The organism is Amycolatopsis ultiminotia (assembly GCF_039536925.1).
Taxonomy (GTDB): domain Bacteria; phylum Actinomycetota; class Actinomycetes; order Mycobacteriales; family Pseudonocardiaceae; genus Amycolatopsis; species Amycolatopsis ultiminotia.
In genome coordinates this window covers 24,083-80,091 of the sequence record NZ_BAAAZN010000028.1, presented here as the reverse complement: position 1 = coordinate 80,091, position 56,009 = coordinate 24,083, and the positions used below count along the sequence as shown (strand labels likewise).

Below are 56,009 nucleotides of genomic sequence, written 5' to 3'. Positions count from 1 at the left end.
CGTCCGGCCGGTGGAAGCAAGCCGACCTGGTCGTAGTAGCGCAGTGCGGAAACGGCGATCCCGAAGCGCCGCGCCACCTCGCTGATCGAGTAGTCCATCCCGCCATGGTCGCAGGTTGCGCTCAAGTCGGCTTGAGCGTGCACCGTGGTTGCCATGATCAGCGAAACGGACGCCGTGGCGCGTCACGAAGTGGTCGTGGTCGGCGCAGGGCCGGTGGGGCTCTCGACCGCGTTGTTCCTCGCGGACCGGGGAGTGCAGGTGCTGGTGGTCGACAAGCGCGACTCGCTCACCGCGCCGCCGCGGGCCGGTACGACAGTGCGCACGCTGGAGCTGTTCCGGGCGATCGGGCTCGGCGCGGACTTGGACCGGCTGTGCTGGGACGGTCCGGCGCCGTTCCGGTCGATGGTCAAGGACCGCGCGAATGGTGCGGTACAGCAGGAAGCGGCCCTTCCGGAGCGGTACGCGCGGCTGCTGGCGGAATGCAGTCCGATCGGGATCCGTGCGACGATGTCGCAGTACGAGGTGCAACAGCTGGCGCTGACGCACTTGCGCCGCCGCGGTGGACACGTCCGGTTCGGTGCCGAGGTGGTCGATTTCGCCGTCGGCGACGATGCCGTGCGGATCCGGATGGACGGTGCCGGACCCGTTGTCTGCCGGTACTTGATCGGGGCGGACGGCGCGCGCAGCCGGATCCGGGAACTGCTCGGCATCGGCCTGCCCGACCGCCAGGTCGCAGCACGGCTCAACACCGCCTTCTTCCGGGCCGATCTCCGCGAGCTGCTGCCGGAATCGGCAACGCACGCCTGCTTCATCCGCAACGAGCAGGTCTACTGCACCTTGTTCGCGAAGGGCGGCAACCGCTGGTCCTCGCATCTGATGGACTACCCGGGCAAACCCGACGAACTGGCGATGCTGTCGCCGGAGAAGACTGTTCGCCTGCTGCACGAGGCAATCGGTGAACCGCTGCCGATCGAGCTGATCGAGTGCACTGCGTGGGAGGCGGCGATCGGCACGGCCGGATCGTTCCGCGCCGGTCCGGTATTCCTGGCAGGCGACGCTGCCCACGTGCAGAGCTCGGCCGGTGGGCTCGGCATGAACACCGGGATCCAGGACGGGCACAACCTCGCCTGGAAGCTTGCCGCCGTGCTCCGCGGGACCGCGGATCAGTCGCTTTTGGACAGTTATGAACCGGAACGCCGGACTGCCGCCGAGGCGTCCTTGGCGCTGTCCTACCGCATGCACCGCGGGTACTGCTCGCACGAGGACGTGAACCGGCTTTATGCGCGATTGGCCGAGGATTACTTGCGCGGCATGATGTGCTACCGCTATCCCGCCGACGGTGCGGAGGACCTCGGGGGCAACCAGGCGGTCCCCGGTGCACGGCTACCGCATCGGTGGCTCGCCGATGGACTGTCCACACTGGATCTCGCCGGTACCGGCTGGGCGCTGCTGACCGGGCCGGACGGCGCCGGGTGGCAGGCTGCCGGTGACCGGCTCGACGTACGGCAGCTCGCGGACTCGAGCGTGTTCACCGAGCTGTCCGGTGCCGAGGCGGACGGTGCGCTCCTGGTCCGCCCGGACGGATTCGTCGCCTGGCGCTGCGACCGGCTGCCTGCCGATCCGGCCGATGCCGTGCGGTCCGCGTTGCGTGCGGTGCTGAGGCCGCCCGCGGATCGTTGACCGGGGCCGGCTCCTGTGCACGGTCAGGGTTTGCGGGCGACCACGCCGGCGATCAGTCGTTGCGCGATGTTCAACGGGGCCAGCAGCGGCCCGTCGGACCACCATTTGCTGAGCTCGACCAGTCCGGGCTCCACGAGTTCGAGCCCGTCGACCAGCTCCAGGATCTCTTCCCGGGTGCGTGCGGTGGCGCCACCGAGTGAACCGCGGGCCACGGCGTCCTCGAACACGTGCATCGCCTCACTGTCCGCGCCTTCGCCCGGGTTGAGCAGGTGCGAGATGGCGACGTAGGAGCCCGACGGCAGTGCGTCGAGGTAGCTGCGCATGATCTCGGCCGGCCGGTGCCGGTCGCCCTTGTGGTGGTGCAGGGTCGCCACGAACAGCAGTGCGATCGGTTCGTCCCAGTTCAGCTGGGTGCGCACGATCTCGTTGTCGAGGATGCTGGGCGGATCGAAGATGTCGCCCTCGATGAACCGGGTCCGCTCATTGTCCTCCAGCAGCGCCCGCCCGTGCGCGGACACCACCGGGTCATGGTCGACGTAGACGACCTTCGCCTCGGGTTGCAGCCGCTGCACCACCTGGTGCACGTTCTCCGCGGTGGGCAGGCCGGAGCCGCAGTCGAGGTACTGGGTGATGCGTGCGTGCGTGGCCAGGAACCGGCACAGCCGGATGAGGAACGCGCGGTTCTCGATGGCCAGATCGCTGACCTCGGGCATCACTTTGGTGAGCTCGTCGAGCGTCTGCCGGTCGATGTCGTAGTGCGTGGAACCGCCCAGCGCGTAGTCGTACATTCGCGCGATGCTCGCCCGGGTGGGATCCACGCCGGGGGGAGTGTTCGGATCGACGTTCGACGACATGCGCGGTGCCTCCTGCAGATGTTTGCGGTTGCCGACCCGACGAGCGTAGTCAGTCCCGGTGGACCGCGGAACCGGTCGTCTGCTGTGGACGGTCAGGGTTTGCGGGCGACGACTCCGGCCATGATCCGCTGTGCGGTGTTCGGCGGGGTCAGCTGCGGGCCGTCGGACCACCAGTCGCGCAGTTCCACCAGACCGGGTTCGACGATTTCGAGCCCCTCGACCATCTCCAGGATCTCCTCACGGGTCCGTGCGGTGGCGCCGCCGAGCGAACCGCTGGCGATGGCCTCCTCCAGCGCGTGCACCGCTTCCGCGTCGCCGTCGGCTCCCGGGTCGAGGAAGTGCGAGATGGCGACGTAGGAGCCCGAGGGCAGCGCGTCGAGGTAGCTGCGCATGATTTCGGCCGGCCGGTGCCGGTCGCCCTTGTGGTGGTGCAGTGTGGCGATGAACAGCAGCGCAATCGGCTGTTCCCAGTCGAGGTGGGTGCGGACCACGCTGTGCTCGAGGATGCTGTCCGGATCGAAGATGTCGCCCTCGATGTACCGGGTGTTCTCGTTGTCCTCCAGCAGCGCCCGCCCGTGCGCGCTGACCACCGGATCGTTGTCGACGTAGACGACCTTCGCCTCGGGTTGCAGCCGCTGCACCACCTGGTGCACGTTCTCCGCGGTGGGCAGGCCGGAACCGCAGTCGAGGTACTGGGTCATCCCGGCATGCGTGGCCAGGAACCGGGACAGCCGGATCAGGAACGCGCGGTTCTCCCGGATCGCGTCCGCCAGCTCGGGCATCACCTTGGTGAGCTCGCCGAAGGTCTGCCGGTCGATCTCGTAGTTGGTGGAACCGCCGAGTGCGTAGTCGTAGATCCGCGCCACGCTCGCCCGGTCCGGATCGACTCCGACGGGGGTGTTCGGATCGACGTTCGACGACATGCTCGGCGCCTCCTCGACGTGCTGTTGTGCCGGCCGGTACACCGAGCGTAGTCACCCGGCCTGCAGTGCGAAACCGAGGGACCCGGACGGGCGATCGGGTCCGTTGTGGACGTCGGCGGGTTCAGTCCCCGGACTCGCGGGCCTTCAGCCGCGCCGTCTCGCGGCGGACCTCGGCCTGGGTGCTGCGTTCCCGTTGCAGCCACTCCGGATCGTCGGCCTTGAGCGCGTCGATCTGCTCGGTGGTCAGCGGTTCGGTGATCCCGCCGCGGGCCAGCCCGCCGATGGAGATGCCCAGCTTGGCCGCGACGACCGGGCGCGGGTGCGGCCCGTCGCGGCGCAGGTCCCGCAGCCATTCCGGCGGATCGGCCTGCAGGGCGTTCAGCTCGTCGCGGGAGACCACGCCCGCGCGGAACTCGGCGGGGGTGGCTTCGAGGTAGACCCCCAGCTTCTTGGCCGCGGTGGCCGGCTTCATCGTCTGGGGGGTCTTCTGCGACGTCATGCCGCCAGGGTAATCCGGCCCGGCCCGGGTAATCTGGCCCGGTGACCGCAGCGGAGCAACCCCCGGCGTTCCGGCTGGCCTGCGTGCCGGGGGCGACGCCGGCGAAATGGGTGCGGATCTGGCGCGAACGTGAGCCGGGGGTGCCGCTGGACCTCGTCGCAGTGCCTGCCGCGGAGGCCGCGGACGCGGTGCGCCAGGGCCGGGCCGACGCGGCGCTGCTGCGGATCCCCGGCGACCGCGAGGGCCTGCACGCGATCCCGCTCTACACCGAGACCACGGTGGTCGTCGTCCCGAAGGACCATCTGATCGCCGCGGCCGACGAGGTGTCCTGCGCGGACCTGGACGAGGACGTCGTGCTGCACCCGCTCGACAACACACTCGGCTGGGCCACCCCGCCCGGCCGGTCTGCGCTGACCCGCCCAGCCACCACCGGCGACGCGATCGAACTGGTCGCCGCGGGGGCCGGCCTGCTCGTGGTGCCGCAGTCGCTGGCCCGGCTGCACCACCGCCGGGACCTGACCTACCGGCCGCTCGTCGACGCCCCGCAGTCGCGGGTCGCGCTGTCCTGGCCCGAGGGCGAGACCACCGACCTGATGGAGCGGTTCATCGGCGTCGTCCGCGGGCGGACCGTCAACAGCACCCGCGGACGGCAGGAGGCGGTGGCGAAAGGCGGCGAACCCGGGCGGAAGCAGGCCAAACCCGCCCAGCCCGCGCGGGCACCGGCCCGGCGGCGCGGCGCGCCGAAACCGGGCAGGCCCCGCCGTCGTCGTTGAACGGAAAGAGGTACGAACGTGGACCTGGACCTGACCGGCAAGCGTGCGGTGGTCACCGGCGGGAGCCGGGGCATCGGACTGGCGGTCGCGGAGGTGCTCGCCGCGGAGGGCGCGGATCTGGCACTCGTCGCGAGGGGTGAAAGCGCACTGTCCGCGGCCGCGGACCGCCTCGCCGGACAGCGCACCAAGGTGCTCCCGGTGGTCGCGGACACCACCGACGACGCGTCCGTGGCGGCCATGGCGGAACGGGTGACCGCGGAACTCGGCGGGGTGGACATCCTGGTCAACTGCGCGGCGGAGGCGGCGACCGGCGCGCGGACCCCGCTCGCGGAGCTGCGCGACGAGGACCTCCGCCGGCAGGTCGAGACGAAGGTGCTCGGCTACCTGCGCTGCGCCCGTGCGTTCGCCCCCGGCATGCGGGCACGGGGCTGGGGCCGGATCGTCAACGTCAGCGGCCTCAACGCGCGCACGGCCAGTTCCACCTTCGGGTCCATCCGCAACGTCGCGGTGGCCGCGATGACGAAGAACCTCGCGGACGAACTCGGGCCGTCCGGGATCACCGTCACCGTGGTCCACCCCGGCTTCACGGTCACCGAACCCGTCACGGCGATGCTGGCGAGCCGCGCCGCGGAGCGCGGGATCACCGCGGCCGAAGCGGAGGCCGAACTGGCCGCGGGGGTGAGCATCGGCAGGCTGGTCACCGCCGCCGAGGTGGCGGACGTAGTGGCCTTCCTCGCGTCCCCGCGCAGCGCCGCGATCAACGGCGACGCGATCGCAGCGGGCGGCGGCCAGTCGGGAGCCATCCACTACTGAGCGGCCGGGGCACGCTGCACCCAGTACCTCATCCGGCCGTCCGGCACCGGGCGTTGCAGTGTGGTTGCGCTGAATCCGATGCGCCGCCGTCCGAGCGGGACTTCCGCCGGGCGGACTGAGCCGCGCGGATCAGGCCTTGCGGCCGACCGCTCCCGCGATGCACTCCTGGACCTGGTTCAGCGGCTGGTAGCGGGGGCCGTCCGGCCACCAGTCGTCGCACAGCACCAGGCCGGGTGCGACGAGTTCGGTGCCGCCGAACATGTCCTTGATCTGCTCGGCGGTGCGGAACAGTCCGCTGCCCATCGGGCTGTGCGTGAACTTCTCCTCCATCTGCCGCGCGATCTCGCTGTGCTCCGGCGTCTGCGGGTCGAGGAAGTGGGCCACCACCACGAACGAACCGGCGGGCAGTGCATCCACATAGGTCTGCATCAGCTGGGCGTAGTCGTCGCCGAGGTAGTGGTGCAGCGTGCCGTTCTGCAACAGTGCGATCGGCTGGGTCCAGTCGAAGAACTCCCGCGCGGTCTCGTTCTCCAGCACCTGCTCGGGCTTGAAGATGTCCGCCTCGACGAACTTCGTGTGCTCGTTCTCCTCCAGCAGCGCGCGTCCGTGTGCGACCACCACCGGGTCGTTGTCCACGTACAGCACCCCGGCGTCCGGGATGATCCGCTGTACCACCTGGTGGGTGTTCTCCGCGGTGGGCAGTCCGGAACCGCAGTCGAGGTACTGGGTGACGCGGCCCTGGGTGGCGAGGAAACGGCAGGCGCGGATGAGGAAGTTGCGGTTCGACCACGCGAGGTCGTTGACCTCCGGCGCCACCGTGGCCACCTGTTGCAGCACCCTGCGGTCGATCTCGTAGTTGTTCGTGCCGTTCAGCGCTGCGTCGTACACCCGGGCGATGCTCGCCCTGGTGATGTCCACCCCGACCGGGTGGGAGCTGGGCGATTCGGCGGCCTCGGACATGCTGGCGTCACCTCGGGTGTGTCGTGCGTCTCCTGCGGGACTCCACCGTAGCGTGATCGCGCGGTCGCGCCACCGTCAGGCGGGCCACTCCCGATCGGGTGCCAATCTTGATTCATTCCAGAAAATGCGGCAGACTCCGTGACGTGCCGACGACTACGGACTTCGAGCGGATGCTGCGCGGGGCAGCACTGCGGGTGACGCGCCCCCGGGTGGCCGTGCTGTCCGCGGTCCATGCCCATTCGCACGCCGATACGGAGTCCATCATCGGTGTCGTGCGCGCGGACCTCGGTGAGGTTTCGCACCAGGCCGTCTACGACGTGCTGCGCGCGCTGACCGGTGCGGGGCTGCTGCGGCGTATCCAGCCGCCCGGTTCCCTCGCCCGGTACGAGGCACGGGTCGGGGACAATCACCACCACGTCGTGTGCCGTTCGTGCGGTGCCATCGCCGACGTCGACTGTGCGGTCGGCCCGGCGCCCTGCCTCACTCCCTCCGACGCCAACGGGTTCGTCATCGACGAGGCCGAGGTCGTCTACTGGGGGCGCTGCCCGGCCTGTTCCACCGCCTCGGCTTCTGAGCTCCATCTCTGATTCCCGGAAGGATTGCAGTGTCTGACACCCCTGACTCCGTACTTGGCGAGGTTAACGAAGAGAGCGCGGGCGGGTGCCCGGTCAGGACCGGGCGGTTCGGCCACCCGACCGAGGGGGGCAGCAACCGCGAGTGGTGGCCCAACCAGCTGAACCTGAAGATCCTGCGCAAACACGGCCCCGCGGCGGACCCGATGGGCGAGGACTTCGACTACGGCAAGGAATTCCTCTCCCTCGACCTCGATGAGCTCGCTCGCGACGTGGACGAGCTGCTGACCACCTCGCAGGACTGGTGGCCCGCGGACTTCGGGCACTACGGCGGCCTGATGATCCGGATGGCCTGGCACAGTGCCGGCACCTACCGGATCGAGGACGGCCGCGGCGGGGCCGGCGCGGGCATGCAGCGGTTCGCGCCGCTCAACAGCTGGCCGGACAACGTCAACCTGGACAAGGCACGCCGGCTGCTGTGGCCGGTCAAGAAGAAGTACGGCCGCAAGATCTCGTGGGCCGACCTGATGATCTTCACCGGCAACCGGGCGCTGGAGACGATGGGCTTCACCACCTTCGGCTTCGCCGGTGGCCGCAAGGACGTCTGGGAGCCGGACGAGGACGTCTACTGGGGTCCGGAGCGCACCTGGCTCGGCGACGAGCGCTACAGCGGTGACCGCGAGCTCGAGGAGCCGCTGGCCGCGGTGCAGATGGGCCTGATCTACGTCAACCCGGAAGGCCCCAACGGCAACCCGGACCCGCTGGCCTCGGCCCGCGACATCCGCGAGACCTTCGCCCGGATGGCGATGAACGACGAGGAGACCGTCGCGCTGATCGCCGGCGGGCACACCTTCGGCAAGACCCACGGTGCGGCACCGGAATCGCACAAGGGTGCCGAGCCGGAGGGTGCACCGATCGAGCAGCAGGGGCTGGGCTGGAAGAGCGAGTTCGGCTCCGGCAAGGGCCGCGACGCCATCGGCTCCGGGCTGGAGGTCACCTGGACGCCCACCCCGGTGCAGTGGAGCAACTGGTTCTTCCACAACCTGTTCGAGTACGACTGGGAGCTCACCGAGAGCCCGGCGGGCGCCAAGCAGTGGACGCCTGCGGGTGGCAAGGCGCGCAACACCGTGCCGGACCCGGAGACCGGCAAGCTCGACCGCACCCCGAGCATGCTGACCAGTGACCTCGCGCTCCGCTTCGACCCGATCTACGAGCCGATCTCGCGCCGGTACTACGAGAACCCGGACGAGTTCGCGGACGCCTTCGCCCGTGCCTGGTTCAAGCTCACCCACCGCGACATGGGCCCGATCCAGCGTTACCTCGGCCCGCAGGTGCCGCAGGAGCGGCTGATCTGGCAGGACCCGGTGCCCGAGGTGGACCACGAGCTGGTCGGCGACGCGGACGTGGCGGAGCTCAAGGCGAAGATCCTCGACTCCGGCCTGACCGTGGCGCAGCTGGTCTCCACCGCGTGGGCGTCCGCTTCGACCTTCCGCGCCAGTGACAAGCGCGGTGGCGCGAACGGTGCCCGCATCCGGCTCGAGCCGCAGCGCGGCTGGGAGGTCAACGAGCCGGACCAGCTGGCGCAGGTGCTGCGCACGCTGGAGGGGATCCAGGAGTCCTTCAACAGCGCGCAGACCGGCGGGAAGAAGATCTCGCTCGCCGACCTGATCGTGCTGGGTGGCGCGGCCGCGGTCGAGAAGGCCGCGAAGGACGCCGGGGTCGAGGTGCAGGTGCCGTTCTCGGCAGGCCGCACGGACGCCTCGCAGGAGCAGACCGACGCGGATTCGTTCGCGCCGCTCGAGCCGGCCAACGACGGTTTCCGCAACTACCGCGGTAAGGCGGGCCGGCTGCCGTCGGAGTACCTGCTGGTGGATCGGGCGAACCTGCTGAACCTGAGCGCGCCGGAACTGACCGTGCTGATCGGCGGTCTGCGGGTGCTGGGTGCGAACTACCAGGGGTCGGCCGACGGGGTGTTCACCGCGAACCCCGGCCTGCTGACCAACGACTTCTTCGCGAACCTGCTCGACCAGGGCACGGAGTGGACGCCGCTCTCCGAGGACGGTGAGCGGTTCGAAGGCCGTGACCGCGCCACCGGTGAGGTCAAGTGGACCGGTTCCAGGGTCGACCTGATCTTCGGCTCGAACTCCGAACTGCGTGCCGTCGCCGAGGTCTACGCGAGCGACGACGCGAAGGAGAAGTTCGTGCGGGACTTCGTGGCCGCCTGGCACAAGGTGGCGGATGCGGACCGGTTCGACCTGGTCTGATCCTCCACAACGGACGGCCCCGGTGACGGATTTTCGTCGCCGGGGCCGTTTTTCGTTGCTCAGTCCTCGGCGGGTAGCGGGGTGGCGCGGGCGCCGTTGAGCAGGGTGTCCAGCGCCCACCGGCTCCGGCTGTGCCCGGAGCCGGAGGTCAGGGCGTCCCCCGCGGCGGCGATGTGCGGATGGCTTTCCGGGGAGACCGACCGGAGGATCTCCACCAGTGCGTCGTGTTCGCGGTCCGAGGCCGGCCTGCCCCGCTGGGTGCCGTGTTCGACCGCGCTGGCGGTGACGACCAGCAGCAGGAGATCGACCGTCCACGCGGCCGGTCCGGCAGGCAGCCCGCCCTCGGCGAGCAGGCCGAGCACGGTGTCCACGATCCCGAGGTAGTGCGGTCCGTTCAGCCGGGTCACCAGCGCGACGCGGGCCAGCCCCGGGTAGGCGTACAGCAGGTCCTGATACGCCGAGGTGAGCGTCCACAGACGGTCGCGCCAGCCGCCGGTGCCGCGGCCGGTGTCGATTTCGCCGAGCAGTTCGTCGAGCACCGCGGCGTGCAGCTCCTCGGTGTCGCTGAGGTAGACGTAGAGCGAGGCCGGTCCGGTGTCGAGTTCCTTGGCCAGCCGCCGCATGGTGACCCGCTCCGCGCCCTCCCTGCGCACCACGTCCAGTGCGGCCGCGACGATGCCGTCCCTGCTCAACGCCGGTTTGGCCGGCCGTTCCCGCCGGTTGTAGGAGCCGCTGGAAGCCATCCCGGCATCGTAGGCGAACCGGGTCCGCGGTCCGGGCCGGTGATGGCGGTTGCGGCGGGGGTTTCCTAGGGTGGAGCCGGTGTGGGGGAAGGTACGGGACCGGGTCCGGGTGCGGCTCGGCACCGCGATGGCCAGGTCCGGCATCACCCTGCCGTGGTGGGTGCCGCTCGGCACGACCACGTTCGCGTTGGTCGCGCTGGTGGTCGCGATCGGCCAGCGTGGCGGAACGCCGGCCGGGGTGCTGGTGGCCGCGTTCCTGCTCGCGCAGAACTCGGCGCTGCTGTGGCTGCTGACCGGCCGGATCGTGCGGACCTGGCAGAAGTCGCTCGCGGTGCTCGCCGGGGTGGGCTTGCTGCTCGCGTACCCGGTCGTGCCGGATTTCGCGCCGATACCGCTGGCCGTGCTGACCGCCGAAGTGGCGGCGATCGCTTCGGCCGGGCTGGCCTTCGCGGTCACCGCGGCCGGGGTGGCGTTGCTCGCGGCGGCCTGGATGACGGTCGGTCTGGTCGGGTTCCCGGTGTACACGCTCGCCGTGCTGCTCGGGTTGTGCGCCGGGTTCATGCTCCGCTGGTACGTGCGGGCGCTGGACGCCGAGCGAGGTAAGCAGGACGCGGTGCGGGAACAGGCGATGCTGTCCGAGCGGCAACGGATCGCCCGCGAGGTGCACGACGTCGTCGCGCATTCGCTGAGCATCACCCTGCTGCACGTCACGGGTGCGCGGCACGGGCTGCGCACCGACCGTGACGTGGACGAAGCCGTGGAAGCGCTCACCGAAGCCGAACGGGTCGGCCGTGCGGCGATGGCCGACGTCCGGCGCACGGTCGGGCTGCTTTCCCGCGAATCCGCGGGCACGAGACCATTGCCCGGTGCGGGTGACATCGGGGATCTGGTGGCCGACACCAAGGCCGCCGGACTGGACACGCACTACGAACTGGAGGGTGAGGTGAGCGCGGTCGACGCCGTGGCCGGGCTCGGGCTCTACCGCATCGTCCAGGAGTCGCTGGCCAACGTCGTCAAGCACGCCCCGGCGGCGACCGCGTCGGTGCGGCTGCGGATCGGTGCCGGCCACGCGCGCTTGACCATCCGCAATGGACTGTCCGGGGAAACCGGCCCCGGCGGCGGATCCGGGCTGGCCGGGATGGCCGCGCGGGCCGAGCAGCTGGGTGCGGTGCTGCACGCCGGTCCGGCCGGGCCGGACTGGGTCGTGGACGTCACGGTGCCGGTTTCGCACGGGGCCGCCTCGTGACCCGGGTGCTGCTCGTCGACGACCAGGAACTCGTGCGGTCCGGGCTGCGCCGGATCCTGCGTGCCCGCGACGGGTTCGTGGTGGCCGGGGAATGCGCGGACGGGGCCGAGGTGCCTGCCGCGCTGACCGCTGCGGGTGAGGTCGACGTCGTGGTGATGGACCTGCGGATGAAGCGGATCGACGGGATCGAAGCGACCCGGCGGCTGCGTGCGGCCGGGGCACGGCCGCCGGTGCTCGCACTGACCACGTTCGACGACGACGAACTGCTCGCCGGCGTGCTGCGTGCGGGCGCGGTCGGCTACGTGCTCAAGGATTCCCCGGCCGAGGACCTGATCCGGGCGGTGCGCGCGGTCGCCGCGGGGGACGCCTGGCTCGACCCCACCGTGACCGGCCGCGTGCTCAGCACTTTCCGCGAGACGTCCGGCGAACGTCTGCCGCCGGGATTGCTCACCCCGCGTGAGATGGCGGTGCTCGCCTCGGCGGGCCGCGGGCACACGGATGCCGAGATCGCCACGGCGCTGGGGATTTCCGAGGCCACCGTGGAGAGCGAACTCGGGCGGGTACGGGCCAAACTGCGGTTGCGGGACCGGGCGGCGGCCATCGTGTACGCCTTCGATCACGGTCTCGTCGCGCCCGGCCGGGAACCGGTCGTGGCGCAGCGGCCGGATTCCGGGCTGCGGTTCAGCGTGCTCGGCCCGCTGCGGGCCTGGCGCGGCGGCCGGGCACTGGACCTCGGCCCGGTACGGCAGCAGGCGTTGCTGGCCGCGTTGCTGCTGCGGCCGGGCGTACCGGTGCGCGCGGGTGAACTGCTCGACGACGTGTGGGGCCTCGAACCGCCGGGGACCGGTGGCCGGGTGGTTCCGGTCTACGTGCACCGGCTGCGCAAAGGCCTTCGTGCCGACGGGGAACGCACCGAGGATTCGGTGATCGCCAGCGCCCGCGGGGCTTACCGGTTCGAGGGTGACCGGGTCCGGGTGGACGTCACGGAATTCGAGACGCGGGTGGCGGAAGCGGAGCAGGCCTCGCAGACAGGCGACTTTCCCGCTGCGGTGGACGCCGCCGATGCGGCGCTGGCGTTGTTCCAGGGTGAGCCGCTCGCCGGTCTGCCCGGCCCGTTCGCGGAGGGGGAGCGCCTTCGGCTGACCGAACAGCGGCTGACCTTGGTGCAGGACAAGGCAATGGCGCAGTTGCAACTGGGCAGGGTGGATGAGGTGGTCGCCGAGCTGTTCGCGCTCCTCGCGGTCCACCCGTACCGGGAACCGTTGGCAGTACTGCTGATGCGCGCACTGCGTGCCGGCGGGCGGCGGGCCGACGCGCTGGCTGTGCACCGGCGCATCCGCGCCCGCCTCCGGACCGACCTCGACGTGGAACCCGGCCCGGCACTGGACCGCGAGCTACGCACGACGCTCAGTTCGGGCCGGGCAGACTGACCTCCACGGACACGGTCAGCTTCGGCCCGGAAGCCCCGCCGTCGTGCGAATCGGCGCCGGTCGTGCCGGAGTCACCGGCGGACTGCCCGGAGCCGGCGGGGACACCTTCCGGCCCGGTGGCGCGGTAGCTGCCTTGGCCGGACACGGTGCTGCCGTCGTGCCCGGTGCCGTAGGTGCCCTGCCCGGATGCGGTGCTGCTGGCGGTGTCCTGGCCGTTGGTGGAGTAGTTGTCGCTGCCCGACGTGGTGCTGCCGTCCGTGTCGGATGTCGTGTTGTCGTACGGGTCGGCTCCGACCGTGGCCGAGCCGCTGGGGCCGGAGCCGGACGTGGTCGGTTCCTCGCCGGTGTTCTTGGTGCCTTCGCTGAGTTGCGTCATCAGCTGTGTGACCGCTTCCACGCCCTGCAGGACCGACGTCATCAGCTGGAGCAGGTTCTGCGAATCCGACAGCAGTACGCCGAGTTTCTGCGCGATCCGCTGCCCGTAGTCGGTCGCGATCTGGACCGCCTGCGGGATGGCCGCGGCGACGCTGGCGCCGAAAGTGGCCTGTGCGGACGCCAATGCCTGGGTCATCAGCGTGATGATCTGCCCGACGGCCTCCGAGATCAGGCCGCCGACCTCCTGCTGTGCCTTGGCCACGACCTTTCCCGCGCCTGCCACCGCGCTCGAGACGGCAGTGCTCGCCTGTCCGACCGCCTCGACGCAGTCCGCGTGCTGTGCACTGGTGTCGCGGTAGCCGGACGCGGCCGAACCGGACCATTCGGAGGTCTCCGGTGCCGCGGACTGCCGGTAGTCGTCGGCAACCGAGGACACCTGGCTCCCGCCGTCCTCGAAGCCCTGCGAATGCGTGGCCACCGCGTCCGGGTTGCCCTGCAGTTGCTTCAGCGGGTCCTCGAGGAACCGCACCAGCTCGGTGATCATGCCGAACCCGGCGGAGGTCAACGCGGACAACGGATCCGACGTCGCGCCGAGCAGGTCCAGTGCGGTGCTCGCGCCGCCGATTCCGGCGGAGACCCAGTCCTGGTTCTGCACCGCCTGCGTGGTCGTCTTCAGGTCGCTCAGCAGCGCCCCGGCGTTCGGAGTGCTCATCGCAGGTCCTCCCGCGGCAGGGAAAGCTCGTTCTGCCGGTCACGTCGTTCGTAGTTTTCCGCGGCCTGCGAAAGGTTTGCACTGACTGTGTGCACAGTGGACGACGCGTGCTGCATCGCGGCACCCACCTTTCCGGCGGCGCTGTGCAAACCGGCGGTGAGGAACTGCGCGAACGTGCCGAGTGCCTGGTCGCCGAGTTCGCCAGGACCGGTGCGGGACACCACGGAGAGCCGGTCGGCCAGTGCGCCGACGGTGGCCGAATGCCTGCGCAGCTGGGCCGGATCGACGTCGAACTCGCCGCTCATCCGATGACCCCCGGCGGGTTGGCGAAGTAGTCGTCGTCGCGGCGCGTGGGCGCGGCGCCCGGATCGACCGGGAGGTTGTCCCGCACGAGCTCCAGCGCCGGACCTTCGCCGACGTAGTCGGTCATGATGTCCACGACCTGTGCGGCCGCTTCGCGGTGCGCGTCCTGCACGGTGCCGAGGATGAGCTGCGCCAGCGCTTCGGCCTCGAGCGCGCGGGCGGCCGGGCTGAGCCGCAGCCCGGTCAGTGCGCCGCTAGGGCCCACCTCGACTTCCACTTCGCCACGCGGGGATGTCGCGCGCCCGCCGGTGTTGCGCAGGCTCTCGCTTGCCGCTCGTGCGTTCGCCGCGGCGCGGGCCAGCGTGCGGTCGTACCCGGCCAGCCACTGCTCCGGGTCGACGGGATCGGTGCGCATGGCACTCCTTTCAGATCGGGCGAGCAGTCGTTCGGTGGCGCTCAGCGCGGCCGCCGGGCGATCGTCGCCAGTTCGCCGAGGGTGAACCGCAGATCGGTGCGGCGGAGCGAGTTCACGCTCAGCCAGCCGTCGCCCGGCCGGTTCACCCGGACCCTGCCGCGTGGACCGTCCACCCAGGACAGTTCAGGTCCGGTCCGGGTGTGCCCGTCGCGGGTCGCGCCGAGCTGGCCGTGCCCGGAAACCGGCACCAGCAGGCCGACGAGGTGGTCCAGCACCGCCGGATCACCGCCGTGGTCCTGGACCAGATCACGCAGCCGCCGGACGCGAGAGGTGTCGTCCTCGTCCTCGTCCTCGGTGAGCGCCATCGCCGCGTCGACCGCGCCCGCGGGCACCGTGATCGGCAACGCGCGGGCACCGTCGGTCTGCGGGATTTCCGCCAGCAGCGCCTCGGCCAGTCCGGTGTCCGGTATCTGCTGCACGGCCACTGTGCCGGCCGGATCGTGGTCGAGGACCTGCCGGCAGATCAGCGCAGACTGCCGGTACACGAGCGCGGCGACGGCCACCGTGCCGTGCTCACCGGTGTGCACCAGGTCGACCACACCACGGCGTTCGCGCAGCGCGGTCACGACCTCGGCCGCCGGTCCGGCCGGACCGGCGTCGTCGGCGAGGTCGCGGGCCTGGAGTGCCTGCCCGGCCACGCCGAAGAGGATCTCGCGTTCGCCCTCGATCCGGCCGAACGCGGGGACCCGCAGCGGAAACGGCCAGCTCGCGCCCGCGTGCGCGGCCAGCAGATCGGCCTCGACGAGCCCGAAGTGCACGGCTGGGGCAAGGGTGCTGGTCATTCGCCGGACCGTTGCAGGCGCTGGAACTTCTCCTCCAGCTCGGCCTCGTGCTCCTGGTACCGCTGCGCACCGGTCCGCAACGCCTCGTGGAATCCGGTGATTTCGGTTTTCGCGGCACCGATTTCGCCGGTGAGGCCGGCCTCCCCGGCTGCCGCACGCAACTGCTGGGCCAGGTGCAGTGCAGGCGGTGCGGTGCCGAGCCGGGGCAGCCGCCCGGCCAGCCGGCCGGCCGAATCGGCGAGACCCCCGGTGTGCTCGCCGAGCCTGGCCAGCGCGGCTGCCTGCCGGGACAGTGCGTGCGGAGTGACCTCGTGCCCGGTCATCGGATGCTCCCGTCGTTCACAGTCCGATCACCGGGCTGCTGGTCAGTTCGTCGGGGGAGAGGACCGGCTGGTCGAGCACCGGCATCTTGTTCTGGTGCACCTCTTCCTCCTCCTCGTGCGCGCGGGCGCCGGAACCGGGGAGCATGCCGTTGCCGCCTGCCGCTCGGGCCGCGGCCATCTCGGCCATCGCCGCATTGCGGGCCAGCATCGCGCCTTGCATGCCCAGCGTGGACCGCAGTCCGGCGGACAGCCCGGATTCGACCGGTGCGGCCGTGGTCAGCGCCGACCACGAGGCACCGCCTGCCGCACCACCGCCTGCCACGCCGCCGACCGGACCGGCGTAGCTCGACGCGGTGGTCGATTCGTCGGCCCCGCTGGTGGCAGAACCGCCTGGGGCGGAATTGATCGCGTGCGAACTGTCCCGGAGGTTGGCTTCGTAGCGCTCCATCACGTGCACCGCTTCGGCTTTTTGCTCGGCCGCCGCGACGTTCGAGACGAACAGGCTGGCCCCGCCACCCGCGACGGCGCCGATTGCGGCACCCATCAACGCGCCGGGTGCGGCACCGATGCCGCCTGCTCCGGCGCCGAGCACCCCGCCGATCACCGCACCCGCACCGGCCCCGGCGGCGGCCGCGCCGACTGCGGATCCGGTCGGGTCGCCCGGTGGTTTCGGCATGCTGTTGCGGGCGGTGGCGAGTGCGTCGCCGGCCTGCTGGGTGGCGTGCCCGACGGTGGTCGCGCGTTCGCCGATGCCGGTGCTGCGCGCACCCATCGAGCCGAGCCGCCCGGAGGCCTGTTCGGCGGCCGGTCCGCTCCAGCTTTCCCGCATGGAGCCCTGTTCGGCACGCAGGGTGTCGGACTGCGTGTGCATTTCCGAGCCGTGCCGGTGCCATTCCGCGGCGACCGTGCTCACGTCGCCGACATCGGCGCTGTCCCACAGCATCTGGTACAGCTGTTCGTGGGTGTAGGCGTTCCAGTTGGTGCCCCCGGGTGGCACCGGGGCGCCGAAGTAGCCCTCCCACACGTTGCGCAGTGCGCCCACCACCGGCCGCGCCAGATCGCCGACCGGACCGGCCTGCCCCAGACCGCTCAACGCGGCGTCGGCCAGCCCCTCGACTCCGGCCGACGCCGCGTCGACCACCGTTCCCCCGTCGGTCATACCCCCACCTTCAGCCCGTGTCGCCGGCAGGTCACCGGTCCGCTGCGGACCGTAGGGGGCAGCGATGAAATCCCGATGAAAACCTTGATCAACGGTCTGGCGGCGGCGGTCAGCTCGATCCGGCTACGCCGCTTTTCACCTTCCGCGTGGTCCTTCGCCCGCGGTGATCCGGTAGCCGATTCCCCGGACGTTCTCGATCATCGGCGGGTTACGGAGTTTGCTGCGCAGTTGCCGGATCAGCACCGGCAGCACGTTGGACGACGGGTTGGCCATCTCGTCCCAGCCGTGCCGGAGCAGCAGGCGGTGCCCGACCGGTGCCGGATGGTGTTCCAGCAGCAGTTTCAGCACGGTGAATTCGGTGCGGGTCAGGGTGAGCAGCACGCCCGCGCGGCGGACCTCGCGGCGGCCGGCGTCGAGTTCCAGATCCCCGCAGTGCAGCACGGCCGGGGCGGACGGCGCCGGTGCCCGCCGGCACAGGCTCAGCACCCTGCCGATCAGTTCGGCCATCTCGAACGGCTTGGCCAGGTAGTCGTCGCCGACGCCGAGTCCGGCCACCACATCGGCCGGAGTGCTGAGCGCGGTCAGGAACAGCACCGGGACCGGCACCAGCCAGGCCGAGCGGCGGCGGCCCACGTGGTCGAGCGCGTCGCCGTCGGGCAGCATCCGGTCGAAGACCGCGCAGTCGTAGGCGTTGACCGACAGCGCCAGATCGGCCGCCGCCAGATCGGTCGCGGTGTCGACGGCGAGCAGGGCACCTCGCAGCGACGTGCTCACGGCGAGCAGCAGATCGGCGTCGTCCTCGGTGAGAAGTACCCGCACAGCCACCGAGCGTAGCGTGCACGGGTCACGAGGTGGCGGCGAGCAGGTCAGCCGCGGTCAACGTGCGCAGTTCGCTCGTCTCCGGGATCCGGCCGAGGCCGCGCAGCCGTTGCGACTGCGCCTTGCGTGCACCCTCGAACGACCGCCGCGCGTCGCGGGCGTTGCCGAATCCCGGCAGCGCCGCGATCCGGGCGAAATGGCTCAGCAGCACCGGTTCGGTGTCCGGGGTGAGCGTGTAGTCGCCGTACTCGGCCATCCGCCGGACGATCTGCAGCAGATCCTCCGGCGTGTAGTCCTCGAACTCGATGGTCTTCGCGAACCGGGACGCGAGCCCGGGGTTCGCGGCGAGGAACCCGGCCATCTCGCCGGTGTACCCGGCGACGATCACCGCCACCTCGTCCCGATGGTCCTCCATCAGCTTGACCAGGGTGTCGATCGCCTCCTGGCCGAAGTCGCCGCCGCCGGTCTGCCGGGACAGCGTGTAGGCCTCGTCGATGAACAGCACCCCGCCGAGACATTCTTCGAAGACCACGGACGTCTTTTCCGCGGTGTGGCCGATGTACTGCCCGACCAGATCGCGCCGGGACACCTCGCGGAACTGCCCGCCGGTGAGCACACCGAGTTCCCGCAACAGGCTTCCGTAGGTCCGTGCGACGGTCGTCTTACCGGTACCCGGGGCACCGGTGAAGATCAGGTGGTGGCTCACCGCGCCGACGGCAAGTCCGGCGTTCCGGCGCCATTCGTCGACCTGTATCTCGTCCACGACCGCCCGTACCTCGGCCTTGACTCCGTGCAGGCCGACCATTCCGTCCAGTTCGGCAAGCAATCCGTCCAGGCCCGCGACGGCCTCGGTCGTCGCGGGTTCGGCGATCGTCGGTGTCGCGCCGTCGGCGAGATCGATCGAGGGCTCCGCGGTGTTCTCCAGCCGGCACGCCTCGACCAGCCCACCGCAGTCCGCGCCGAAGGAGATCCCGGCGCCGGTCACGTCGTGCACGGTGGTGCGCCGGATGGTCGGCACGCTCCGGTGGGCGACCGCGATGCCGGGGCCGGACGTGCGGGATACGTCGCAGCCTTCGACCACCGGGCGCGCGTACTGGTAGAGGTACATGCCGCGGTACCCGCAGCCGGCGATGGTGCAGCCGGCCACCGTCGGATCGGCGCCGAGTCCGAGCACCAGGCCGTCGCCGGTGATGTCGCGGATTTCGCAGTTTTCGATCCGTCCGGACGAGCTTTCCGCGACCACGCCTTGTTCGGCTCCGCTGATCGTGCAGCGGCCGAGGGTGAACCGGCGGCAGCCGCGCACGCTCACCGCCGGACCGCCGTTCGCGGTCAGGGTGCAGCGTTCCAGGATCAGCTCGGCGTCTTCGGCGTGCACCGCGGTGCCCCAGGCGGCGACTTCGATCCCCTGCAGGGCAAGGAAACCCGCGCGGACGCGCAGGGTCGCCCAGTCTGCACCGGTGCCGTCGAGCCGGACCTTCGCGCCGGCCGCGGCACGCAGCGTCAGCCGTCGTCCGACGAGTTCGAACGTCTCCTCGTAGCTGCCGTTCGCGACGGAGATCGTGGCGCCGTCCGGGGCGGCCTGCACTGCCTCGCCGATCGTCGCGTAGGCACCCTGCTGACCGGGTGCCACCAGCAGGGTCCGGGCGGCCGCTGCGGTCATCAGCCCGCCCGCTCGTTCAGCCAGCCACGGTCGGCGGCCTTCGCCCCGGCCTGGAAACGGCTGCGCGCACCGAGCCGGTTCATCACGTCGGCCACCGTCCGCCGGACCGTGCGCACCGAAATGCCGAGCTTCACGGCGGCCGCCGCGTCCGTGTAACCCGCGGAAAGAAGTTTCAGCAGTTCGCGTTCCCGCTGGTCGCTGTCGGCGCTCTCGGTGGCAGGCGTCTGCAGCGGCACGGCGGTCGGCCAGACCCGCTCGAACAGCTCCACCACCGACGTCACGACGCCGGGCAGGTGGAACGCGGCCGCGCCGGTGACCCCGGCCGGCAGTACGACCGCCGTGCCGTCGACGACCAGCGCGTCCAGCGGAACCCGCGGCACGGTCCGGGTCGAGGCACCGGCGAGGGTCAGCTCGGCGACCCGGGTGGACAGCCGCGGCGCGGTCCGTGCGGCGTCCGGTGCGAGCACGCGGTAGCGCACTCCGCGGCGCAGGTTGGCGTGATCACCAGGGTGTACCAGGCCGATCGGGTCAGGCCCGAACGAGGATTGCGTGCTCATCACGAGCACCTCGAACGACGCACGGGAGAGCAGGTCGGCGACCGCGCCTGCCGGGGTGCCCGAAAGCGGGCGGGGCTGGTCGAATGCGAGGGTCATCGCGGAAAACCTCCGATCGGGAGCGACGCGGCCACCGCGGGGAAGTGACCGCCGTCGTGGCGGGACAGCCGGATACCGGCAGGGACGAGGAGCTGGGTGAGCCGGGCGGCGGTCGCGTCGACCGCCGCTTCGGTGGTGGCCGCGAGCCGCAGCACCGCGGACCGTTCGCCGCCGGTCCTGGCGGCGAGGGTGAGCGACACCGCGACCCCGGCGACCGGGGTGAGCAGCCGGACGGTGAGTGCGGCGGCCGTCGGCTCGGCCAGCGCGGCCCAGCCCTCGAGGGTGAAGCAGGACTGGGAAACCGGGCCGGTACGCCAGAACCGCCAGTCCTCCCGTAGTTCGTTGCGGCCACCGCTCACGTGCGACAACGCGGTGAGTGCGGCGGAAACCGAGTCCTCGGCAGGCGGGCCCGCGGGCATTCCGGCGCGGCCCAGTGCCCGCCGGATCCGCCGCAGTGCGTTGCGCAGCGCGAGTTCCAGTTCGTCGTCGCCCGGTACGTCCGCGGAGCGGATCGCGCCTGCGGCCAGCCACATCCGGGCAGGCGAGTCCGGCCGCGTTCCGGCGTGGAAGGCCACCTGCACGGCGAACCCGGGGTCCTCGTCGTTCGAGGGCGGCAGCAGTGCGGCCGGCGAAGGGAAGGTCCGCGGGTCGACCGGTCGGTCCGGGGCGAGCAGCGCGGTCAGGCCGTGTGCGTGGCTGATCGCCGCCGTGGTGCCCTGTGCGGTTTCCAGCGGCCGCACGGTGGAACCGGGCAGCAGTAGCCCGATCAGCGCGGTTGCCTTCGCCGTCGAATCCGGGAGGTCGTGCCTGCGGCGGCGAAGCAGGAAGCGGCAGCCGAGGCCGGCGAGTTCGTACAGCCACTTGCCGCGGACCCGGATCGTGGTCAGCGCCAGCAGAATCACCGCGGCAGCCGAGGCCGCGGTGAGCACCGGCCACGGCCGGTCCAGCGTCGCCAGCACGGTCACCACGGACAGCTGCCAGCAGACGACCTGCGGCAGCTCGATCCGTGCGGCAGGCGGGACCGGACGGCGTTGCGCCACCGGGGCCGGGGCGGGTCGCGGAGGTACCGGACGCGGTGGCGGAGGCACCGCGCGGGGCAGGGCGGGCGCCGGTGCCGCTGCCGCGAAAGTGGCCGGTGGTGCGGGCGTCCGGACGTATGCCGGGGCTGCGGTGGCCGCCGCCGAGACGACGAGCACCGGAGCGCCCGCCGCTCGCGGCGCCTGGTCCGGCCGGGCCGGGCCGGCCCAGGCCGGCACTGCCTGCTCACGACCGTCCACAGTGCACCTCCGAGCCGGAGATGGCCGCTTGTGGCCACGTCACCGTGAACGGGTGATTCAGCCGGGCTAGCGCGCTAGGGTACGGGCACTCCGCTTGGTCCGATCCGGGGAAGATCACTCAGCCACCTCCTCGTCGCCGCCGGTGGATCCACCGTGAGTGGAATAGGACCACCCCGAAGATGAGGTTTCGATGACATGAGCCAGCCGGTGCGAGTACTGCTCGTCGAGGACGACGAGAACCTGCGGACGGCGGTGCAGGCAGAGCTGACCGCGGGCGGCTTCGCCGTCGTCGAGGCCGCGGACCTGGCCGGGACCGACGCCGAGCTGCGAAGGTCCGACTTCGGCTGCGTGGTGCTGGACCGGATGTTGCCCGACGGTGACGCGCTCGACTACGTGCGTCGGCGCCGGCTGGCCGGGTGGAACGCGCGAGTGCTGTTCCTGACCGCTCGGGACCGGGCGGCCGACCGGGTCGACGGGTTCACCCACGGCGGCGACGACTATGTGGTCAAGCCGTTCTCGATGGCGGAGCTGACCGCACGGGTGCGCTCGCTGTGCCGGCCGGGTGGCAGCCGTCCGCCGGTGCTGCGGTTCGCGGACCTCGAAATCGACTGCGCCCGCCGCGAAACCCGGCGCGCCGGCGTGCTGCTCACCCTGTCCGGGAGGGAGTTCTCCGTGCTGGAGTACCTGGCCGTGCACCCGGAGCAGGCCGTTTCCCGCAGTGACCTGATCGAGCACTGCTGGGACGAGAGCGCGGACCCGATGTCCAATGTGGTCGACGCCGTGGTGAAACGGCTGCGGCGCAAGCTGCGGGAGCCGAACCTGATCCACGCCGTGCGCGGGCACGGCTACCGCCTCGGCTTCGCGGACCCGGCGTCGTGAAGCAGCGGACCGCCGCCGAGCGGCTGCGCGGCCTGCGCCGGCTGCTCACGCTCGTCTTCACCGGCATCAACGCGATCGGCCTGATCGCGTTGGCCTGGCTGCTGATCAACGACGACGACCAGCAGGGTGCCCGGCAGCTCGACGCCGACCTGCAGCGGGTGACCGCAGTGGTCGCCCGGCTGCTGCAGTACGACGCCACCAACGCGACACTGGTCACCGGCTTCGTCTCCAGCGACGAGCTCAACGACCAGTGCCCGCAGTTCTACGTGCTGCCGGGTGCTTCCGGCCGGTTCCCGGCGTATTCGAGTGCCCAGCAGTGCGTGCAGGTGGACCTCCCGGTGCTCGGCGGTTACGCGGACGAGGCGGCCCGCACCGGGCGCATCGAGTACGGGCAGTTCCGTGATCGCGACGACCGGCGGCTGCGGATGCGTGCCGAACCGGTGCGCAGCAAATCCGGCCAGTTCATCGGCGCGGTCGTCGCGGTCACCGACGCCCAGCCCACCTACGACGACCACCTGCGCTACACCCTGCTGGTGTTCGGCGGCTGCCTGGTGCTCATCGGCGGGCTGGGGCTGGCCGGGCACTTCATCGCGGGCCGGGCGATCCGGCCTGCGGTGACGGCACTGGAACAGCAGGAGGTCCTGCTCGCCGAGACCGCGCACGATCTGCGTACCCCGGTCGCCGCACTGCGTGCGCTGGCCGAGACGACGCTGCGGCATCCGGAGCAGACCACCGAGCTGTTGCCCCGCACCGTCGGACTGGCTGCGCGGATGGGCGGGATCATCGACAGCCTGCTGGTGCGTGCCCGGCTCGCCGCGGGGGTGGACGAACTGGCCATCCAGCCGGTCTGGCTGGACCAGCTGGTGACCGCACTCGTCGACGACACCCCGGCCGACGGCGCCAGCGTGACAGTGACCGCCGCGCCGTCACTGGTGCACGTCGATCCGGGGCTGGTGCAGCGGGCGATCGGGAACCTGCTGGACAACGCCGTGCGCTACGGCCGTCAGCCGGGGCAGCCTGCGATCGTGCACATCACCGTCGCCGGCGGGCGGGTCATCGTCGCCGACCACGGTCCCGGGGTGGAGAACGCGGTCGCGGACGGCACGCTCGACCGGTTCACCAGCGGAAGCGGTTCGACCGGCCTCGGACTGTCGATCGTGCGGTGGGTCGCGCAAGCCCACGGCGGCGCGCTGGCGGTGTACAACGCCGAGGAGGGCGGGGCGATCTTCGACCTGACCCTGCCCGCGGACCCGGGCCGGACCTGACCCCGCCGTGCCGAGCCGAAGATCCGCCGCTGTCCGGGAAACGGGCGGATCGGGCCGGATATCGGGCGTTCCCGGTGCCGGATGGCCCCTTGTGGCCAACCTCGGGACCCGTCCCCGATCGTTCGGCTAGTCTCCGTCGCTGTGAGCGAGAGCACTCGGCGCAACGGATCGTGGCGCGGCAGGCTGCCGGTGGTGGCGATCGTGGTGATCGCCGCCGCGGCACTGGTCGCCGCGATCACCGGGGCGGCAAAGCCGATGCCCGGTATGCGGGTGGTGCCCGGCGGGCACTGGGTCTACAACTCGGTGCTGCAGGCGGCCTTCCACCTCGACGGCGGGACCTCGTCCATCGACGCGCAGGCTCCGGTGCCGGGGGATCAGGACAGTCAGGTCGTGCAGGGCGACACCAGCGGGTACGTGGTCGGTGACCAGCGGATCACCCGGTTCGGCAAATCGGATCTGAGCGCCGGGCCCTCGGTGCGGCCGCCGTCCGGCGAAATCCCGGTCGGGGTCGAGACCGCGGGCGGGCCGTATCTGGTGTACCGCCAGGCCGGGCAGATCGTGCGGCTCGGCGATCCGTCGGCGACGATGTCCGCGGGTGGCCCGGTCGGCGATCCGGTCGCCACCGCGGACGGCACGCTCTGGCTGCTGCGCACCGGCTCGGGCCTGGTGTGCCGGCTCGACCGGGGCGCGGATCGCGTCTCCTCGTGTCCGGTCGTGCTGCCGCCGGGGCATACCGGCGAGCTCACCCTGGTCGGCGACAGACCGCATTTCGTCGACACCACCGACGGGACCGTGCGCAGCGTCGAGGGCGGCGGTCTCGGCGACGCCGTGCCGATGGGCCTGCCCGCGGCGAAGGATCTGCGCACCGCGGCGAACGACGTCTCCGGACGGGTGCCGCTGCTCGATCCGCAGGCGAATCGGCTCTACCTGGTCGATCCGTCGCCGAAGGCGGCCAAGCCGGTCACCGTGCCGCTGCCCGCCGGGCAGTACGACGGGCCGGTGGCGGGTGGTTCGGTCGTCGCGCTCGTCGACCGCACCTCCGGCACGCTGCTCACCTTCGACAGCACCGGCAAACAGTCCGACGCCAAGCCGATTCCGCCCGGCTCCGGCACTTCGCGGCTGACCCGCGGCGAGGACTCCCGCGTCTACGTCGACGGCGGACAGGGCACGCACGTGCTGGTGGTCGGCAAGGACGGCAAGGTCACCGACGTCCCGGTGGTCCCGCCGCCGAACGGGAAACCGGACCAGCCGGCGCCGGACCAGCCTGCCCCGCCGCAGCCGAACGTGCTGCCACCGGCCGAGCAGCGCGGCACCGGGCAGCCGGTGCCGGATCCGGGTGCAGGCAACGACAACAAGCACGATCCCAGGACACCGAGCCAGAAACCGCCGCCGAAGCCCCCGCCGTCTTCGCCGCCCGCGGTGCCGGCGAGCCCGCCCGGTGCACCGTCGAACGTGTCGGCCACCGGCGATTCCGGATCGGCCACGCTCAGCTGGGGTGCTGCGGCGAGCAACCGCGCCACCGTGACCTCCTACCGGATCAGCTGGGCGGGCGGTTCGAAGACGGTCGGCGGCGGCACTCGCCGGGCCAGTATTTCCGGGCTCACCAACGGAACCCGCTACACCTTCACGGTGGTCGCGGTGAACAAGGCGGGTACCGGGCCGGGTGCGTCGGCCTCGGCCACCCCGGCTGCGGCGGCGTCCGCGCCGGCGCTGACCGCGAGCCGCGACGGCAACGATGTGTCGCTGTCCTGGAGTCAGCCGGACCTCGGCGGCGGATCGCTGGTGCACTACCAGGTTTCCGGCACCGGACTGTCCACTCAGGACGTTTCCGGGACCGGCGCGTCCTACCGCGGGCTGAGCGCGGGGAAGACCTACACCTTCACCGTGCGTGCGGTGACCAAGACACCCGACGGGAAAACGGTGAACGGTGCCGCCGGCTCGAAGTCCATCACGATCCCGGCGCAGAGCGTGGAGATCAGCCAGGGCTCGTCGACCGAGACCGACAGCTGCCACGAGAACTGCGCACGCGTCAACGTGACGGTCTCCGGCTTCCCGCCGAACAGCACCGTCTCGATCCGGCTCAGCTCGGACACCACCGGCAATGTCAGGACCGAGAACACGAAGACCGACGCCAACGGTTCGGTTACTTACACCGACCTCGACTACGACCAGCCCGGTCAGGAAATCTGGGTCACCGTCACCGCATCGGACGGCACCAGCAAGCAGTCCAACCACATCGTCTGGGAATGAGCAGATGACCCAAGCACTTCCGCCCGGTACCGGCTACGAGCGCATCGCGGCGAACGTCCACAGTGTCCTGCGGGGCAAACCACAGGTGGTGCGGCTCGCGATCGCCGCGTTGTTCGCCGAGGGGCATCTGCTCGTGGAGGACGTGCCCGGCGTCGGCAAGACGACGCTGGCCCGCTGCATTGCGCGCAGTATCGGCGGTTCGTGGAACCGCATCCAGTTCACCCCGGACCTGCTGCCGGGCGACATCACCGGGGTGCCGGTCTACCACCAGCATGCCGAGCGGTTCGAGTTCCACCCCGGCGGGATCTTCGCGAACATCGTGGTTGCGGACGAGATCAACCGCGGTACCCCGAAAACCCAGTCCGCACTGCTGGAGGTGATGGCGGAGCGGACGGTGACGGTGGATGCGGTGCGGCACGAGGTGCCGCGGCCGTTCCTCGTCGTCGCCACGCAGAACCCGATCGAGATGGCAGGTACCTACCGGCTGCCCGAGGCCCAGCTGGACCGCTTCCTGATGCGGCTCGAGGTCGGCTACCCCGATCTGGCCAGCGAGGTCATGGTGATCATGGGCGAATGCGCCGGGGTCGGCCCGGACGAACTGTCGCCGGTGGTCGATCTGCCGACCCTGCAGCACACCATCGACCAGGTCCGCTCGGCGCACGTCGACCGCGCGGTCTGCGAGTACGCCGCCCGGCTGGCCGCTGCCACGCGCGAGCACGCGGCACTGCGCTACGGCGCCAGCCCGCGGGGCAGTATCGCGTTGATCCGTGCTGCGCAAGGGCTGGCGGCCACTTACGGCCGTGCGTTCGTGACCCCGGACGACGTCAAGGAGGTCGCGCATCCGGTACTCGCGCACCGGCTGATCCTCACCACCGACGCGGAACTGCACGATCGGAGCCCGGCAAGCGTCGTGGACGAAGTGCTCGACGCGACCCCGGCGCCTGCCGCGAGCGGGGCGAGGGCTTGATGGTCCGGCCGACCGGGCGGGGCATCGGGATACTGGTGGCCACGATCGTCCTCTTCGTCCTCGGCCAGATCGCCGGCTATCCGCTGTTCCTCGCGATTGCCGGCGCCGGGGCAGGCGCGCTCGTCTCCGCGATCGCGGTGACCGGGCGGCGGCCGCGGGTCGCGGTGACCCGCGAGGTTTATCCGGACCGGGTGGAGCGCGGCCGTCCGGCGTTCGCCCGGCTGCGCGTGCACAATCCGACCGGCCGCCGCCAGGCCGCGTTCAGCGCAGGCGACCGGATCGGCTCGGCCACGCAGACCGTCCGCGTGCGAGCGCTGGCGCCCAGCGCCGAGGCCGTGCACCACTACGAACTGCCCACGACGCGGCGCGGCAGGCACCAGGTCGGCCCGCTCACGCTCGACCGCGGTGATCCGCTCGGCCTCGGCCACCGGCGGCTCACCACCGGGCAAACCGCGACATTGTGGGTGTATCCGCAGCTGCACGTGATGCGCGTGCCTGCGGGCGGGCGGCCGCGGCACCACCACGAGGGCGCGGCGGTCGACGAACGCCTGCGTGGTTCGTTCGACCTGCGTGAGGTTCGCGAATACGTGCCCGGCGACGAAGTCCGGCACCTGCACTGGAAAGCGACCGCGCGAACCGGGAAGCTGATGGTCCGCGATTACGTCGATCCCGACCAGCCGCGGTTCACCACCTTGCTGGACAGCCGGTTGACCGGTGCGTTGCTGGAGGAGGCGGTGGACCTCGCCGCCTCGCTGGTCGCGTCGGCGGCCGGGGCGGACCAGCCGGTGCGGCTGGTCACCCCCGGCGGGCTCGACGTGGACACCGGCGGCGGCACCGTGGCGTTGCGGCGGCTGCTCGACGCGCTGTGCGAGGTGGACTCCTCCGGGGACGCCGCGCTGATCCCCGACGAGCTGATCCGTTCCGGGGTCGGCGGGCTGGCCGTGGTCACCGCCGGCGCCGGCCCCGCGGACCGGGCTGCGCTGGCCGCGCTGCGCGGCCGGTACTCGCCGGTCGTCGTGTTCGGGCTCGGTGAAACCGGCCAGGCGACTGGAATTCCGGGTGCGACGGTGCTCCAGGTTTCCGACGCCGCCGAGGCGGCCCGGCGCTGGAACGCGATTTCCCGATGAGTCCACAATGGACCAGGCGGTCGGCGGCCGCACTGGTGTTGCTCGCCGCGGGCCTGACCGGTCTGCTGTTCGCACCGGTGTTCGGCGCCGGACCGCTCGCGCTCCCGATCGCGGTGGTGCTGGTGGCGTGTTTCGCGGTCGCCGAACTGTGCGCGAAGGTGAGCGCGCTCGCGCCGTGGCGACCGGTGCTCGCCCTCGTCGTCGGCCTGCTGGCACTGGGCGAACTCGAGTTCGGGCCCGCGCTACCGGGTCCGCAGCTGCTGGGCGGCCTGCTTGACGGCGTCACCCAGTCCTGGCAGCTGACCCTGCAGTCGACCTGGCCCGCGCGCCCGGACCCGGAACTGCTGCTGTTCGTTCCGCTGGCCGTGCTCTTCGCTTCGGTGCTGGGCGTGGAATTGCTGCGCCGTCCGGCCGTCGCGTTGCTGCCGGGGCTCGCGGTCGCCGGGCTGAGCCAGGCGTACGTCGCGTTGTCCGGCGTGGTGGCGACGGCTGCCGGGCTGGCTTACGTCGTCGTGGCCGGTGCGCTGCTGATGGTGACCCGGCGCCATGGCAGCCGTCCGGTGCTGCTGGTCCCGATGGCGGTGCTGGCGGTGGCGGTTTCCGTGGGTATCACGGCGATCGATCAGGGTGCACAGCCGCCGATGGCGATCCAGCACGAGGCCGCACCGCTGCCGCCGATGCGCGTCGACGATCCGCTCGACCAGATCGCGGACCGGCTCGCGCATCCGGCCACGCCGGTGTTCAGCTACTCCGGTGCCACCCCGATCGATCGTTGGCGGCTGGCCGTGCTCGACGACTTCGACGGGGTCACCTGGCGATCCGACGACGGTTACCGGCGGCTCGGCGCGACGCTCGGCGACGCCGCGCAGCACGCGCGGATCACCGTTCCCGCCTCGACCGAGGGACCCTGGTTGCCGAGCCAGCCCGAACCGGCCTCGGTGACCGGTGTCGCGCCGCTGGTCGACCCCGGCACCGGCGTGCTCCTGCTGCCCGACCGCACCGGCCCGCTCAGCTACGACCTCGGCTGGCGGGAGCCCAGCGTCCCCGATGCACTGGTGGACGCCGGGATCGATCCGCACGCGGTGACCGGTGGCCTCGGCCAGGTTCCGGCCGGGGTGGCGGACCTGGCCAGGAAGGCGACCGGCGGATTGCGTCCCTCGTTCCGCTCCGCGCTGCAGCTGGAGCGCTATCTCAGCGAGAACTACCGGCTCGCGAACGGTCCGAAGCTGCCGACCGGCAGTGGCTGGGCGCAGCTGCGCACGTTCCTGTTCGGCGCCAAGGCAGGCACCAGTGAGCAGTTCGCCGCGGCGTACGTCGCACTGGCACGGGTCACCGGCATCCCGGCCCGGCTCGCGGTCGGCTTCCGGGCCACCGGCGGGGCTTCCGGGACCGTCCACAATGGAGACGTGCTGGCCTGGCCGGAGGTGGCCGTTGCCGGTGCGGGCTGGGTGCCACTGGATCCGACCGGCACCGCGGCGAGCGGTTCCGGTCAGGCCGCGGGCCAGCTGGCACAGGTCACCGCGCAGGCGAGGGCGGCGTTGCCGCCACCACCGCAGCTGCACGATCCGGACGTGCCGAAGGACGATCCGGCCGCGGACGATTCGGGGTCCGCGGGTTCCCGGCTGCCGTTCCCGCCGGTGTGGGTGCTGGCCGGGGTGCTTGCGCTGGTGGTGCTGGCGGTGGCCGCGATCCCGGTGCTCCGGGTGCTCCGCACCGCCCGGCGGCGCAGGCGGACCGGCGCGGACGCGGTGGTCGCGGCGTGGCGAGAAGCGAGAGACCTGTTGCGGGCACGGGGAATCGTCGTGCCACCCGGGGCGACCGTACGAGACCTGACCGGCATTCTTCCGTCCACAGTGGATAGATCGGTCGCGGAAGGGCTGGAGTGGCTGGCGCGTCAGGTTGATGTGGCGCTGTGGTCCGGTGCGGCGGTGGACGAGGGCACGGTTTCGCAGGCCTGGACCGCGGTGCGGGCGATCCGCAAGGGACTGGCCGGTGCACCGTTGCGCACCCGGCTGCGCGCCGTGTTCGAGCTCCGCAGCCTGCTCCCTGTCCCGGGCTAGCTAAGGGGGGATGGGACCGGTCCCACCTCGACGGTGGGACAGCACCGGAAACCGCACTGCCGGAACCGAGGAGGGAACACCTGGACCTGCGGCGAGTCTTGTCCGGGGGTACGGCCGTGGTGCTCGCGGCGGGCCTGGTGCGCGGGCCCGGGACCGCCGCATTGGCGGCGGGCCGGACCGGCGGTACCCATCCGGCCGACGTGTTCGACCTGCAGAACTGGTATCTCGGCCTGCCGATCGGTGGCGAGGCGGAACCGGGCAGCCCGCGGCGCAGCACGGCGCGGAAACCCAGCCGCGCAAACGCCGGCGCCTGACTCCCGAAGAGCATCAGGTGCTGGTGGTGCTCGGCCGGCGATACCGAAGTCGGCGAGCCGGTCGGCAACGCGCTCACCGACAACCTGCTGCGTGAGCCGGTGCTGTCCACGACACTGGTGCCGACCGACCTGGTCGCGCTCGACGACTTGCCCGGCTGGCGCGTGTCCTCAACACCGGAGGAGCGGGGTGGCAGGGCCGATCATGCTGCGGGTAGCGGGTAGCGGGTAGCGAGTGGTGGCGGGAAAGTGCTTGGGACGACACCGGTCTCGGCCTTGACCAGCATCCCGTCGAGCACCCGGCGGTCATCCACGCACGGACGCCCCTTCGCCCCCCACCGGCAGAAACGGCTCGATCACCTGCCACTGCTCATCGGCCAGCTCATGCCTGCGCACCACGACCCAAAATAAGCGCAGACCACCACACTCGTTTTGCGGACAGGCCCTAGCGCGGTGCGCCGGTGGTGGTGATCGTGGTCGGCAGCTAGCTGCCAGACGGGTCTGTGGCGGCGTTCCGGCGGCGAAACTGACGGCATGACCGATGCCGACCGGATCCGCCGGGTACGGGCCGAACTGGCCGAGCTGGCAGAGCGCGCCGAGTCGCCGGACGGAATGGTCGAGGTGAGCGTGGGCGCGCAGGGACAGTTGCGGTCGCTGTGGCTCGATCCGCGCATTTACCGGAACCGGGATGCCGCGGCACTGGCCGCGGACATCGTCGAGGCCGTCCGCGTGGCAGCCGAATCGGCCGGGGCGCGTGCCCGGGACGTGGCCGCACCCGTGCTGGCATCCGGTGCTTCCGACCCGTTCTTCGGTCCGGCGTTCGCCGAGCTGGACCGGCTCATCCGGCAGGAGGGCTAGATGACCGACGGCATGCAGATGGACACCGACGCCGCGACGGGCGCGATGAGTTCGCTCGCCGCCGCGGACACCGACCTGCAGCAGGCCTGGTCCGGTGCACGCGGGCAGCTCGACAGTCTCGGCGGGCAGCTGGGCGACGGTCTGCTCGGACAGGCTTTCACCGCCGCGTACCGCCCGGCGGTGACCTCGGTGGACCAGAAGGTCCAGCAGCTCGTCCGGACCGGGCTGAAGCTCGTCGAGGCAGGCAAGCAGTCCATTGCCGACTACGTGCGGATGGACAACCTCGCGGCGTCATCGTTCACGTTGCCGCACCACTGAGGGGGAGTGCAATGCCGGTCGCCGAACCCACCGATCCGCTGTACCTGGCCGCCAAGCAGGTCTACGACGGATGGCCGAAGGACAGCGAGGACACCGCCTGGCAACTCGGGCTCGCCTGGGCACAGACCGGCGAGAAGATCGCCGCGACCGGCACCAAACTGGGCCGGATCGGGCAGGGCGTGACCGCCGCATGGACGGATCCGGCCGGTTCGGCCGCCGCGGGCAAGGTCACCCAGCACGCGCAGCAGGTCGGGCAGATCCCGGCCGAGCTGCAGGGCGTCGCAGCGATCGTGAACGGTTACGCGACGGCATTGATGAACACGAAGAACGCGATCACCCAGACTGTCCAGGAGAATTCCGGTCTGTACGCCGCGCTGCCGTTTCCCTTCCTGCAGACGGTGTTCGCGGCCAAGGTCGCCGCCGACATCCGGAGCACGGTGGAGAAGCAGGCGAGCGAGCTGCAGAAGATCAAGGTCCAGGGGCTCAATGCGGACGGCTCGCTCAGCTTTGCCAAGGACGGCAAGGAGTTCAGCGTCAAGGGCGAGGCCAATCTGGAAAAGGCCACGGGCGTCTTCGACGGCACCAACGGATCCTGGGACCTGACCACCGGCGCGCATGCCGGGGCCGGAGCCGGGGTCAACAACAAGAAGGGCCTCTACGCACAGATCGAGGGCGGAGCCGACGTCAACGGAAGCCTCGGCTACCACGACAAACTGGGCGACGTCGGCTACGGCGCCAAGGCCTCCGGTTCGTACGGGCTCAACGGCGTCGGCGGCGTGCAGGCCGGGCCCCAGGGAGTCGGGGCGAAAGGCGAGGTCATGCTCGGCGGCAAGATCTCCGGACGGGTGGAGGGGTCCTACGCGGGGATCACCGTCGGCGGTACGCTCGAGGGGTCGGCCGGAATCGGCGCGAAGGGTCAATTCGGCGTCTTCGAAGACGAATCCGGCAAGTGGCACGCCGGCCTCGGGGCGAACCTGACCCCGATCGTCGGCGGCGGTGGCAGTGTGGACGTCACCGTCGACCCGTCGCAGGTCGCCAAGTCCTTCGAAGAGTCCGAAAAAGCGGTCGGCGAGTGGTTTGCCGGCGACGGCGGCCGGTGAGCGGAGGAGACCGCGATGAACGGGACTGTGCCACTCGAATTCGTGGTGCCGCAGGGATGGGTCCAGGTGCCTGCGGCGGAGGTCAACGCCCCGGAGGGCTCGCTGGTCCTGCTCGACGAGGCCACCCGGGGTCCGGCGTTCACCTCGAACATCACCGTGGGCGGGGAGGCGGAACCGGCGGGCCGCCGCCTGGTCGACGTGGCCGAGGACGTACTGGGCGACCTCCGGGCGGGCATGCCGGAGGTGGCGCCGATCGGCCGCGAGGTGTTCGAGACCGGTGTGGTGCAGCAGGTCCGGATGGCAGCCGACCTCGCCGGTGTGCGATACCGGCTCGTGCAGGCACAGGTGTACCTGCCGCTGCCGGGTGCGGTGCTGCGGTTGACGCTGACCGCCACGGAGGACCGTTTCCCTTTGCTGGTCGAGGATTTCGAGGCGTTCGTGAGTACCGTGCAGGAACGCGGGTGACCAGGATCAGCGGGCGAACAGCTCGCCGGTGATCCGCTCGATCTCGGCCTCTGCCGCTTCGGCTGCGGCCTGCACGGTGGCGGTGATGGTCCCGGTCAGCGCACCGGAGTCGGTGCTGCGGTAGATCCGCCGGTCCAGCTCGAGGTCGAGCAGACGGCCGTGCGCGTCGGTCGTGGCACGCACGAGGCCGTCCGGGGAATCCGCGGTGGCCTCGATCTCGGCGAGCGCGGCACGGACTCGGTGCAGTGCGGAAGTGAATTCGCGGTACTGACGGTTTCCGTCCACAGTGGTCTCCTTGCTCCGGTCTTCGCATTTTCTCCGCGGTGCAACGGAGCGGGGCCACGGTGACCGCTTCCGGCCAGTGGTCACCGCGATCCTCGTGCAGCAGGGAGCATGACCACACCATGAAACGATTCGTCGCCTTGTTCGCGTTGGTGCCGGCGCTGCCGGCTTCGGTGACGCCGCTCGCGGAGGCGGCGCCGCCTGCCGGTGCGTGCACGAATGCCGAGCCCGCGCATTCGGTGATCGTCGAGGAACCGTGGGCGCAGCAGCTGCTCGATCCGAAACGGGTGTGGCCGCACAGCACCGGTGCCGGGGTGCTGGTCGCGGTCGTCGACTCCGGGGTCGACTCGGATCACCCACAGCTGCGCGCTCCGGGCAAAGTGCTGCCCGGAAGGGATTTCTTCTACGCCGGCAACCTGCCGGGCAACTACGACTGCGTGTCCCACGGCACCGCGGTCGCCTCGATCATCGCGGCCGATCCGGTTTCCGGCGTAGGATTCGCCGGAATCGCGCCGGGTGCGCGGATCCTGCCGGTGCGGGTCACCGACCGTGCGCTCAACGACGGCGGCGAACCGCAGGCGATCGACCCGCAGGCAGTCGGCAACGGCATCCGTTACGCCGCGGACCAAGGCGCGAAGGTGATCAACCTTTCGCTTTCCGGATACCGGGACCTGCCCCCGATCCGCGACGCGGTCAGCTACGCCGAGGGGAAAGACGCGCTGGTCGTCGCCGCGGTGGGGAACCGTCAGGAGAATGCCGCCGGTTCCGCGTCCTTCCCGGCCGGTTACCCGGGCATACTGGGCGTCGGTTCGATCGACATCTCCGGCGCGCGGGACGACAGTTCCCAGATCGGTGGCTATGTCGACTTGATGGCGCCGGGCAAGAGCGTCGTCGGGTCGACCAGGGCAGGCGGGCACGATTATTGGGAAGGCACCAGTTTCGCCGCTCCGTTCGTCGCCGGCACGGCCGCACTCGTGCGGGCCGCCTGGCCGTCGCTGGACGCGCGACAGGTAGCGCAACGACTGACCGCCACCGCCGGCATGGCGCGCGGCGGTGCGGGCAGCCCGGCGTACGGCGCCGGCGTGATCGACCCGTACCGAGCGGTGACCGAAGGACTTTCCGGCGCCCCTGCCGCACTACCGGCGGTTCCGCCACCGGCCGTCGACCTCGCCGCGGAACGCGAGCACGCGTGGTGGGCACAGGCCGGTTCCTCGGCGAAACTCAGTGCTGCCGCACTGGTTCTGGCGATTCTGCTGGCCGTGCTCGGCACCCTGGTGGCGGCGCGCGGGCGACGCCGTCGCTGGCGCGCCGGCCGGTCGGCGGCCAAGCCGCGTCCCGCCGTACGCGACGAACCGCCTGAACAGATGTTCCTGTTCCCGCCGCCCGCGGTGGAACGCCCGCCGTCCTGATCGACCTCCTGGAGGAATCATGAAGCACCGGTTCGCCGGCGCACTGCTGTTGCTGGCGTTGGCCGGTTGCTCGGCAGAACCGCCCGACTCGCCGCCGGTGACGCTGCCCGCTCCGTCCTCGTCGTTCCACTCGATGTTCACGACCGCCCCGGCCACGCCGGATGAGTCTGCCGAGCCGACCACGGCTGCGGCACCCGTGACGACAGCCGCGGACGGGCACAACATCTCCGCCTGCCTCGACGGTTCGTGCGAGATTCTGGTAGCCACCGGAACCCGGGTGCCGTTCACAGCGGAGAATCAGCGGGTGGCGGTGGTCGTGGACAGCGTCGGTCCGGACGGAATCGTGTTGTCGCTGTCCGGTGGAACGTTCGAAGGCGAGATCTCGGGTGGTACGGGCGACTTCGGCAGCTACGACGACGTGCGGTTCTTCCTTGCCTCCGACCGGGAAGGCAGCGGCGTGCTCCGGCTGACCCGGGGTTAGCTCGACGGGCGGATGACCTCGTCGGCGACCCACTGCGCGACCCCGGCCGGGTACGGATCGGCCAGGCCGAGGATGACGTGCCGGAACCCGGCGCCGGTCGCCTCGCCGACCGCGGCCCTGGTGGCGCCGGGGTCGGAGTAGGAGACCGGCAGGTAGATCGAGCGGGTGAGGTCCGCGGGGTCGCGGCCGATCTCGGTGCAGTAGCGGTCCAGCAGCGCACTGCGGCTGATCGCGTCGTCGATGTCGCCGCCGGGGATGTTCCACAGATCGGCGTGTTCGGCGGCCACCCGCAGCGTCGCGCCCGCACGTCCGCCGATCATGATCGGCGGGTGCGGGCGCTGTACCGGCTTCGGGTTGCCGAACGCGCGGGTGAGCCGGATTTGCTCGCCGTCGAAGTCGAAGGGTTCGTCCTCGGTCCACAGCCTGCGGATCACCGTGCAGGCTTCGGCGAAGCGCTGCACGGCGTCCTTGGTCTCCAGATACGGCAACCCGTGTGCCTCGTACTCGCGCCGGGCCATGGCGATGTCGGGCCGCGAGCCGACGCCGATGCCGAAGTCGAGCCGTCCGCCGGAGACGATGTCCACCGTGGTGGCGATCTTGGCCAGTAGCGCGGGCGGCCGGATCCGGTTGCTGGTCACGAGCAGGCCGAGGCGCAGCCGCCGGGTCTGCGCGGCGAGCGCGGACAACAGCGTCCAGCCCTCGAAGATCGGCCCGTCCGGTTCGCCGAAGATCGGCATGAGGTGGTCGAACAGCCAGGCGTGCTCGATTTCCGGGATCGCGTCGGCCTCGTGCCAGACCCGCTGGATCTCGGCGTAGCTGACCTGCGACGGTGCGGTCATGATCCCGAATGTGGTGTCGGTCATCGGTTTTCGCCCTTCCTTACTTGGTTTCGATCCGGCCGGGCCGGTCGGCGCGGCACGCGGTACGTGCGCATTGCCCGGTTTCGTCACCGGAGTGCCTGGTCCGGCCGTGCCTTCGCGGGACGGGGCTGCTCTGGCAGAATGACAAGTGGAACATTGCTCCGCCAACAATACGGAGCGCTGTTCCGGTTCGCAACCCGGCAGGAGGATCGGACGTGGTGGACGAGCACGCGCGCAGGGCGACCGGCCGGCCCAAACGTGCCGATGCACGGCGCAATGAGAAGGCGCTCCTGGATGCGGCCGCGGCGGTTTTCGTCGCCGGCGGGGTGGATGCGCCGGTGCGGGACATCGCGGCACAGGCCGGGGTCGGCATGGGCACCATCTACCGGCATTTCCCGACGCGCGCGGACCTGATCATCGCCGTCTACCGGCACCAGGTCGAGGCCTGCGCCGAGGCGGGGCCGGTCCTGCTGGCGAGCAGCAGTTCGCCACACGCCGCGCTCGCCGGATGGATCGACCGGTTCGTCGATTTCCTCGTCACCAAGCACGGGCTGGCCGGCCGGATGCAGTCCGGCCAGGACGGCTTCGACGGCTTGCACGACTACTTCCTCGACCGCCTCCTGCCGGTGTGTGCCGAGCTTCTCGAGGCGGCGGTGGCGGCCGGTGCGGTCAAGGCCGAGCTGACCGCGCTCGAACTCATGCGCGGGGTCGGCAACCTGTGCATCGGCGCCGAAGACCCCCGCTACGACGCGCGGCGGCTGGTCGGTGTGCTCATCGCGGGGCTGCGCGAGGCCAGTTGAGCGCGTCGGGCGTCCGGCTGCCGAACCGCATGACCTCCGAACCGTTGCGGGGCAACGCGGTCGGTGCTGTTCGCCGGTCCGGGTGAAGGCGGCACGGGAATTCCCCGGCAGGCCGGCAGGCCGGCGGGTCGAGCGCGACCGCGTTAAGGGGCACCGCCGATTTCCGTAACCCGCGGGCTCCTGCGGTAACCCCGGCGAGTTCCGGGGGAAACCGTTCGGACATCGGCCGCCGGTGAACTACCGGACATGACCTTCCAGCTCGACGGCAGCTACCGGCCGGTGCTCGTGGTCGGCGGTGGGCAGGCGGGGCTTTCGATGTCCCACTGCCTCACCACCGCCGGGATCGGGCACCTCGTGCTCGAACGGCAGCGTGCGGGGCACGAATGGCGCACCCGGCGCTGGGACAGTTTCTGCCTCGTGACCCCCAACTGGCAGTGCGCGCTGCCCGGTTTTCCCTACCAGGGTAGCGATCCCGACGGCTTCATGGTGCGCGACGAGATCGTCGGCTACCTCGAGGACTACGTCCGTTCCTTCGACGCACCGCTCGTCGAGGGGGTCACGGCGACACGGTTGTGCCGGCTGCCCGGCGGCGGGTTCCGGCTGTCCACCTCCGCCGGGGAGGTCACCGCCGACCACGTCGTGGTCGCGACCGGGCCGTACCAGGTGCCCCTCAAACCCCGGCTCGCCGAGCGGCTGCCGGGGCAGGTGGTGCAGCTGCACTCGTCGGAGTACCGCAATCCCGGCCGGCTTCCCGAAGGCGAGGTACTGGTTGTCGGTACTGGACAGTCCGGCTGCCAGATCGCCGAGGACTTGCACCTCGCCGGCCGTAAGGTGCACCTCGCCGTGGGTTCCGCACCGCGCGTGGCCCGGCGGTACCGCGGGCGTGACGTCGTGGCGTGGCTGCACGACATGGGCTACTACGCCCGCGGGATCGACGAGTTCGGTGACGCCGAGGCGGTTCGCTTGCGCGCCAACCACTACGTCACCGGGCGCGACGGCGGCCACGACATCGACCTCCGCGAGTTCGCGAAGCAGGGCATGGAACTCTACGGCCGGCTCGTGAGCGTGCAGGGTGCCGAGCTGAGTTTCGCCGACGACCTCCGTCGCAACCTCGACTCCGCTGACGCCACGTCCGAGGGCATCAAGGACTCCATCGACAAGTTCATCTCCGAACAGGGACTGAACGTCGAGCGCGAGGCACGTTACGTGCCCGTGTGGGAGCCGGCGGACCGGCCGCGCACGCTCGACGCGTCGAAGATCTCCGCCGTCGTCTGGAGCACCGGCTTCGGGCGCGACCACCGGTGGATCGACGTGCCGGTGTTCGACGGAAAGGGCTACCCCACGCACCGCCGCGGCGTCACCAGCTGCCCCGGGCTGTACTTCCTCGGCCTGCCCTGGCAGTACACCTGGGGTTCCGGCCGGTTCTGCGGTGTCGCCGCGGACGCGGAATACCTCGCCCGCCGCATCGTCGAGGGCGGGCGCGCCTCGGACGTCCGGTGGCTCTCCGGCACGCCTGTCACCACTTACCCGTCCGACGCGGAGTGGGTCGCCCCGAGGACGGTCGCCTGATGCGTTGGATCAACGACGCGCACCGCCACCTCGGGGTGCTGCCCGCGTACCCGTTCTACGGCGGCCCGCCTGTCGCGCCCGCCGTTGCGGCGCGCGCCACCATCGGTGCACTGCTGTCCGATTTGGACCGTGAGGGAACCGAGCGTGCGCTGGTGATCCCGAACTACGGCGTGCCGGACCCCGGGATCGCGTTCTCCTTCAACGAACTTTGCGTCGAGGCCGCAGGCAAGGACGACCGGATCGCCGCCGCGCTGTGGACGTCGCCAAGGCCGGCGGACGCCGCGCTCACCGACGCCGCGCTGAAGCTGGCCGGTGAACACGGGGTGCGTGCGCTGAAGCTGAGCTTCCTGCTCGGCGGCCGCGCGGGTGACCCGGCGTGCGCACCGCAGCTGGACAAGATCTTCGCCGCTGCACGGGAACACGACCTCACCGTCCACGTGCACACCTCGCCTGGCGCCGCCTCGGACATCGACGAGGTGGGCAAGCTGGTCGACGCCTACGCCGACGACGTCCGCCTGCACCTGGTGCACTTCGGCGGCGGCATGAGCGGGCACATCAAGCTCGTCGGCGGGCTGTTCTTCGACTGGATCGCGGCCGGGAAGCAGGTCTACACCGACCTGTCCTGGGCGATCGGCTTCACCCCGCGCTGGCTCGCCGAGGAGATCTCCCGGCGCGGGATCGGGCACGACCGCGTGCTCTTCGCCTCCGACGAACCGTGGGGCGACCACCCCGGCGAACTCGCCAAGCTGACCGCGGTGGTCGGTGACGGCGAGCTGGCCGGCCACGTTTTCCGGAGCACGTTCGATGTGCTGTACGGACCGAAGAAAGGTGCATGAGAAGATGGCCGAGCTGACGGACCTCGAGAAGACCAGCCTCGACGAGATCCCGCACCCGTCGCTGCCGCAGGGTTCGAACCTCTACGGCGCCACCAAGATCTTCCCCGACTACCAGGCCGAGAACGGCGAATCGTACTTCACGCTCGTGCACGGCATCGCGCACGAGTCCTCGGTGAGCTTCGTGGCGATCCTGCAGGCCACCCGCGCGCTGCGGAAGGGCTTCGAAACCGCGATCTACTGCTACGGCCCCGGCTCGCTCAACTGCCTTGCCACCCGTGGGTTTCCCACCACCGGCAACGCCGCGTTCCCGGGCGAGATGAACATCAACGACCAGCTCAAGACGTTCATCGCCGAGGGCGGCAAGGTCTACTGCTGCCGCTTCGGCCTTTCGCTGCACGGCGCCCGCGAGGAGGACCTCATCGAGGGCGTCATCCCGGCGCACCCGCTGGACGTGCAGGACGCGCTGATCCACTACGCGCGCAAGGGCGCGATCATCAACTCCACGTACATGTTCTAGGAGGACCGCGTGCGCGTTGGCACCGAAGACAGTTTGGACACCCGCGCCGACATCGCCGTCCGCGGGGTGCGGATGGACGCACCCGTACAGCGCAGCAAGGGCGCCGGACCGAGCGACGACGGGCACCTGGTCGTCGACGGTGCCAACGCGACGCTGCCCCTCGACGACGAGAGTCCTTATCAGGTAAGGGAAGGCCGGATCTTCCGTGGCACGCTCGACCTCGGGCTGTCGGTGGCCCCGGTCGCGCGGCCGAAATTCTACGATCTGAGCACAACGGACGGCGTGCCGTACCGGAAGATCGCGTTGCTGCACGGGAAGGACGTGCTCGCGAGCACGGTCGTGCAGACGTGCATCCGCTACGGCGAGGACCAGCGCTGCCGGTTCTGCACCATCGAGGAGTCGTTGCGCGCCGGCTCGACGGTCGCGGCCAAGACGCCGGCACAGCTGGCCGAGGTGGCCGAGGCTGCGGTGCGGCTCGACGGCGTGCGGCAGATGGTGCTCACCACCGGAACCACGGCCGGCCCGGACCGCGGTGCCCGGCACCTCGTGCGCTGCGTGCGTGCAGTGCTGGAAGCCGTGCCCGGCTTGCCGATCCAAGTGCAGATCGAGCCGCCCGGCGAACTCGGCGTGCTCACCGAACTGCGCGAGGCAGGGGCGATATCGGTCGGCATGCACGTCGAATCGATGGACGACGACATCCGGCGGCAGTGGATGCCGGGCAAGTCGACTGTGCCGATGGCCGAGTACGAGGCGGCGTGGGACGAGGCGGTGCGCGTCTTCGGGCGCAATCGCGTTTCCACCTACCTGCTGATCGGACTCGGCGAGGACCCGGACGAACTGGTCGCCGGTGCCGGGCGGCTGATCGACCGCGGGGTGTACCCGTTCGTCGTGCCGATGCGGCCGATGCTCGGCACACTCGCTCGGCGAGACGGCGCCGAAGCCCCGCCGTCATGGCTGGTACGCGACGTGACGGCCCGGGTTGCCGAACTGTTGCGGGCAGCCGGGATGACCGGTGCCGACCAGGGGGCCGGCTGCGCGGCCTGCGGGGCGTGCAGCGTGCTGAGTGCGGCAGGAGGTTGAGGTGGACCACGACATCCTCGCGCTGCTCGGTGACGTCCGGAGCGTCGCCGCGGGGCCGGGTTTCGGCATCGAGGAGGCCGACGCCGCGGCGGTGCAGGCTTACCGGTCGTTGCGGCACGAGGTTTTCGTGGCCCGCCAAGGGCTGTTCACCGGGCACGACCTCGACGGTCGCGACGCCGACCCGCGCACGATCGTGCTCGTCGCGCGGGAGGCCGACGGCACCGTGCTCGGTGGCGTGCGGCTGGGTCCGGCGCACGACGGGCCGGACGTCGGCTGGTGGGCAGGCGGCCGGTTGGTCGTAGCGCCGGGCAGTCCGCATGGCGCCGGTTCGGCGCTGGTACGGGCGGCCTGTGCTCGTGCGGAGCTGGCGGGCGCGTTGCGCTTCGAGGCGACCGTGCAGACGCGCAATGAGCGGCTGTTCACGCGCCTCGGCTGGCGCAGCGTACGGCCGGTGACGGTCGCGGGTGCCGAGCACGTGCTGATGCGATGGCCGATCGGGCGCATCGAGGCGCTGGCCCGCGCGACGAAAAGCCGGCTCGGGCCACTGCTGCGCGGACTGACCGGAACGCCGGGTTTCGTCGGTGATGACGGGGTTCCGGTGCCGGGTGGTGACGTCGTGGCGGCGTGCGACGCGATCGTGCCGTCCATGGTGGAGCGTGATCCGGAATGGGCGGGCTGGTGCTCGGTGCTGGTCAACGTGAACGACCTCGCCGCGATGGGCGCGGAACCCGTTGCACTGCTTGATGCTCTGGGTGCGCGGGACGCGTCCTTCGCCTCGCGGGTCCTTTCCGGACTGAGAAAGGCGAGCACCGCCTACGACGTTCCGGTGCTGGGCGGCCACACCCAGTTCGGGGTCCCGGCTTCGTTGTCGGTCACGGCTTTGGGGCGTGCCAGGCATCCGGTGCCGGGCGGCGGCGGGCGACCGGGGATGCCGGTGTACCTGACCGCGGATCTCGGCGGTGGCTGGCGGCCGGGTTACACCGGGAGGCAATGGGATTCGACGAGTTTCCGGCGTACCCCGCAACTGCGGGACATGATCGGTGCGGTCGCGCGTGCCCGTCCGGCCGCGGCGAAGGACGTGTCGATGGCGGGCATCGCCGGCACGCTCGGGATGCTCGCCGAGGCTTCGGGCTGCGGAGCGGTACTGGATGTGGCGAACGTGCCGCGCCCTGCCGGTACCACGGTGGGCGACTGGTTCACCTGCTTTCCGGGCTTCGCGATGCTCACCGCAGGCGAGCCTGCCCCGGCTCGTGCCGCGGTCACCGCCGGATGCGGTGCGCTCGTGGCGGGTTCCGGTGTGCAGCTGCGGTGGCCGGACGGCGAGGTGACCACCGTCGTGGACGGCGGGGTCACCGGGCTGGGGGATGCAGCATGACTAGGGAGAAGAGATGAGCACGTTGCGGATGGCCGCGGTCGCGGCCCCGTTCGGCAGGGACGTCGAAGGCGGCTTCGCCCGCATCGAGAAGCTGGTCGCGGAAGCTCGCACCGGAGGGGTGCAGCTGCTGGCGCTGCCGGAAGCGGCCCTCGGCGGTTACCTGGCGAACCTCGACGGCGGTGCCGATGGCCCGCCCGCGTTCGCCCCCGACAGTCCGGAAATCCGGCGCCTGGCCGAGATCGCCGGCGACGTCGTGGTCACCGCCGGGTACTGCGAGCTGGACGGGGCCGTGCGCTACAACTCGGCCGTCTGCGTGTCCGGCGACGGCGTGCTCGGCCGCCATCGCAAGGTGCACCAGCCGTTGTCGGAGGACGCCAGTTACGGAGCGGGCCGTGCGTTCGAGGCGTTCGATACGCCGGTCGGCAGGCTGGGCATGATGATCTGTTACGACAAGGCGTTCCCCGAATCGGCAAGGGCGCTCGCCTTGGACGGCGCGCAGATCGTGGTGTGCATGTCGGCGTGGCCGAGCGCGCGCACCAGCCCGGCGGAGAACCTCGCGCAGGACCGCTGGAAACACCGGTTCGACCTGTTCGACCGTGCCCGTGCGCTGGAGAACCAGATCGTGTGGCTCTCGGCCAACCAGTCCGGATCGTTCGGCGACCTGCGGTTCGTGGCGAGTGCGAAGGTCGTCGGGCCCGGTGGCGAGGTGCTCGCCGACACCGGGGTCGCTCCCGGGACGGCGGTCGCGGAACTGGACGTCGAGCAGGCGCTGGCCACGGCGCGGCGAGCGATGGCGCATCTCGCGGATCGCCGCCCGGACGTGTACGCGGTTGGCGTCGCGTGAATGGGCGAGGTCCGGATCGCAGCGGTGGCCGCCCACTTCGGGCGTGATCTCGAGTTCGACCTGCACCGCATCGCCACCCTGATCGACCACGCACGGCAGGCCGGTGCGGCACTGCTGGTGCTGCCCGATGCGGCGCTGGGCGGTTACCTCGCCGATCTGCGCCACCCCGACCCGGACGCCCTGCCGCCTGCGCTCGAGCCGGATGCGCCGGAGTTGAAGACCATCGCCTCGCTCGCGGCGGAGATGACCGTCTGCGTCGGCTATTGCGAGTCCGAAGGGACCCGCCGCTACAACGCAGCGGTGTGCGTGACCGGCGACGGCGTGCTCGGGCGGCACCGCAAGGTCCACCAGCCGCCCGGGGAAAGCGTGGCGTACCAGGCGGGCGAGGAGTTCGCCGCGTTCGACACGCCCGTGGGGCGGATGGGGATGCTGATCGACTACGACAAGACGTTCCCCGAGTCGGCTCGTTCGCTCGCGGTGGACGGCGCGGAGATCCTCGCCTGCCTTTCGGCGTGGCCGACGAGCATCACCAACCGCGCGCCGCGGATGGCGCAGGACCGGCAGTCGCGGCTGTTCGATCTGTACGACCAGGCGCGCGCGGCGGAGAACCAGGTGGTGCTCGTGTCCTCCAACCAGACCGGGGCGATGGGCGGGATGCGGTTTCTCGGCCAGGCGAAGGTCGTCGGGCCGGGTGGTGAGGTCCTCGCACGCACCTGGTCGAAGGCGGGTATCGCGGTGGCCGAGCTGGATCCGGCGCAGGAGATCGCGCACGCCCGGCGCGTCCTGAACCACCTGGGAGAGCGGAAACCGGCGGTCTACCGGAAGGGCTGATCCGTGCGCATCGCGTTGCTGAGCTACTCCACCAAACCCCGCGGCGGGGTCGTGCACACCCTGGCGCTGGCCGAGGCACTGGCCGCGCTGGGCGAGGACGTCACCGTGTGGACGCTGGGCCGCGGCGGCGACGCGGGCTTCTTCCGGCCGGTGGACCCGCGGGTGCGGCTCGCGATCGTGCCGCTGCCCGAGGTCGCCGGCGAGTCCGTCGGCGAGCGGATCCTGCGGTCGATCCGGGTGCTCGGCGAAGCGTTCCGGCCGGCGGACTACGACGTGGTGCACGCGCAGGACTGCATCTCGGCCAACGCGGCCGGCCGGTGCGTGCGGACGGTGCATCACCTCGACACGTTCACCACACCGGAGCTCGCGGCCTGCCATGAGCGCGCGATCGTGCAGCCCTACGCCCATGTGTGCGTTTCGGAGTCGGTCGCCGCGGAGGTGCTGGCGGGCTGGGGGATCGACGCGACGGTGATCCCCAACGGGGTCGAGGCGCAGCGGTTCGCTTCGGCGCCGCCCGGATGGCCGGAACTGGGCCGTTACGTGCTGGCGGTGGGCGGGATCGAACCGCGCAAGGGCTCGCTCGACCTGTTGGCGGCGTTCGCCCTGCTGGACGATCCGTCACTGCGGCTGGTGATCGCGGGCGGCGAGACCCTCTTCGACTATCGCGGCTACCGGACCGCGTGGGAAAAGCGCGCCGTCGAGCTGGGGGTCACCCCGGTGGTGCTGGGCCCGGTCGCCCACGACGAGCTGCCGTCACTGATGCGCTCGGCGGCGGTGTTCGCTTTCCCGTCCACCCGCGAGGGTTTCGGCCTGGCCGCGATGGAAGCGCTCGCCGCAGGCGTTCCCGTGGTCACCAGGGACCTGCCGGTGCTGCGGGAAATCTTCGGTGCGGTGGCCCATTTCGCCAAGGATCCGGCGGGGCTTGCCGAGGCGATGCGCGTGGCGTTGTCCGCGCCGCGCGATCCGGCCGCCGGGCAAGCACTGGCCGCGCGCTACACCTGGGACGCGGCGGCCAGGGCGCACCTGCAGCTCTACCGCTCGCTCAGCGCTCGCGACCTGCCGGTGCCCGGATGACCTACCGCCACCGCGGCGGAACGGGTCCTCCATCGCGGTGGAGGACCCGACCGTCCACTGTGGACTAAATGGTGACGCTGCCGACCCGTGCCTTGGCCGAGGCGAGTGCCTGCTGCAGCTCGCCGTTGGCCTTGACCACGCCGCCGCGCAGGGCCTGCAGCATGTCCTGCTGCGCGGTGGAAACCTGCTGCCAGGCCTGGTTCACCTCGGTGAACTGGCCACCGGCCTGGTCGAGCCAGTCGCCTGCGGTGGCACCGGATGCGGTGCGCCAGGTGTCCATCTCCTGCTGCACCTTGCCGACCGTCGCCATGATCTGCGACGACAGCTGGTCCAGCTGACCGAAATTCCCCTTGATCAGCATGTCATCCTCCCGCCGGGTTGAGCGCGCCGCCGAACGGGGACATCCCGCCCGCCGAGTGCAGGCCGGTCGCACTGGCCTGGTCGGCCATGTCGTAGGTGTTCGACGAGTACTTGGTGTTCTCGCCGAGGTGGTTCAGTGCCGAGACGAGCCGGTTGATGCCCTGCTCCCAGTTGGCGTGCGCGGCGTCGAACGCAGGCCGCGCGGTGCCCTCCCACTGGCCCTTCAACGCCTCCACGGTCGGCCGCAACGAAGCCTGGTGGGACTGGATGTTCGTGGACACCGTGCCTGCCATCTGCGCGCCGCGCTGCAGGCTCTCGGTCACGCCGTGTAGCTGATCGCCGTTCGGCATGGGGCTCGCTCCTTTCCCGATTTCCCGATTCCTGTGGTTCGCGGGCACCTCGCCCGCGCACCGAAGCTAGATCCGGGCGCACCGGCGGGGTGCCGGTGAGGCCTGTTCCTGCCACGTCCGCCCCACGCCGCCGCCGGACGGTGATGATCGCCGGGAGGCAACCGGAGGAGGAGACAGTCGTGGCGACAGTCGTGGTGCGCAGGCCGATCCGTCGCCCTGCACCGGAGATGCCGTCCGGGGAGCTGGTGCTGGACGCGCCGCCGGAGCTGCCGACGGCACCCGGTCGCGGATGGACGCAGGCACTCATGGTGCTGCCGATGGTGGCGATGATGGCCGCGATGGTGCTGCTCTTCAGCGGGAACGGGACCAGCTCCAGCACGCGGTACGTGGTGTTCGGGCTCTTCGGCGTCGCGATCGTCGGCATGGTCGTGTTGTCCTTCCTCAACGGCGGTGGTGCGTCCAAACGCGAGATGGGCCATGCGCGCCGGCTGTACCTGCGGGAGCTCGCGCAGCACCGGATGCGCGTCGCGCGCACGGCCCGCCGCCAGCGGGAAGCGTTGTGGTACTTGCACCCCGAACCCGACTCGCTGTGGTCGGTCGCGGCGAGCCACCGGCTGTGGGAACGTCGCCGCACCGACGCCGACTTCGGCGCGGTCCGGATCGGACTGGGCAGGCAGAGCCTTGCCACTACCCTCCTCGCCCCGGACACGAAACCGCTCGAACAGCTGGAACCGTTGTCCGCCTTGGCGTTGCGCCGGTTCATCACGACTTACTCCGCGATCGACGAACTGCCGCTGGCGCTGGCGATCGACGGTTTCGCCCGGATCCACTTCGACGGCGACCGGCACCGCGGCGCCGGACTGGTCCGCGCCATGCTCGCCCAGCTGGCCACCCTGCAGTCGCCGGACGATCTGCGGATCGCGGTCTGCGCCGGCCCGGACCGGATGCCCGACTGGGAATGGGTCAAGTGGCTGCCGCACGCACTGCATCCGGAGCGCACCGACGCGCTCGGCCCGCTCCGCCTGGTCGCGAGCGCGATCACCACGCTGGAAGTGATGCTCGAGGACGTGCTCGCGAACCGGCCGAGGTTCGATCCGCAGTCCTCGACCCGGGTGTCCGGCCCGCACCTGGTGGTCGTGCTCGACGGTGGTTCGTTCGCGGGCTCGGACCACCTGATGACCGTCGGCGGAGTCGAAGGCGTCACCCTGCTCGACCTGACCACTGCGCCGCCGAACATCCCGGAGCCGACCGTCCTGGTGCTCGATGTCGCGTCGGATGCCACCCTGACCAACGACACCGGCGAAGCGGAAACGGTGCTGGGACAGGCGGATCAGCTGCCGGTCCCGGCGGCCGAAGCGCTGGCCCGGCAGCTGGCGCCGCTGCGGCTGACCGCCGCCACCCGCGGCGAGCAGCCGCTGAGCGCCGAACTCGGTCTGGAAAGCCTGCTGGAGCTCGGTGACCCGTTCGCGTTCGATCCGGCCGACACCTGGTTGCCGCGGCCGAGCCGCGATCGGCTGCGGGTGCGGTTCGGCATCCGCCCGGACGGCACCCCGATCGAACTCGACCTCAAGGAGTCCGCGCAGGACGGCATGGGCCCGCACGGCCTGCTGATCGGCGCGACCGGATCCGGCAAGAGCGAACTGCTGCGCACGCTGGTGCTCGCACTGGCGATCACGCATCCGCCGAACACGCTGAACTTCGCACTGATCGACTTCAAGGGCGGCGCCACCTTCACCCGGCTGGACAAGCTGCCGCACACCAGTGCGGTGATCACCAACCTCGCCGAGGAACTGCCGCTGGTGGACCGGATGACCGAGGCGATCAACGGCGAGCTGATCCGGCGGCAGGAACTGCTGCGCGCGGCGGGGAACTTCTCGTCGCTGCGGGACTACGAGAAGGCCCGCAACTCCGGCGCCGCACTACCGGAGGTACCGACGCTGCTGGTGGTGTGCGACGAGTTCAGCGAACTGCTCTCCGCCCGTCCGGACTTCATCGACATGTTCGTCCAGATCGGCCGGGTCGGCCGGTCGCTCGGCGTGCACCTGCTGCTCGCCTCGCAACGGCTGGAGGAAGGCAGGCTGCGCGGGCTCGACACGCACCTGTCCTACCGGATCGGGCTGCGCACGTTCTCCGAGATCGACAGCCGGGTGGTGCTGGGCGTGACCGACGCCTTCACCCTGCCCCGCGCACCCGGGCACGGGTTCCTGAAGTTCGGCGACGAGCCGATGGTCCGGTTCCGTTCGGCCTACGTCTCCGGCGTGCACACCGTGGGCGCGGCCCCGGCAGGCGGCCCGGTCCAGCTGCCGGGGATGCAGGTCTACTCGACCGCCTACGTTGCCCCGCCGGTGGAAGAGGCCGAGGACGATCAGCCTGCCGGCGACCCGGACGAGGCGGTCGGCGAGAGCCTGATGGACATCCTGGTCGACCGGTTCACCGGCCGTGGCGTGCCGGCCCACCAGATCTGGCTGCCGCCGCTGGCCGAACCGCCCACTCTGGACAGTCTGATCGGACCGGCCACAGTGGACCCCGAGCGTGGATTGCAGGCGGGGGACGGGAGCCTGCGTGGTTCACTCAAGGCGGTCGCGGGTGTTGTCGACCGGCCGTTGGACCAGCGGCGGGATCCGCTCGTGCTCGACCTGTCCGCCGCGGCCGGGCACGTGGTGATCACCGGGGCGCCGCGGTCGGGCAAGAGCACCGCCCTGCGTTCGGTGATCACTTCCCTTGCGCTCACCCACACCCCGCGCGAGGTGCAGTTCTACTGCCTTGACTTCGGTGGCGGTTCGCTGGCCTCGCTGCGCGGGCTGCCGCACGTCGGCGGGGTCGCCGGACGGCAGAACGTCGGCGCGGTCCGGCGCACCATCGCCGAAGTGTCCACTGTGCTCGCCGAACGGGAACGGCGCTTTGCCGAGGACGAGGTCGACGGCATGGCCGCCTACCGTGAACTCCGCCCCGAGGACGACCGCTACGGAGACGTGTTCCTCGTCGTGGACGGCTGGACCACGCTGCGCAAGGACTTCGAGGATCTGGAGGACGTGGTCGGCGCGATCGCCGCGCGTGGCCTCGCCTACGGCGTGCACATCGTGGCATCCTGCTCCCGTTCGTTCGACCTGCGGCCCAACGTGCGCGACCTGTTCGGTACCCGCATCGAATTGCGGCTCGGCGATCCGGTCGACACCACAGTGGACCGGATGAGCGCGCTGAACGTGCCGGAGAACTCGCCGGGCCGCGGCATCACGAGCACCGGTCACCAGCTGCTGATGGCACTGCCGCGGGTGGACGGGCGCGCCGGCGTGGCCGATCTGCCGGCCGGAGTGTCCACTTTGGTCGCGATGGTCGCCGACTCGTGGCAACGGGAGCCGGCGCCGAACGTCCGGCTGCTGCCCGCGAAACTGGCCTACGAAGCACTGCCGCCGCGCGACGATCCGGCCGCGCACCGGCTCACCATCGGCATCGCGGAGCAGGACCTGGCGCCGGTGCAGCTCGATTTCACCGCGGACGCGCACCTGATGCTGCTCGGCGACGCCGACTCCGGCAAGACCGCGTTCCTGCGGGCACTGGCCCGGCGGATCACCGAGTCCTACACCCCGGACCAGGCGCGCGTGCTGCTGGTGGACCACCGTCGCGGACTGCTCGGCGAGGTCGGCGGGGACCACCTGCTCGGCTACGGCACCGATCTCGCCACCACCACCCGGCTGATGGCCGACGCGGCACGCGCGATGGCCGACCGGCTGCCCGGCCCGGACGTCACCCCGGAGCAGCTGCGGGCGCGCAGCTGGTGGCAGGGCCCGGAACTGTTCGTGCTCGTCGACGACTACGACCTCGTCGCATCGGTGCTGGACAACCCGTTCCTGCCACTGCTGGAGTATCTCGCGCAGGGCAGGGACATCGGGTTGCACGTGGTGCTGACCCGGCGCACCGGCGGCGCCGGGCGGGCGCTGTTCGAACAGTTCCTCGCGCGGGTGCGTGACGTCGGTTCGCCGGGCCTGATGCTCTCCGGCGACCGCGAGGAAGGCCCGCTGTTCGGCGGGCTCAAACCCGAGTCCCTGCCGCCAGGACGCGGCAGGCTGATCACCCGTCGTGAAGGGGCCCGGCTGCTTCAGCTGGCCTGGCTGCCGCCGCGCGAGTGAGCCGAAGTGACGAGATTGTCGTAAGGAGGCGAAAAATGGCACAGGAACTGAGCGGGGTCACCGACTCGATGCAGAAGTTCAGCCCACAGGCGCCCTCGGGCGTGCTCGGCGGTGCTGGCAATGCCGCCACCGCGAGCGGCGGGATGGCCGAGGGCGCCGCATTCGCGCAGGCGGAAGAGGAGTCCGCGCAGGCACTGCAGAAGTTCATGACGGACGTGCAGAAAGGCTTCGGGGAGTACGCCTCGATCGCCCGCAAGTCCGCCGAGGACTACCTCGGCGCCGACCGGTCCGGGAAGAGCACCATTTCCCGGGTGCAGGATCTCTCGCCGCTCAAACCGGGGGTGCCCCGATGAGCTACACCGGGATGCAGTTCCCGCAGCAGGCGCAGATCATGAGCGCCACCGCGCCGCTGGCCACGGTCGCCGACCAGGCGGCCCAGATGTGGACTCAGGCGAAGACCCAGCTCACCGGTGCTTCGTCGTCGTTGCAGCAGAACCTCAAGGCACTCGAACCGGACTGGACCGACGACGCAGGCGGCGGGCTGCAACAGCGCGGCGGGCAAAGCCGCGCGGACATCGAATCGTGGACGAGCGGGATCGACCAGACGGTGCAGGAACTCGGCGCACTCGCCACGTCGATCACCACCGTCGGCAAGTGGTTCGACCAGACGAGCACGATGCTGCAGCAGAACCCGCTGATGGCGCTGTTCATGCCGATTCTGCAGCAGCAGGGCGGTGCTCAGCTGGACCAGCTCGCCCAGCAGTTCCAGGGTGCCACCGCGGCGGTCCGGAACGCCAAGGGCAACGACTGGAGCGGCCCGCTCTCCGGGAGCGGCGGTTCGTCCGGCGGTTCCTCGGGTGGCTCGGGGCAGCAGTCCGGTTCCGCCGGCGGTGGCGGCTCGAACGGTGACTCGGCGGGTGGCTCGGGGCAGCAGGCCGGTGACTCAGGTGACGCCGGTGACTCCGGTGACCAGAGCGGCGACGAGACTGGGGACTCCGGGGACCAGGCGCAGCAGCCGGGTGCCGAATCTCCGGTGCCGGATCCGAACGGCGACCCGTCGCTGACCGGGCTCGGCGGGGCGCCGACGCCGGTCGCGCCGCCGGCGTTGCCCCCGTTGCCGCCACTGCCGGCAGGTCCACCGCCTTCGCTGCCCGGTGGGATCTCCATGCCGATGCCGGGCCTCGGCGGAATCGGCGCGTTCGGTGGACCGGCGGTACCCGGCGTGAAACTGGGTGGCGGCGGCCCGAAGCCGATCCCGCAGGCGGCGTTCCCGGTGGCGCAGCAGAGCACGCCGCCGGCCGCCGGTCCGGCACCGACGGTCCCGGAGGCCGAACCGGCCCGCCCGGCGACCGGTGGCAGCAGTGGCGGCGGCATGCCGATGACCCCGATGTCCGGCCTCGCCGGGGCAGGCGGCGACGGCGGCGGTGTGCCGGGATCGGGCGCCGTGCAACGGACCCCGGCCGGCCGTGGCCGCCGTCGCACCACCCCGCCGGGCCTGCCGGCAGCCCTGCGCGGCAAGTCCGGACGAACCGACCCAGCGGCCTTCGCCCCCCTGGCGCGCACGGTACGCCGCGAACGCCCCGACGACCGCACGACAGTGGAACTGCTGGACGAAGACCTGTGGCAGGTCGGCGAACCGAGCACTCCGCAGCTCGAACACCCCGCCCCACCCCGCAGACGGGCCCACTGACCCACCAACCGAAGCGGCACCACCGACGTGGTCGGTGGTGCCGCTTGGCGTCGCCCAGGGAGTGCACTCGCAGGTAGGTGCAGCTTGCCGGGCGTTGCTGCAGCTGCCGGTCGCACGTCTAACCGGGGCCAGCGCCGGGCTGGGTGGGTGAGTCTGGTGGGTTGTGGCGTGGTGTCGGATTTGTGGGATGTCGGGCCGGGCTGTGGGTTGTTTGTTGTGGTGGTGAGTCTCGGTGGGTGGTGTGGGGTTTGTGGGATGTCGGGCGGGGGCTGTGGGTTGTTCGTTGTGGTGGTGAGTCTGGGTGGGTGGTGTCGCGTCATGCCGGGCTTGTGGGATTGTCGGGCTTGGTCGGGGCGGTGGGCTGTGGCACCTGTGCTCGTCTGACCGTGGCATCACCGAACCCTCGGTGCCGCCGCGCTGTTCCTCCTCGGTGGTGCCGCCTTCGTGGCTTCGCCGATTACCCGGTCACCACTGCTTCAGCGCGGAATCGTGGTCCAGTCCCGGGCCCTGTGGTACCCGGGCGATCAGTGCGGACGGCACGCGCACCGGCTGGATTCCGTTGTAGCCCAGGTAACCCAGCACGTCCGGGGTGGCCAGCGGGTAGGCCCGGCCCAGGTCGGTCACCACGGCGTAGGTGCCGGCCGGGGCGTGGTCGCTCGCCCGTACCTCGACGACCGCTGCGGTTCCCGGGGCGACCACGACCTGATCCGCGAGCGCGACGCCGCCGGTGGTCCGGCCCGCGGTGGTCGTCGCCGGTGGTGGCAGCACGTCGTCCACGCTCACCCGCGGCACGAACGAGCCGGGGTCGAAGGTCAGGCAGACGTGGTCGTCGGCGGCAGGCGCGAAGTCCGGCTGGGCCGCGGGCAGCTCGCTCCCGGTCGCCGCCGGGCGGCCGGCGACCTTCGCCCCGCTCAGCTCGATCGGGCTCAACTGCACCGGGAACGGTTCGGCGCCGGCGTAGGCGTCGGTGGTCGGACGGTACGCGCGCTGGATTTCGTACTCCAGCGCGCTGATCGGCCGCAGCTGCCCGCTTTCCGCGAGGTAGTGCTGGTTGCCTCGTACCAGCAGCTGCCCGGCGAGGATGTCCGTGCGGCCGGGCACCGCCGGTGAAGGCTTTCCCGCGTCCGGCACCGGGATCGGCATCACCGGGGCGCCCTCCGGCAGCACGTCGACGACCGCGGCGCCGACTCTGGTGACCGGGGCGGACCCGAGCGCGAGGCCGACGGTGACCGCGTCCTCGGCCGCGATCCGGTGCCGGTATCCGCCGGACACCAGGTATTCGTCCCCGCTTTCCGGGGTCTGCACCAGCAGTCCACGACCGCCGAGCGGGGTTCCGCCCGGCGGCTGGTGGCCGACGAACAACGCCGAGCGGTAGGTCGTCGCACCGGCCAGGTCGGTGCCCGGCTGTGAGCACAGCGTCCAGCCCTCGGTCAGCACCCGGTCGGTCCCCGGCAGCGCGTCCGGTGCGTCCTGGATGCCGATCCGCGGGCCGCGCGGGACGCCGGCCAGCGATGCCGCCGACACCGACGTCGTCTGCGCGTGCGTGCCGAGTGCCAGCAACGCGGACGAGTAGTTCGCCACCGGATCGAGCTTCCCGTTGAGGTAGACGTACCGGGTGCCGGTTTCCTTTTCCACGACCACGGATTTGCCGTCCTGCCAGCTGTGGTCACCGCCCGGCGAGAGCAGGCCGTACACCCCGGACGCGGCCAGTGCGACGACGGCGAGCACGACCCCGGCGACGGCCGCGCCGGAGGGAAGCCGGAACGGCGGCTGTTCCGGGTCGGTCTCGCGGGTCACCAGTGCGGAAACCGTGCGTTGCAGGAGGAACTGGTGGGCTTGGAGCCGATCGCGTGCGGTCGCCACGTCAGCCTCCCAGTCCGCGCAGGTAGCCGTACAGGCCGAGCACCGCGCACACCACCGGCACGACCGCCAGCACCACTGCGACTTCGAGCAGTTCGGCGTAGCGCCCCCAGCGTGGGCTCGATTCCTTGGTGCTGCGCCGAAGTCCGATGAGGACGACCACTGCAGACAGTCCTAACAGGACCGGACCGGCGGCGCGCAACGGTCCGGCGGTGAGCAACGGGCCCAGCGCCAGTGCCCCGGCACCGGATCCGGCGGCGAGCAGCAGGGCGGTCCGCTGTGCCAGCACCGGATGCAGCCGTGCGCGCAGCGTGAAACCGACGGTGAGCAGGCCGGTGACCACCAGCGCGGACGTTCCGCCGTCGTGTACCAGCAGCAGGATCGCGGGCACGACCGCGAGGACGACCCCGCAGACCAGGCCGGTGAGCAGGCCGTCGGCGCGGATCACCGTGGCGTACACCGCGGGCCGGGGTGGCTGTGGTTCGTCGCGCAGCAGATCGGCCGTGCCGCGCGGGAGCACCGGGATCGGCATCCGGGCGGCGCGGATGGAAAGCGGGGCGAGCAGCGGGGAGAAGGCGAGCCCGGCGCCCGCGATGACGGCCGCGGCACCGGTGCCACCGATCGTCCCCATCGTGGCCAGCCAGCCACCGAGCACCCCCAGCAGCCCGGTGGTGCCGCCGGCGATGAACAACGCCGGACGTTCGACGATGCCGAGCAGGCCGAGCACCGCGGCCGGCAGCAACGCAGCCCCCGCCGCGATCAGGTGCGGCGCGCCGAGTCCGGTGAGCGGCCGGTCCCCGGCGAACAGCAGCCCGCCGCCGGCGAACGCGAACGGCAACGCGATCGCGCCGAGTACCGCGCCGGACCCGGCGTCGCCTGCGGCCCTGGCCAGCGCGACCCCGGCGGCCAGCAGCAGTACCGCGCCACCGAGTGCCCAGGCTGCCGGGCCGGGCCACGGCGGCCCCGCGGTGAGCACCGCGACCAGCGCGAGCAGTGCGGCGACCGCGCCGGCGACGAGCCCGGCCCGCCGGGTGTGCGCCGGCTCCCACGCGCTGCCGGCGCGCTCGGCTCCCGCGGCGATCGCGGCGACCAGGTCGTCGTACTCGAGTTCGGGCCATTCGGTGCGGGCCGGGACGAGGTTGAGCACCTCACCGTCGAGTACCCGGTGCGAGGACAGGGTTCCGGCGCCTTCGAGGACGGTTCCGTCGGCGCGGCGCAGCACCCAGCCGCCGTTCGGCACGCCCTGGTCGGCAAGGTGCTCGCCGGCGTGCTGCAGCAGGCCGGGCATCAGCTCGGCGATCGAGGACCGTTCCGGCAGGGTCAGATCGACGCGGCGGGCCGGAGCCGCCACGGTCACCCGGACGAGGCCGATGGTGGGCATTGCGGGTCTTCCTCTCGCAAGGTGCGCCGCGGCGGCAACAACCTGCCGGGGCGGCCGCGGACGGCTCGGACTTCTCCTACGATGGAGTCACGGCCGCGGCGGTGGAACCGGGTCGGCAGCTAGCGGACACGGAGGTCAGCGGTGCGAGGCGATTCGGCGGGGCGCGGGAACGCGGCGGCGGTCCCACCCGGTGGCTGGGCTCCGCTCGGCAGCGGTCCGATCGCCACCGTCTATTCCGGACTGCACGGTGGAATTCCGGTGGCACTCAAGGTGTTTCCGTCCCGGTTCGACCGGTCCACACTGTCCGCAGTGGAGAAACAGCGCGGCCGTCTGCGTGAGGTCGGCTCGGCCCTGCCGGTGCACGCGGTCGACCAGCTGCCGGACGGCAGGCACGCACTGCGGATGGAGCTGTGCCCGCAGTCGCTGGCCGCGCTGCTGCCGAGGGTCGGCCGCCTCGGTCCGATGGACACGGTGGTGCTCGGCCACGCGGTGGCCACCGCACTGGCCGGCGCCCACACGGCAGGCGTGGTGCACGGCGGGGTGAAGCCGTCGAACGTGCTGTTTCGTGCGTCCGGCCAGCCGGTACTGGCGGATTTCGGGATCGCGTTGCGCCAGGCGTTCCCGCGCGATCCGGTGGCTTCGCTGGAATACCTGGCACCGGAAACGCTGCGCACGGAAACCCTGGACGAGCGCACGGATCTCTACGGCCTCGGCGCCCTGCTGCACGTCGTGCTCACCGGCCGTCACCCGCTGCCGAGCCAACTGGGCGAGCCGGTGGGCGAACGAGTGCTGCGCCTGCTCCGCACCCCGGTACCGGCAATCCACGAACCGGGCGTCCCGGTAGAACTGTCCACAGTGGTCGGCCGCCTGCTGGCCCCCGACCCGGCCCGCCGCCCGGCAACCGCAACCTGGGTAGCAGACCGGCTGGGCGAGATGATCGCCCGCCTGTCCGCCCCAACACCCCCCACACCACCGCCAGGATTCGGCACACCCGCCCCGACCCCGCCCACCCCCGGAGCACCCGCCCCGACACCGCCCGGCCCGGTTCCGTCCGGTTCTGGTGTGCCTGGCCCGGTCGTGCCCGGTTCGGTGTCGCCAGGTTCCGTTGTGGCTGGCCCTGGCACACCCGCCTCGACGCCGCCTGGCTCGGTTCCGTCCGGTTCGGGTGTGTCTGGCCCGGTCGTGGCTGGCCCTGGCACACCCGCCTCGACGCCGCCTGGCTCGGTTCCGGCTGGTTCGGGTGTGTCTGGCCCGGTCGTGCCTGGCCCTGGCACACCCGCCTCGACGCCGCCTGGCTCGGTTCCGGCTGGTTCGGGTGTGTCTGGCCCGGTCGTGCCTGGCCCTGGCACACCCGCCTCGACGCCGCCTGGCTCGGTTCCGGCTGGTTC

The 56,009-nt window shown here is 71.3% G+C and carries 55 protein-coding genes and 1 pseudogene (1 of these 56 cut by a window edge); 34 read left to right on the top strand and 22 right to left on the bottom strand.

Annotation, left to right across the window (positions count from 1 at the left end; genetic code table 11):
- Positions 1 to 98 carry the 5' end (the start) of a MerR family transcriptional regulator gene (locus ABD793_RS39460; RefSeq protein WP_344868745.1) on the bottom strand. It extends 334 nt beyond the left edge of the window, so the window shows 98 of its 432 coding nt (coding positions 1–98); it begins with the start codon at positions 96 to 98; its stop codon lies beyond the left edge, outside the window.
- A 55-nt stretch (positions 99 to 153) separates the two neighbouring features.
- Between ABD793_RS39460 and ABD793_RS39455 the strand changes: the two genes are divergently transcribed.
- Complete coding sequence (locus ABD793_RS39455) at positions 154 to 1,680, top strand: FAD-dependent oxidoreductase (protein ID WP_344868744.1); 1,527 nt, start codon at positions 154 to 156, stop codon at positions 1,678 to 1,680.
- A gap of 23 nt (positions 1,681 to 1,703) precedes the next feature.
- Here the strand turns inward: ABD793_RS39455 and ABD793_RS39450 are convergent, their stop codons facing one another.
- The 3 genes from ABD793_RS39450 to ABD793_RS39440 all read right to left on the bottom strand — a co-directional run bounded on the left by ABD793_RS39450 (position 1,704) and on the right by ABD793_RS39440 (position 3,956).
- Entirely contained in the window at positions 1,704 to 2,534 is an 831-nt protein-coding gene (locus ABD793_RS39450; RefSeq protein ID WP_344868743.1) for an SAM-dependent methyltransferase, read from the bottom strand.
- Positions 2,535 to 2,626: 92 nt separating this feature from the next.
- Complete coding sequence (locus ABD793_RS39445; protein WP_344868742.1) at positions 2,627 to 3,457, bottom strand: SAM-dependent methyltransferase; 831 nt, start codon at positions 3,455 to 3,457, stop codon at positions 2,627 to 2,629.
- A gap of 121 nt (positions 3,458 to 3,578) precedes the next feature.
- Positions 3,579 to 3,956, bottom strand: coding sequence for a DUF5997 family protein (locus ABD793_RS39440; protein WP_344868740.1), 378 nt, complete (start codon positions 3,954 to 3,956; stop codon positions 3,579 to 3,581).
- Between the two features lie 41 nt (positions 3,957 to 3,997).
- On the opposite strand from ABD793_RS39440, the gene ABD793_RS39435 reads away from it, so the two are divergent.
- Positions 3,998 to 4,729 (top strand): LysR family substrate-binding domain-containing protein, encoded by a 732-nt coding sequence (locus ABD793_RS39435; RefSeq protein WP_344868738.1) that lies wholly within the window; start codon positions 3,998 to 4,000, stop codon positions 4,727 to 4,729.
- Positions 4,730 to 4,747: 18 nt separating this feature from the next.
- Complete coding sequence (locus ABD793_RS39430) at positions 4,748 to 5,542, top strand: SDR family NAD(P)-dependent oxidoreductase (protein ID WP_344868737.1); 795 nt, start codon at positions 4,748 to 4,750, stop codon at positions 5,540 to 5,542.
- 129 nt (positions 5,543 to 5,671) lie between these two features.
- On the opposite strand, the gene ABD793_RS39425 is transcribed toward ABD793_RS39430, so the two are convergent.
- Positions 5,672 to 6,502 (bottom strand): SAM-dependent methyltransferase, encoded by an 831-nt coding sequence (locus tag ABD793_RS39425; protein WP_344868735.1) that lies wholly within the window; start codon positions 6,500 to 6,502, stop codon positions 5,672 to 5,674.
- Between the two features lie 143 nt (positions 6,503 to 6,645).
- On the opposite strand from ABD793_RS39425, the gene ABD793_RS39420 reads away from it, so the two are divergent.
- Both ABD793_RS39420 and katG read left to right on the top strand, forming a co-directional pair.
- Positions 6,646 to 7,089, top strand: a complete 444-nt coding sequence (locus ABD793_RS39420; protein WP_344868733.1) for a Fur family transcriptional regulator — start codon at positions 6,646 to 6,648, stop codon at positions 7,087 to 7,089.
- A gap of 17 nt (positions 7,090 to 7,106) precedes the next feature.
- Positions 7,107 to 9,338, top strand: coding sequence for a catalase/peroxidase HPI (gene katG / locus ABD793_RS39415; protein WP_344868731.1), 2,232 nt, complete (start codon positions 7,107 to 7,109; stop codon positions 9,336 to 9,338).
- 59 nt (positions 9,339 to 9,397) lie between these two features.
- Here the strand turns inward: katG and ABD793_RS39410 are convergent, their stop codons facing one another.
- Positions 9,398 to 10,081, bottom strand: a complete 684-nt coding sequence (locus tag ABD793_RS39410; RefSeq protein ID WP_344868730.1) for a TetR/AcrR family transcriptional regulator — start codon at positions 10,079 to 10,081, stop codon at positions 9,398 to 9,400.
- Between the two features lie 79 nt (positions 10,082 to 10,160).
- Here ABD793_RS39410 and ABD793_RS39405 point away from each other — a divergent pair, with 79 nt between their 5' ends.
- The 3 genes and pseudogenes from ABD793_RS39405 to ABD793_RS39395 all read left to right on the top strand — a co-directional run bounded on the left by ABD793_RS39405 (position 10,161) and on the right by ABD793_RS39395 (position 12,757).
- Positions 10,161 to 11,327: a sensor histidine kinase gene (locus ABD793_RS39405; protein ID WP_344868729.1), complete on the top strand. Its 1,167-nt coding sequence runs from the start codon at positions 10,161 to 10,163 to the stop codon at positions 11,325 to 11,327.
- Positions 11,279 to 11,965: pseudogene (locus ABD793_RS39400) on the top strand (response regulator transcription factor); the annotation flags it as partial. The gene ABD793_RS39405 and the pseudogene ABD793_RS39400, both read left to right, overlap by 49 nt.
- Positions 11,966 to 11,977: 12 nt before the next feature.
- Positions 11,978 to 12,757 (top strand): AfsR/SARP family transcriptional regulator, encoded by a 780-nt coding sequence (locus ABD793_RS39395; RefSeq protein WP_344868776.1) that lies wholly within the window; start codon positions 11,978 to 11,980, stop codon positions 12,755 to 12,757.
- On the opposite strand, the gene ABD793_RS39390 is transcribed toward ABD793_RS39395, so the two are convergent.
- The 10 genes from ABD793_RS39390 to ABD793_RS39345 form a co-directional block, all read right to left on the bottom strand.
- On the bottom strand, positions 12,735 to 13,844 hold the full coding sequence (locus ABD793_RS39390; protein ID WP_344868727.1) for a WXG100 family type VII secretion target: 1,110 nt from the start codon (positions 13,842 to 13,844) through the stop codon (positions 12,735 to 12,737). The two genes, ABD793_RS39395 and ABD793_RS39390, sit on opposite strands and share 23 nt — an antisense overlap.
- Positions 13,841 to 14,149 (bottom strand): type VII secretion target, encoded by a 309-nt coding sequence (locus ABD793_RS39385; RefSeq protein WP_344868725.1) that lies wholly within the window; start codon positions 14,147 to 14,149, stop codon positions 13,841 to 13,843. Before ABD793_RS39385 ends, ABD793_RS39390 begins: the two co-directional genes overlap by 4 nt.
- A complete protein-coding gene (locus tag ABD793_RS39380; RefSeq protein WP_344868724.1) occupies positions 14,146 to 14,562 on the bottom strand; it encodes a YbaB/EbfC family nucleoid-associated protein in 417 nt (138 codons plus the stop codon). Before ABD793_RS39380 ends, ABD793_RS39385 begins: the two co-directional genes overlap by 4 nt.
- A 41-nt stretch (positions 14,563 to 14,603) precedes the next feature.
- Entirely contained in the window at positions 14,604 to 15,404 is an 801-nt protein-coding gene (locus tag ABD793_RS39375) for an ESX secretion-associated protein EspG (protein WP_344868723.1), read from the bottom strand.
- Positions 15,401 to 15,727 carry a hypothetical protein gene (locus ABD793_RS39370; protein WP_344868722.1) on the bottom strand — a complete coding sequence of 109 codons (327 nt, stop codon included), beginning with the start codon at positions 15,725 to 15,727 and terminating at the stop codon, positions 15,401 to 15,403. The genes ABD793_RS39375 and ABD793_RS39370 overlap by 4 nt, the downstream gene beginning before the upstream one ends.
- Positions 15,728 to 15,743: 16 nt before the next feature.
- The gene (locus tag ABD793_RS39365; protein WP_344868720.1) at positions 15,744 to 16,886 is read right to left on the bottom strand and encodes a WXG100 family type VII secretion target; all 1,143 of its coding nucleotides are present in this window, start codon (positions 16,884 to 16,886) and stop codon (positions 15,744 to 15,746) included.
- A 135-nt stretch (positions 16,887 to 17,021) separates the two neighbouring features.
- Positions 17,022 to 17,705, bottom strand: coding sequence for a response regulator transcription factor (locus ABD793_RS39360; RefSeq protein WP_344868719.1), 684 nt, complete (start codon positions 17,703 to 17,705; stop codon positions 17,022 to 17,024).
- Between the two features lie 25 nt (positions 17,706 to 17,730).
- Entirely contained in the window at positions 17,731 to 19,365 is a 1,635-nt protein-coding gene (locus ABD793_RS39355) for a right-handed parallel beta-helix repeat-containing protein (RefSeq protein ID WP_344868717.1), read from the bottom strand.
- Positions 19,365 to 20,018: a helix-turn-helix transcriptional regulator gene (locus tag ABD793_RS39350; protein WP_344868716.1), complete on the bottom strand. Its 654-nt coding sequence runs from the start codon at positions 20,016 to 20,018 to the stop codon at positions 19,365 to 19,367. The genes ABD793_RS39355 and ABD793_RS39350 overlap by 1 nt, the downstream gene beginning before the upstream one ends.
- Positions 20,015 to 21,295, bottom strand: coding sequence for a type VII secretion protein EccE (locus tag ABD793_RS39345; protein ID WP_344868715.1), 1,281 nt, complete (start codon positions 21,293 to 21,295; stop codon positions 20,015 to 20,017). The genes ABD793_RS39350 and ABD793_RS39345 overlap by 4 nt, the downstream gene beginning before the upstream one ends.
- A 195-nt stretch (positions 21,296 to 21,490) precedes the next feature.
- Here ABD793_RS39345 and ABD793_RS39340 point away from each other — a divergent pair, with 195 nt between their 5' ends.
- The 11 genes from ABD793_RS39340 (at position 21,491) to ABD793_RS39290 (ending at position 32,895) form a co-directional block, all read left to right on the top strand.
- Positions 21,491 to 22,174: a response regulator transcription factor gene (locus ABD793_RS39340; RefSeq protein WP_344868714.1), complete on the top strand. Its 684-nt coding sequence runs from the start codon at positions 21,491 to 21,493 to the stop codon at positions 22,172 to 22,174.
- Positions 22,171 to 23,439: a sensor histidine kinase gene (locus ABD793_RS39335; RefSeq protein ID WP_344868713.1), complete on the top strand. Its 1,269-nt coding sequence runs from the start codon at positions 22,171 to 22,173 to the stop codon at positions 23,437 to 23,439. Before ABD793_RS39340 ends, ABD793_RS39335 begins: the two co-directional genes overlap by 4 nt.
- Positions 23,440 to 23,580: 141 nt before the next feature.
- Positions 23,581 to 25,689 (top strand): fibronectin type III domain-containing protein, encoded by a 2,109-nt coding sequence (locus tag ABD793_RS39330; RefSeq protein ID WP_344868712.1) that lies wholly within the window; start codon positions 23,581 to 23,583, stop codon positions 25,687 to 25,689.
- Between the two features lie 4 nt (positions 25,690 to 25,693).
- Positions 25,694 to 26,656 (top strand): AAA family ATPase, encoded by a 963-nt coding sequence (locus tag ABD793_RS39325; RefSeq protein WP_344868711.1) that lies wholly within the window; start codon positions 25,694 to 25,696, stop codon positions 26,654 to 26,656.
- Entirely contained in the window at positions 26,656 to 27,783 is a 1,128-nt protein-coding gene (locus ABD793_RS39320; protein WP_344868710.1) for a DUF58 domain-containing protein, read from the top strand. The genes ABD793_RS39325 and ABD793_RS39320 overlap by 1 nt, the downstream gene beginning before the upstream one ends.
- Positions 27,780 to 29,843, top strand: coding sequence for a transglutaminase TgpA family protein (locus ABD793_RS39315; protein WP_344868709.1), 2,064 nt, complete (start codon positions 27,780 to 27,782; stop codon positions 29,841 to 29,843). The genes ABD793_RS39320 and ABD793_RS39315 overlap by 4 nt, the downstream gene beginning before the upstream one ends.
- Positions 29,844 to 29,959: 116 nt before the next feature.
- A complete protein-coding gene (locus tag ABD793_RS39310; RefSeq protein WP_344868707.1) occupies positions 29,960 to 30,157 on the top strand; it encodes a hypothetical protein in 198 nt (65 codons plus the stop codon).
- A gap of 531 nt (positions 30,158 to 30,688) precedes the next feature.
- On the top strand, positions 30,689 to 31,012 hold the full coding sequence (locus ABD793_RS39305) for a YbaB/EbfC family nucleoid-associated protein (RefSeq protein WP_344868706.1): 324 nt from the start codon (positions 30,689 to 30,691) through the stop codon (positions 31,010 to 31,012).
- Entirely contained in the window at positions 31,013 to 31,330 is a 318-nt protein-coding gene (locus ABD793_RS39300; RefSeq protein ID WP_344868705.1) for a hypothetical protein, read from the top strand.
- Between the two features lie 11 nt (positions 31,331 to 31,341).
- Positions 31,342 to 32,430, top strand: a complete 1,089-nt coding sequence (locus ABD793_RS39295; RefSeq protein WP_344868704.1) for a WXG100-like domain-containing protein — start codon at positions 31,342 to 31,344, stop codon at positions 32,428 to 32,430.
- A gap of 15 nt (positions 32,431 to 32,445) precedes the next feature.
- Complete coding sequence (locus tag ABD793_RS39290; RefSeq protein WP_344868703.1) at positions 32,446 to 32,895, top strand: hypothetical protein; 450 nt, start codon at positions 32,446 to 32,448, stop codon at positions 32,893 to 32,895.
- Positions 32,896 to 32,901: 6 nt separating this feature from the next.
- Here the strand turns inward: ABD793_RS39290 and ABD793_RS39285 are convergent, their stop codons facing one another.
- Positions 32,902 to 33,180: a YbaB/EbfC family nucleoid-associated protein gene (locus ABD793_RS39285; RefSeq protein WP_344868702.1), complete on the bottom strand. Its 279-nt coding sequence runs from the start codon at positions 33,178 to 33,180 to the stop codon at positions 32,902 to 32,904.
- Between the two features lie 119 nt (positions 33,181 to 33,299).
- Here ABD793_RS39285 and mycP point away from each other — a divergent pair, with 119 nt between their 5' ends.
- Together mycP and ABD793_RS39275 are read left to right on the top strand one after the other, a co-directional pair.
- On the top strand, positions 33,300 to 34,586 hold the full coding sequence (mycP, locus tag ABD793_RS39280) for a type VII secretion-associated serine protease mycosin (protein WP_344868701.1): 1,287 nt from the start codon (positions 33,300 to 33,302) through the stop codon (positions 34,584 to 34,586).
- Between the two features lie 19 nt (positions 34,587 to 34,605).
- On the top strand, positions 34,606 to 35,067 hold the full coding sequence (locus ABD793_RS39275; protein ID WP_344868700.1) for a hypothetical protein: 462 nt from the start codon (positions 34,606 to 34,608) through the stop codon (positions 35,065 to 35,067).
- On the opposite strand, the gene ABD793_RS39270 is transcribed toward ABD793_RS39275, so the two are convergent.
- Positions 35,064 to 35,930, bottom strand: coding sequence for an LLM class flavin-dependent oxidoreductase (locus ABD793_RS39270; RefSeq protein WP_344868698.1), 867 nt, complete (start codon positions 35,928 to 35,930; stop codon positions 35,064 to 35,066). The two genes, ABD793_RS39275 and ABD793_RS39270, sit on opposite strands and share 4 nt — an antisense overlap.
- Positions 35,931 to 36,142: 212 nt before the next feature.
- On the opposite strand from ABD793_RS39270, the gene ABD793_RS39265 reads away from it, so the two are divergent.
- The 9 genes from ABD793_RS39265 (at position 36,143) to ABD793_RS39225 (ending at position 44,853) form a co-directional block, all read left to right on the top strand.
- Complete coding sequence (locus ABD793_RS39265) at positions 36,143 to 36,727, top strand: TetR/AcrR family transcriptional regulator (RefSeq protein ID WP_425548843.1); 585 nt, start codon at positions 36,143 to 36,145, stop codon at positions 36,725 to 36,727.
- Positions 36,728 to 36,973: 246 nt separating this feature from the next.
- Positions 36,974 to 38,296, top strand: coding sequence for an MSMEG_0569 family flavin-dependent oxidoreductase (locus tag ABD793_RS39260; protein ID WP_344868697.1), 1,323 nt, complete (start codon positions 36,974 to 36,976; stop codon positions 38,294 to 38,296).
- On the top strand, positions 38,296 to 39,132 hold the full coding sequence (locus ABD793_RS39255) for an amidohydrolase family protein (RefSeq protein WP_344868696.1): 837 nt from the start codon (positions 38,296 to 38,298) through the stop codon (positions 39,130 to 39,132). Before ABD793_RS39260 ends, ABD793_RS39255 begins: the two co-directional genes overlap by 1 nt.
- Positions 39,133 to 39,136: 4 nt before the next feature.
- Positions 39,137 to 39,649, top strand: coding sequence for an MSMEG_0572/Sll0783 family nitrogen starvation response protein (locus tag ABD793_RS39250; protein WP_344868694.1), 513 nt, complete (start codon positions 39,137 to 39,139; stop codon positions 39,647 to 39,649).
- A 9-nt stretch (positions 39,650 to 39,658) separates the two neighbouring features.
- Positions 39,659 to 40,729, top strand: a complete 1,071-nt coding sequence (locus tag ABD793_RS39245; RefSeq protein WP_344868693.1) for an MSMEG_0568 family radical SAM protein — start codon at positions 39,659 to 39,661, stop codon at positions 40,727 to 40,729.
- Between the two features lies 1 nt (position 40,730).
- Positions 40,731 to 42,104: an MSMEG_0567/sll0787 family protein gene (locus tag ABD793_RS39240; protein ID WP_344868692.1), complete on the top strand. Its 1,374-nt coding sequence runs from the start codon at positions 40,731 to 40,733 to the stop codon at positions 42,102 to 42,104.
- Between the two features lie 13 nt (positions 42,105 to 42,117).
- The gene (locus ABD793_RS39235) at positions 42,118 to 42,948 is read left to right on the top strand and encodes a carbon-nitrogen hydrolase family protein (RefSeq protein ID WP_344868690.1); all 831 of its coding nucleotides are present in this window, start codon (positions 42,118 to 42,120) and stop codon (positions 42,946 to 42,948) included.
- A complete protein-coding gene (locus ABD793_RS39230; protein ID WP_344868689.1) occupies positions 42,949 to 43,779 on the top strand; it encodes a carbon-nitrogen hydrolase family protein in 831 nt (276 codons plus the stop codon).
- A 3-nt stretch (positions 43,780 to 43,782) separates the two neighbouring features.
- Positions 43,783 to 44,853 (top strand): MSMEG_0565 family glycosyltransferase, encoded by a 1,071-nt coding sequence (locus ABD793_RS39225; protein WP_344868688.1) that lies wholly within the window; start codon positions 43,783 to 43,785, stop codon positions 44,851 to 44,853.
- 64 nt (positions 44,854 to 44,917) lie between these two features.
- Here ABD793_RS39225 and ABD793_RS39220 read toward each other — a convergent pair whose 3' ends face one another.
- Together ABD793_RS39220 and ABD793_RS39215 are read right to left on the bottom strand one after the other, a co-directional pair.
- Positions 44,918 to 45,214 carry a WXG100 family type VII secretion target gene (locus ABD793_RS39220; RefSeq protein WP_344868687.1) on the bottom strand — a complete coding sequence of 99 codons (297 nt, stop codon included), beginning with the start codon at positions 45,212 to 45,214 and terminating at the stop codon, positions 44,918 to 44,920.
- 1 nt (position 45,215) lies between these two features.
- Positions 45,216 to 45,563 (bottom strand): WXG100 family type VII secretion target, encoded by a 348-nt coding sequence (locus ABD793_RS39215; RefSeq protein WP_344868685.1) that lies wholly within the window; start codon positions 45,561 to 45,563, stop codon positions 45,216 to 45,218.
- Positions 45,564 to 45,742: 179 nt separating this feature from the next.
- Here ABD793_RS39215 and eccCa point away from each other — a divergent pair, with 179 nt between their 5' ends.
- From eccCa to ABD793_RS39200, 3 genes are read left to right on the top strand one after another with little or no spacing between them, the layout of a single operon-like run.
- On the top strand, positions 45,743 to 49,690 hold the full coding sequence (eccCa, locus tag ABD793_RS39210; protein ID WP_344868684.1) for a type VII secretion protein EccCa: 3,948 nt from the start codon (positions 45,743 to 45,745) through the stop codon (positions 49,688 to 49,690).
- 35 nt (positions 49,691 to 49,725) lie between these two features.
- Positions 49,726 to 50,043, top strand: a complete 318-nt coding sequence (locus ABD793_RS39205) for a hypothetical protein (RefSeq protein WP_344868683.1) — start codon at positions 49,726 to 49,728, stop codon at positions 50,041 to 50,043.
- Entirely contained in the window at positions 50,040 to 51,380 is a 1,341-nt protein-coding gene (locus tag ABD793_RS39200; protein WP_344868682.1) for a hypothetical protein, read from the top strand. The genes ABD793_RS39205 and ABD793_RS39200 overlap by 4 nt, the downstream gene beginning before the upstream one ends.
- Before the next feature lie 465 nt (positions 51,381 to 51,845).
- Here ABD793_RS39200 and eccB read toward each other — a convergent pair whose 3' ends face one another.
- Both eccB and eccD read right to left on the bottom strand, forming a co-directional pair.
- Positions 51,846 to 53,243, bottom strand: a complete 1,398-nt coding sequence (gene eccB / locus ABD793_RS39195) for a type VII secretion protein EccB (protein ID WP_344868680.1) — start codon at positions 53,241 to 53,243, stop codon at positions 51,846 to 51,848.
- A 1-nt stretch (position 53,244) separates the two neighbouring features.
- Entirely contained in the window at positions 53,245 to 54,621 is a 1,377-nt protein-coding gene (gene eccD / locus ABD793_RS39190; protein ID WP_344868679.1) for a type VII secretion integral membrane protein EccD, read from the bottom strand.
- Between the two features lie 141 nt (positions 54,622 to 54,762).
- Between eccD and ABD793_RS39185 the strand changes: the two genes are divergently transcribed.
- The coding region (locus ABD793_RS39185) for a serine/threonine protein kinase (RefSeq protein WP_344868678.1) at positions 54,763 to 56,009 on the top strand (1,247 nt) is incomplete at its 3' end.

Bases quoted from the DNA above. Each gene is read 5' to 3' on its own strand.
- ABD793_RS39455 (WP_344868744.1), top strand. From the start codon at position 154: ATGATCAGCGAAACGGACGCCGTGGCGCGTCACGAAGTGGTCGTGGTC.
- ABD793_RS39450 (WP_344868743.1), bottom strand. From the start codon at position 2,534: ATGTCGTCGAACGTCGATCCGAACACTCCCCCCGGCGTGGATCCCACC.
- ABD793_RS39445 (WP_344868742.1), bottom strand. From the start codon at position 3,457: ATGTCGTCGAACGTCGATCCGAACACCCCCGTCGGAGTCGATCCGGAC.
- ABD793_RS39440 (WP_344868740.1), bottom strand. From the start codon at position 3,956: ATGACGTCGCAGAAGACCCCCCAGACGATGAAGCCGGCCACCGCGGCC.
- ABD793_RS39425 (WP_344868735.1), bottom strand. From the start codon at position 6,502: ATGTCCGAGGCCGCCGAATCGCCCAGCTCCCACCCGGTCGGGGTGGAC.
- ABD793_RS39410 (WP_344868730.1), bottom strand. From the start codon at position 10,081: ATGGCTTCCAGCGGCTCCTACAACCGGCGGGAACGGCCGGCCAAACCG.
- ABD793_RS39390 (WP_344868727.1), bottom strand. From the start codon at position 13,844: ATGAGCACTCCGAACGCCGGGGCGCTGCTGAGCGACCTGAAGACGACC.
- ABD793_RS39385 (WP_344868725.1), bottom strand. From the start codon at position 14,149: ATGAGCGGCGAGTTCGACGTCGATCCGGCCCAGCTGCGCAGGCATTCG.
- ABD793_RS39380 (WP_344868724.1), bottom strand. From the start codon at position 14,562: ATGCGCACCGATCCCGTCGACCCGGAGCAGTGGCTGGCCGGGTACGAC.
- ABD793_RS39375 (WP_344868723.1), bottom strand. From the start codon at position 15,404: ATGACCAGCACCCTTGCCCCAGCCGTGCACTTCGGGCTCGTCGAGGCC.
- ABD793_RS39370 (WP_344868722.1), bottom strand. From the start codon at position 15,727: ATGACCGGGCACGAGGTCACTCCGCACGCACTGTCCCGGCAGGCAGCC.
- ABD793_RS39365 (WP_344868720.1), bottom strand. From the start codon at position 16,886: ATGACCGACGGGGGAACGGTGGTCGACGCGGCGTCGGCCGGAGTCGAG.
- ABD793_RS39355 (WP_344868717.1), bottom strand. From the start codon at position 19,365: ATGACCGCAGCGGCCGCCCGGACCCTGCTGGTGGCACCCGGTCAGCAG.
- ABD793_RS39350 (WP_344868716.1), bottom strand. From the start codon at position 20,018: ATGACCCTCGCATTCGACCAGCCCCGCCCGCTTTCGGGCACCCCGGCA.
- ABD793_RS39340 (WP_344868714.1), top strand. From the start codon at position 21,491: ATGAGCCAGCCGGTGCGAGTACTGCTCGTCGAGGACGACGAGAACCTG.
- ABD793_RS39325 (WP_344868711.1), top strand. From the start codon at position 25,694: ATGACCCAAGCACTTCCGCCCGGTACCGGCTACGAGCGCATCGCGGCG.
- ABD793_RS39320 (WP_344868710.1), top strand. From the start codon at position 26,656: ATGGTCCGGCCGACCGGGCGGGGCATCGGGATACTGGTGGCCACGATC.
- ABD793_RS39315 (WP_344868709.1), top strand. From the start codon at position 27,780: ATGAGTCCACAATGGACCAGGCGGTCGGCGGCCGCACTGGTGTTGCTC.
- ABD793_RS39305 (WP_344868706.1), top strand. From the start codon at position 30,689: ATGACCGATGCCGACCGGATCCGCCGGGTACGGGCCGAACTGGCCGAG.
- ABD793_RS39300 (WP_344868705.1), top strand. From the start codon at position 31,013: ATGACCGACGGCATGCAGATGGACACCGACGCCGCGACGGGCGCGATG.
- ABD793_RS39295 (WP_344868704.1), top strand. From the start codon at position 31,342: ATGCCGGTCGCCGAACCCACCGATCCGCTGTACCTGGCCGCCAAGCAG.
- ABD793_RS39290 (WP_344868703.1), top strand. From the start codon at position 32,446: ATGAACGGGACTGTGCCACTCGAATTCGTGGTGCCGCAGGGATGGGTC.
- mycP (WP_344868701.1), top strand. From the start codon at position 33,300: ATGAAACGATTCGTCGCCTTGTTCGCGTTGGTGCCGGCGCTGCCGGCT.
- ABD793_RS39275 (WP_344868700.1), top strand. From the start codon at position 34,606: ATGAAGCACCGGTTCGCCGGCGCACTGCTGTTGCTGGCGTTGGCCGGT.
- ABD793_RS39270 (WP_344868698.1), bottom strand. From the start codon at position 35,930: ATGACCGACACCACATTCGGGATCATGACCGCACCGTCGCAGGTCAGC.
- ABD793_RS39260 (WP_344868697.1), top strand. From the start codon at position 36,974: ATGACCTTCCAGCTCGACGGCAGCTACCGGCCGGTGCTCGTGGTCGGC.
- ABD793_RS39255 (WP_344868696.1), top strand. From the start codon at position 38,296: ATGCGTTGGATCAACGACGCGCACCGCCACCTCGGGGTGCTGCCCGCG.
- ABD793_RS39250 (WP_344868694.1), top strand. From the start codon at position 39,137: ATGGCCGAGCTGACGGACCTCGAGAAGACCAGCCTCGACGAGATCCCG.
- ABD793_RS39235 (WP_344868690.1), top strand. From the start codon at position 42,118: ATGAGCACGTTGCGGATGGCCGCGGTCGCGGCCCCGTTCGGCAGGGAC.
- ABD793_RS39230 (WP_344868689.1), top strand. From the start codon at position 42,949: ATGGGCGAGGTCCGGATCGCAGCGGTGGCCGCCCACTTCGGGCGTGAT.
- ABD793_RS39220 (WP_344868687.1), bottom strand. From the start codon at position 45,214: ATGCTGATCAAGGGGAATTTCGGTCAGCTGGACCAGCTGTCGTCGCAG.
- ABD793_RS39215 (WP_344868685.1), bottom strand. From the start codon at position 45,563: ATGCCGAACGGCGATCAGCTACACGGCGTGACCGAGAGCCTGCAGCGC.
- ABD793_RS39205 (WP_344868683.1), top strand. From the start codon at position 49,726: ATGGCACAGGAACTGAGCGGGGTCACCGACTCGATGCAGAAGTTCAGC.
- ABD793_RS39200 (WP_344868682.1), top strand. From the start codon at position 50,040: ATGAGCTACACCGGGATGCAGTTCCCGCAGCAGGCGCAGATCATGAGC.
- eccD (WP_344868679.1), bottom strand. From the start codon at position 54,621: ATGCCCACCATCGGCCTCGTCCGGGTGACCGTGGCGGCTCCGGCCCGC.